Annotated in this window: 55 protein-coding genes, 6 tRNA genes and 2 riboswitches (2 of these 63 running past the window's edge); of the genes, 29 read left to right on the top strand and 32 right to left on the bottom strand. The window is 46.5% G+C overall.

The window, feature by feature from the left end; genetic code table 11:
• Positions 1–57 carry the final stretch of a DNA helicase Rep gene (rep, locus tag ABTQ23_RS01355; RefSeq protein ID WP_408613819.1) on the top strand. The gene continues 1,959 nt to the left of window position 1, outside the view, so only the last 57 of its 2,016 coding nucleotides appear in the window; its start codon lies off the left edge, out of view; its stop codon occupies positions 55–57.
• A 44-nt stretch (positions 58–101) separates the two neighbouring features.
• Positions 102–164, top strand: a riboswitch (Fluoride riboswitch).
• Between the two features lie 67 nt (positions 165–231).
• Complete coding sequence (gene crcB, locus ABTQ23_RS01350) at positions 232–615, top strand: fluoride efflux transporter CrcB (protein WP_408613818.1); 384 nt, start codon at positions 232–234, stop codon at positions 613–615.
• A 204-nt stretch (positions 616–819) separates the two neighbouring features.
• Here the strand turns inward: crcB and cysQ are convergent, their stop codons facing one another.
• The 14 genes from cysQ to gspC all read right to left on the bottom strand — a co-directional run bounded on the left by cysQ (position 820) and on the right by gspC (position 13,560).
• On the bottom strand, positions 820–1,677 hold the full coding sequence (gene cysQ / locus ABTQ23_RS01345) for a 3'(2'),5'-bisphosphate nucleotidase CysQ (RefSeq protein ID WP_408613817.1): 858 nt from the start codon (positions 1,675–1,677) through the stop codon (positions 820–822).
• Positions 1,678–1,874: 197 nt separating this feature from the next.
• A complete protein-coding gene (nudE, locus tag ABTQ23_RS01340) occupies positions 1,875–2,429 on the bottom strand; it encodes an ADP compounds hydrolase NudE (RefSeq protein ID WP_408613816.1) in 555 nt (184 codons plus the stop codon).
• Positions 2,430–2,511: 82 nt separating this feature from the next.
• Positions 2,512–3,261, bottom strand: coding sequence for a type II secretion system protein N (locus ABTQ23_RS01335; protein ID WP_408613815.1), 750 nt, complete (start codon positions 3,259–3,261; stop codon positions 2,512–2,514).
• Entirely contained in the window at positions 3,258–3,722 is a 465-nt protein-coding gene (locus tag ABTQ23_RS01330; protein ID WP_408613814.1) for a type II secretion system protein M, read from the bottom strand. Before ABTQ23_RS01330 ends, ABTQ23_RS01335 begins: the two co-directional genes overlap by 4 nt.
• Positions 3,719–4,906, bottom strand: coding sequence for a type II secretion system protein GspL (gene gspL / locus ABTQ23_RS01325; RefSeq protein ID WP_408613813.1), 1,188 nt, complete (start codon positions 4,904–4,906; stop codon positions 3,719–3,721). The genes ABTQ23_RS01330 and gspL overlap by 4 nt, the downstream gene beginning before the upstream one ends.
• Positions 4,903–5,868, bottom strand: coding sequence for a type II secretion system minor pseudopilin GspK (gspK, locus tag ABTQ23_RS01320; RefSeq protein WP_408613812.1), 966 nt, complete (start codon positions 5,866–5,868; stop codon positions 4,903–4,905). The genes gspL and gspK overlap by 4 nt, the downstream gene beginning before the upstream one ends.
• On the bottom strand, positions 5,861–6,502 hold the full coding sequence (gene gspJ, locus ABTQ23_RS01315; RefSeq protein ID WP_408613811.1) for a type II secretion system minor pseudopilin GspJ: 642 nt from the start codon (positions 6,500–6,502) through the stop codon (positions 5,861–5,863). The genes gspK and gspJ overlap by 8 nt, the downstream gene beginning before the upstream one ends.
• Entirely contained in the window at positions 6,502–6,870 is a 369-nt protein-coding gene (gene gspI / locus ABTQ23_RS01310; RefSeq protein WP_408614046.1) for a type II secretion system minor pseudopilin GspI, read from the bottom strand. Before gspI ends, gspJ begins: the two co-directional genes overlap by 1 nt.
• Positions 6,870–7,439, bottom strand: a complete 570-nt coding sequence (gene gspH / locus ABTQ23_RS01305; protein ID WP_408613810.1) for a type II secretion system minor pseudopilin GspH — start codon at positions 7,437–7,439, stop codon at positions 6,870–6,872. The genes gspI and gspH overlap by 1 nt, the downstream gene beginning before the upstream one ends.
• A complete protein-coding gene (gspG, locus tag ABTQ23_RS01300; RefSeq protein WP_408614045.1) occupies positions 7,439–7,876 on the bottom strand; it encodes a type II secretion system major pseudopilin GspG in 438 nt (145 codons plus the stop codon). The genes gspH and gspG overlap by 1 nt, the downstream gene beginning before the upstream one ends.
• 19 nt (positions 7,877–7,895) lie before the next feature.
• Positions 7,896–9,113, bottom strand: coding sequence for a type II secretion system inner membrane protein GspF (gene gspF / locus ABTQ23_RS01295; RefSeq protein WP_408613809.1), 1,218 nt, complete (start codon positions 9,111–9,113; stop codon positions 7,896–7,898).
• A complete protein-coding gene (gene gspE / locus ABTQ23_RS01290; protein ID WP_408613808.1) occupies positions 9,113–10,615 on the bottom strand; it encodes a type II secretion system ATPase GspE in 1,503 nt (500 codons plus the stop codon). Before gspE ends, gspF begins: the two co-directional genes overlap by 1 nt.
• The gene (gene gspD / locus ABTQ23_RS01285; RefSeq protein WP_408613807.1) at positions 10,608–12,677 is read right to left on the bottom strand and encodes a type II secretion system secretin GspD; all 2,070 of its coding nucleotides are present in this window, start codon (positions 12,675–12,677) and stop codon (positions 10,608–10,610) included. Before gspD ends, gspE begins: the two co-directional genes overlap by 8 nt.
• Before the next feature lie 25 nt (positions 12,678–12,702).
• Complete coding sequence (gene gspC, locus ABTQ23_RS01280; protein WP_408613806.1) at positions 12,703–13,560, bottom strand: type II secretion system protein GspC; 858 nt, start codon at positions 13,558–13,560, stop codon at positions 12,703–12,705.
• A 323-nt stretch (positions 13,561–13,883) separates the two neighbouring features.
• On the opposite strand from gspC, the gene hslR reads away from it, so the two are divergent.
• The 3 genes from hslR to pckA all read left to right on the top strand — a co-directional run bounded on the left by hslR (position 13,884) and on the right by pckA (position 16,964).
• Complete coding sequence (gene hslR, locus ABTQ23_RS01275) at positions 13,884–14,279, top strand: ribosome-associated heat shock protein Hsp15 (protein ID WP_408613805.1); 396 nt, start codon at positions 13,884–13,886, stop codon at positions 14,277–14,279.
• Between the two features lie 3 nt (positions 14,280–14,282).
• On the top strand, positions 14,283–15,167 hold the full coding sequence (hslO, locus tag ABTQ23_RS01270; RefSeq protein ID WP_408613804.1) for an Hsp33 family molecular chaperone HslO: 885 nt from the start codon (positions 14,283–14,285) through the stop codon (positions 15,165–15,167).
• 177 nt (positions 15,168–15,344) lie between these two features.
• Positions 15,345–16,964, top strand: a complete 1,620-nt coding sequence (gene pckA / locus ABTQ23_RS01265; protein ID WP_408613803.1) for a phosphoenolpyruvate carboxykinase (ATP) — start codon at positions 15,345–15,347, stop codon at positions 16,962–16,964.
• Between the two features lie 54 nt (positions 16,965–17,018).
• Here pckA and ABTQ23_RS01260 read toward each other — a convergent pair whose 3' ends face one another.
• On the bottom strand, positions 17,019–18,476 hold the full coding sequence (locus ABTQ23_RS01260) for an alanine/glycine:cation symporter family protein (protein ID WP_408613802.1): 1,458 nt from the start codon (positions 18,474–18,476) through the stop codon (positions 17,019–17,021).
• Positions 18,477–18,989: 513 nt separating this feature from the next.
• Between ABTQ23_RS01260 and pyrB the strand changes: the two genes are divergently transcribed.
• Positions 18,990–19,919: an aspartate carbamoyltransferase gene (gene pyrB, locus ABTQ23_RS01255; protein ID WP_408613801.1), complete on the top strand. Its 930-nt coding sequence runs from the start codon at positions 18,990–18,992 to the stop codon at positions 19,917–19,919.
• Between the two features lie 2 nt (positions 19,920–19,921).
• Complete coding sequence (gene pyrI / locus ABTQ23_RS01250) at positions 19,922–20,389, top strand: aspartate carbamoyltransferase regulatory subunit (RefSeq protein WP_408613800.1); 468 nt, start codon at positions 19,922–19,924, stop codon at positions 20,387–20,389.
• On the opposite strand, the gene ABTQ23_RS01245 is transcribed toward pyrI, so the two are convergent.
• On the bottom strand, positions 20,386–21,291 hold the full coding sequence (locus ABTQ23_RS01245) for an exo-alpha-sialidase (RefSeq protein WP_408613799.1): 906 nt from the start codon (positions 21,289–21,291) through the stop codon (positions 20,386–20,388). The genes pyrI and ABTQ23_RS01245 overlap by 4 nt on opposite strands.
• Positions 21,292–21,305: 14 nt before the next feature.
• Complete coding sequence (gene cra, locus ABTQ23_RS01240; protein WP_408613798.1) at positions 21,306–22,295, bottom strand: catabolite repressor/activator; 990 nt, start codon at positions 22,293–22,295, stop codon at positions 21,306–21,308.
• A gap of 251 nt (positions 22,296–22,546) precedes the next feature.
• Here cra and fruB point away from each other — a divergent pair, with 251 nt between their 5' ends.
• The 7 genes from fruB (at position 22,547) to ABTQ23_RS01205 (ending at position 28,324) form a co-directional block, all read left to right on the top strand.
• Entirely contained in the window at positions 22,547–23,701 is a 1,155-nt protein-coding gene (gene fruB, locus ABTQ23_RS01235; protein ID WP_408613797.1) for a fused PTS fructose transporter subunit IIA/HPr protein, read from the top strand.
• Positions 23,698–24,636 carry a 1-phosphofructokinase gene (pfkB, locus tag ABTQ23_RS01230; protein ID WP_408613796.1) on the top strand — a complete coding sequence of 313 codons (939 nt, stop codon included), beginning with the start codon at positions 23,698–23,700 and terminating at the stop codon, positions 24,634–24,636. Before fruB ends, pfkB begins: the two co-directional genes overlap by 4 nt.
• Before the next feature lie 11 nt (positions 24,637–24,647).
• Positions 24,648–26,423: a PTS fructose-like transporter subunit IIB gene (locus tag ABTQ23_RS01225; protein WP_408613795.1), complete on the top strand. Its 1,776-nt coding sequence runs from the start codon at positions 24,648–24,650 to the stop codon at positions 26,421–26,423.
• Positions 26,424–26,540: 117 nt separating this feature from the next.
• Complete coding sequence (locus tag ABTQ23_RS01220; RefSeq protein WP_408613794.1) at positions 26,541–27,059, top strand: heme NO-binding domain-containing protein; 519 nt, start codon at positions 26,541–26,543, stop codon at positions 27,057–27,059.
• A 108-nt stretch (positions 27,060–27,167) separates the two neighbouring features.
• Positions 27,168–27,620, top strand: coding sequence for a MarR family winged helix-turn-helix transcriptional regulator (locus ABTQ23_RS01215; protein ID WP_408613793.1), 453 nt, complete (start codon positions 27,168–27,170; stop codon positions 27,618–27,620).
• A 41-nt stretch (positions 27,621–27,661) separates the two neighbouring features.
• Positions 27,662–28,087 (top strand): organic hydroperoxide resistance protein, encoded by a 426-nt coding sequence (locus tag ABTQ23_RS01210; protein ID WP_408613792.1) that lies wholly within the window; start codon positions 27,662–27,664, stop codon positions 28,085–28,087.
• A gap of 78 nt (positions 28,088–28,165) precedes the next feature.
• Positions 28,166–28,324 carry a hypothetical protein gene (locus tag ABTQ23_RS01205; protein WP_408613791.1) on the top strand — a complete coding sequence of 53 codons (159 nt, stop codon included), beginning with the start codon at positions 28,166–28,168 and terminating at the stop codon, positions 28,322–28,324.
• 210 nt (positions 28,325–28,534) lie between these two features.
• Here ABTQ23_RS01205 and ABTQ23_RS01200 read toward each other — a convergent pair.
• The 9 genes from ABTQ23_RS01200 to ABTQ23_RS01160 all read right to left on the bottom strand — a co-directional run bounded on the left by ABTQ23_RS01200 (position 28,535) and on the right by ABTQ23_RS01160 (position 32,700).
• Positions 28,535–28,611: transfer RNA gene (locus ABTQ23_RS01200), tRNA-Pro, on the bottom strand.
• Positions 28,612–28,645: 34 nt separating this feature from the next.
• A tRNA-Leu gene (locus ABTQ23_RS01195) sits at positions 28,646–28,732 on the bottom strand.
• Between the two features lie 56 nt (positions 28,733–28,788).
• A tRNA-Pro gene (locus ABTQ23_RS01190) sits at positions 28,789–28,865 on the bottom strand.
• 48 nt (positions 28,866–28,913) lie between these two features.
• A tRNA-Leu gene (locus ABTQ23_RS01185) sits at positions 28,914–29,000 on the bottom strand.
• Positions 29,001–29,002: 2 nt separating this feature from the next.
• A tRNA-His gene (locus tag ABTQ23_RS01180) sits at positions 29,003–29,078 on the bottom strand.
• A gap of 41 nt (positions 29,079–29,119) precedes the next feature.
• A tRNA-Arg gene (locus ABTQ23_RS01175) sits at positions 29,120–29,196 on the bottom strand.
• Positions 29,197–29,340: 144 nt separating this feature from the next.
• Entirely contained in the window at positions 29,341–30,303 is a 963-nt protein-coding gene (locus ABTQ23_RS01170) for an aldo/keto reductase (RefSeq protein ID WP_408613790.1), read from the bottom strand.
• 131 nt (positions 30,304–30,434) lie between these two features.
• A complete protein-coding gene (locus tag ABTQ23_RS01165; protein WP_408613789.1) occupies positions 30,435–31,313 on the bottom strand; it encodes a DMT family transporter in 879 nt (292 codons plus the stop codon).
• Positions 31,314–31,419: 106 nt separating this feature from the next.
• A complete protein-coding gene (locus tag ABTQ23_RS01160) occupies positions 31,420–32,700 on the bottom strand; it encodes an NAD(P)/FAD-dependent oxidoreductase (protein ID WP_408613788.1) in 1,281 nt (426 codons plus the stop codon).
• 207 nt (positions 32,701–32,907) lie between these two features.
• Between ABTQ23_RS01160 and ABTQ23_RS01155 the strand changes: the two genes are divergently transcribed.
• The 5 genes from ABTQ23_RS01155 (at position 32,908) to ABTQ23_RS01135 (ending at position 38,511) form a co-directional block, all read left to right on the top strand.
• Positions 32,908–34,239 (top strand): glutamine synthetase family protein, encoded by a 1,332-nt coding sequence (locus ABTQ23_RS01155; protein ID WP_408613787.1) that lies wholly within the window; start codon positions 32,908–32,910, stop codon positions 34,237–34,239.
• A gap of 214 nt (positions 34,240–34,453) precedes the next feature.
• A complete protein-coding gene (locus tag ABTQ23_RS01150) occupies positions 34,454–35,563 on the top strand; it encodes a polyamine ABC transporter substrate-binding protein (RefSeq protein WP_408613786.1) in 1,110 nt (369 codons plus the stop codon).
• A gap of 49 nt (positions 35,564–35,612) precedes the next feature.
• Positions 35,613–36,731, top strand: coding sequence for a polyamine ABC transporter ATP-binding protein (potA, locus tag ABTQ23_RS01145; RefSeq protein WP_408613785.1), 1,119 nt, complete (start codon positions 35,613–35,615; stop codon positions 36,729–36,731).
• The gene (gene potH, locus ABTQ23_RS01140; RefSeq protein WP_408613784.1) at positions 36,728–37,627 is read left to right on the top strand and encodes a putrescine ABC transporter permease PotH; all 900 of its coding nucleotides are present in this window, start codon (positions 36,728–36,730) and stop codon (positions 37,625–37,627) included. The genes potA and potH overlap by 4 nt, the downstream gene beginning before the upstream one ends.
• Positions 37,627–38,511 (top strand): ABC transporter permease subunit, encoded by an 885-nt coding sequence (locus ABTQ23_RS01135; RefSeq protein ID WP_408613783.1) that lies wholly within the window; start codon positions 37,627–37,629, stop codon positions 38,509–38,511. Before potH ends, ABTQ23_RS01135 begins: the two co-directional genes overlap by 1 nt.
• A gap of 35 nt (positions 38,512–38,546) precedes the next feature.
• On the opposite strand, the gene ABTQ23_RS01130 is transcribed toward ABTQ23_RS01135, so the two are convergent.
• Positions 38,547–39,485, bottom strand: a complete 939-nt coding sequence (locus ABTQ23_RS01130) for a DMT family transporter (RefSeq protein ID WP_408613782.1) — start codon at positions 39,483–39,485, stop codon at positions 38,547–38,549.
• Between the two features lie 99 nt (positions 39,486–39,584).
• A riboswitch (FMN riboswitch) is annotated at positions 39,585–39,739 on the bottom strand.
• 161 nt (positions 39,740–39,900) lie between these two features.
• Between ABTQ23_RS01130 and ABTQ23_RS01125 the strand changes: the two genes are divergently transcribed.
• Positions 39,901–42,282 carry a phosphatase PAP2 family protein gene (locus ABTQ23_RS01125; protein ID WP_408613781.1) on the top strand — a complete coding sequence of 794 codons (2,382 nt, stop codon included), beginning with the start codon at positions 39,901–39,903 and terminating at the stop codon, positions 42,280–42,282.
• A gap of 143 nt (positions 42,283–42,425) precedes the next feature.
• Here the strand turns inward: ABTQ23_RS01125 and ABTQ23_RS01120 are convergent, their stop codons facing one another.
• Positions 42,426–44,042 carry a methyl-accepting chemotaxis protein gene (locus ABTQ23_RS01120; RefSeq protein ID WP_408613780.1) on the bottom strand — a complete coding sequence of 539 codons (1,617 nt, stop codon included), beginning with the start codon at positions 44,040–44,042 and terminating at the stop codon, positions 42,426–42,428.
• Positions 44,043–44,751: 709 nt separating this feature from the next.
• Between ABTQ23_RS01120 and speE the strand changes: the two genes are divergently transcribed.
• The 9 genes from speE to ABTQ23_RS01075 all read left to right on the top strand — a co-directional run bounded on the left by speE (position 44,752) and on the right by ABTQ23_RS01075 (position 55,575).
• Positions 44,752–45,606, top strand: coding sequence for a polyamine aminopropyltransferase (speE, locus tag ABTQ23_RS01115; RefSeq protein WP_408613779.1), 855 nt, complete (start codon positions 44,752–44,754; stop codon positions 45,604–45,606).
• Positions 45,607–45,632: 26 nt separating this feature from the next.
• A complete protein-coding gene (gene speA / locus ABTQ23_RS01110; RefSeq protein WP_408613778.1) occupies positions 45,633–47,552 on the top strand; it encodes a biosynthetic arginine decarboxylase in 1,920 nt (639 codons plus the stop codon).
• An 11-nt stretch (positions 47,553–47,563) separates the two neighbouring features.
• Complete coding sequence (locus tag ABTQ23_RS01105; RefSeq protein ID WP_408613777.1) at positions 47,564–48,496, top strand: adenosylmethionine decarboxylase; 933 nt, start codon at positions 47,564–47,566, stop codon at positions 48,494–48,496.
• Positions 48,497–48,527: 31 nt separating this feature from the next.
• A complete protein-coding gene (gene speB / locus ABTQ23_RS01100) occupies positions 48,528–49,454 on the top strand; it encodes an agmatinase (RefSeq protein ID WP_408613776.1) in 927 nt (308 codons plus the stop codon).
• A gap of 168 nt (positions 49,455–49,622) precedes the next feature.
• Positions 49,623–49,799, top strand: coding sequence for a hypothetical protein (locus ABTQ23_RS01095; protein WP_408613775.1), 177 nt, complete (start codon positions 49,623–49,625; stop codon positions 49,797–49,799).
• Positions 49,800–49,899: 100 nt separating this feature from the next.
• Positions 49,900–50,370, top strand: a complete 471-nt coding sequence (locus tag ABTQ23_RS01090; RefSeq protein WP_408613774.1) for a hypothetical protein — start codon at positions 49,900–49,902, stop codon at positions 50,368–50,370.
• A 140-nt stretch (positions 50,371–50,510) separates the two neighbouring features.
• Positions 50,511–51,950: an aldehyde dehydrogenase family protein gene (locus ABTQ23_RS01085; protein WP_408613773.1), complete on the top strand. Its 1,440-nt coding sequence runs from the start codon at positions 50,511–50,513 to the stop codon at positions 51,948–51,950.
• A gap of 29 nt (positions 51,951–51,979) precedes the next feature.
• Positions 51,980–52,705, top strand: coding sequence for a glutamine amidotransferase-related protein (locus ABTQ23_RS01080; protein WP_408613772.1), 726 nt, complete (start codon positions 51,980–51,982; stop codon positions 52,703–52,705).
• Between the two features lie 56 nt (positions 52,706–52,761).
• Entirely contained in the window at positions 52,762–55,575 is a 2,814-nt protein-coding gene (locus ABTQ23_RS01075) for a hybrid sensor histidine kinase/response regulator (RefSeq protein WP_408613771.1), read from the top strand.
• A 75-nt stretch (positions 55,576–55,650) separates the two neighbouring features.
• On the opposite strand, the gene ABTQ23_RS01070 is transcribed toward ABTQ23_RS01075, so the two are convergent.
• From ABTQ23_RS01070 to ABTQ23_RS01055, 4 genes are all read right to left on the bottom strand, one after another.
• Positions 55,651–55,908, bottom strand: a complete 258-nt coding sequence (locus tag ABTQ23_RS01070) for a GrxA family glutaredoxin (RefSeq protein WP_408613770.1) — start codon at positions 55,906–55,908, stop codon at positions 55,651–55,653.
• 173 nt (positions 55,909–56,081) lie between these two features.
• Positions 56,082–56,204, bottom strand: a complete 123-nt coding sequence (locus tag ABTQ23_RS01065; RefSeq protein WP_408613769.1) for a hypothetical protein — start codon at positions 56,202–56,204, stop codon at positions 56,082–56,084.
• Positions 56,205–56,503: 299 nt separating this feature from the next.
• Complete coding sequence (locus ABTQ23_RS01060) at positions 56,504–57,130, bottom strand: response regulator transcription factor (RefSeq protein ID WP_408613768.1); 627 nt, start codon at positions 57,128–57,130, stop codon at positions 56,504–56,506.
• A gap of 31 nt (positions 57,131–57,161) precedes the next feature.
• Positions 57,162–57,671, bottom strand: the final stretch of a protein-coding gene (locus ABTQ23_RS01055; RefSeq protein ID WP_408613767.1) for a sensor histidine kinase. The gene runs 924 nt beyond the window's last position; the window shows 510 of its 1,434 coding nt (coding positions 925–1,434); its start codon lies off the right edge, out of view; the stop codon is at positions 57,162–57,164.

Here is a 57,671-nt window from a genome sequence, read left to right as displayed (position 1 = left end):
CAAAAAGGGTTAGCCGGGGTTGCCGCCCTTCGTCAGATGCTGGCCGATAAAAAATAGCTCAGTGCAGCAAAGCTGCGCTTTGAGCTAAAAGTGTGTAAAATCCAAGCTAAGGAGATGGCATTCCTCCTCTAACCGCCCCACCGGCTGATGATGCCTGATAACAACCGGATCGTCTCACGATCTTCATAAATAAATTAACACGCTTGAAATCATTCGAACGAAAGAGGATTTATGTTAGCAACACTGATAGCCGTCTTTATCGGGGGCGGTTGCGGCAGTATGCTGCGCTGGTTTATTAGTTTAAAACTCAACAGTACTGGGGCGACACTTCCACTGGGAACATTAGCGGTCAACATGCTGGGTGCATTTATTATCGCTGTTGGCATGACTATTTTTGCCAAAATGCCAAGTATAGATCCTGCTTGGAAACTGATGATCACAACCGGGTTTTGTGGTGGTTTAACTACATTTTCAACCTTTACAGCTGAAACCCTCACTTTATTCCAGTTAGGTAAATACACCACCGCGATTAGCAACATGGCGCTTAACCTAGCCGGTTCAATGGCAATGGCAGCCATTGCATTTGCGCTGATGTCTTGGATAACAGCAAAGTAATTAAGTTTGCGCCATAAAAAAACGCCGCGTTCAACTGAACACGGCGTTTAAGCAATTAGTGCTTACAGAGCCAAATCAATACAGGATAGTCAGAAACCAATCTCTACCTGTTATGACAGCCATTCATCATTCGATGTTTGACTGTCCCTATAATACGATAACTTTCTAGCTATTTCCGTGATTTAAACCCAATTTTTTAGTGTATTATTCACCCTGTTGACCATTTCTTGAGCGATCATTGCTTGGCACATGAGCAATCACCTGCTCCCAAGGCAAATCATTATCGCCGATGCCAATAAAATCAGGATTAATCAGGCTTTCGCGGCGATTAAAACTCATCGGTTGTAAATTTAGATCGAGCAATGTCCCGCCTGCTTCACGCAAAATCACCAGCGGCGCCCCAACATCCCATTCGCCTGTTGGACCAAGCCGAATATAGCAATCAGCCGCTCCTTCAGCGACCAGACAACTTTTTAAGCTAGCACTGCCTAACGGCAACAACTCATATTTAAAATCATCACTGAGCACTTTTTTCAGTTTATTGGTATTTTGCACACGGCTAACCGCGACACGAATCGTCTCTGGCGGAAACTGATAATGGCGACAATGAATACTTTGCGGCCCTTGGCTACCTTGAATTTTATAAGCCCCAGAGCCTTTAATGGCGTAATAGCAGGTATCGCTCACTGGTGCATAAACCAACCCGAGAATCGGTTCGCCTTCGCAAATCAAGGCGATCATCGTGGTGAAATCACCAGTCTGGGAGACGAACTCCTGGGTGCCATCCATCGGATCAACTAACCAGTAGTAATTCCACTGGCTGCGCTCAGCAAGTGCAATATTTGCATGCTCTTCGGAAAGCACAGGCCAATCCGGGGTTAACTTACGAAACTCTTCGCACAAAATATTATGAGCGGCAAAATCAGCACTCGTGACCGGAGTATGATCGGATTTATGCTCCGTTTTATAATGGCCGTTTTGATACAGTTTTAGAATCTCATCTCCCGCTTGGCGGGCGATCCGCTCAACTGCAGGGAGCAAATCAATTAATGGTTGTGGCATGTCTGACCCCCTTTTCGCAAATAAAACCAGCTCTGGTAAGGTACTCGATTTCAGAATTAGCACGGTGGCTTAGCAAGCTGTTGCTCAATGGAAATTGCCGAGCGGTGCGGTTGCTATGAGCAGATCAACTGATTTATTTACAGTTTGAAAGTTATTCTATAATAATCGCTAAAACGAAAATTAGCTAATTAGCGAAATTACCTACGATTTTTCTGCCACCATTGGTTAAACAAATAAAGCGCAGCAATGGTTCGGGCTTCGCTAAATTCTTCACGCTCAAGCAGTGACATACACTCATCGACAGGCACGGTTTCAATCGCCAGAGGCTCAGGTTCATCACCTAATAAACGCGATGGATACAGCTCATCTGCGACAAAAATTTGCATTGCTCCACCAAAATAACTCGGGGCAACGGTAACTTCTTTAAGCATATGCCAATTTTGTGCAGCAAAGCCCACTTCTTCTTGTAATTCACGATTAGCAGCCTGCTGAGGTTCTTCACCCGGGTCTATCGCGCCTTTGGGAAAACTAAGCTCATAGCGCTCAGTTGCAGCGGCATACTCTTTAATAAGCAATAGCTGATTATCTGCGTTGACCGGGACAATCATTACTGCCCCTCGCTGGCCACCGACTAATCTCTCATAGACTCTTCGCTCGCCATTACTAAACTCCAGATGCAGAGATTCGACCTGAAAAAAATGGCTTTGAGCGGCGATATGTTGCTCAAGAATTTTCGGTTTCTTCTTTGGCATTATTTCTCTCTTATAGCTCTGTCACGCCAGCTAGCCTTGATGCTACCTTAGCTTTTTGGGCAACATCATCATGTATGGCCGCTTAGAAAACGCCTTGGTTCTTAAATGAATAAAATCCATCAGCCGATGGCGCGCCAAGTGGCTCTAGCAATGCTCGAAGGCGCTTAGGAAAATGTGCGCTTGGCCGCGCCTTTAAATCAACTTGCCATCTTAAATCGCTAAGCTGAGCACTACCTTGCAATACTAACATCTGGCCCTGATGATTGACTTTAGCAACATATTGTCCCCTCGAGCAACTGATCTGTACAGAGACAGGAGACAAACTCAACTTGCCAAACAGCGTGCTCAACTGAGGTTTTTGCCAATTAACTTGCCCACTGGCGCTTTGGCAGCGATGGTTTGAGAGCGCTAATTTATTAAGCTTTACTTGAAAAGTGCCCTGCGTTTGAAAAGGCAGTGAGACAGCGCGATTTAGCGCTTGAGCGGAAAAGCTTAGGTGTAAATTTTCAACGCCTTTGCTCAGAGGTGACTGAAAAACATTAAAGGTTCCAGAGAGTGGACCATCAAGCGTTATCTGCTCTTTGATGGTCAAACCCAAGAGTGACCACGGCTTTAGTTGCCAACGTAATCGCCCAAGCGATTGGCCATGCCAAACGAGATGCGTGACCTGCCCTTGATAAAGCGAGCCTTGCACGCCCACCAGCTCAAGGCCGGGTAAATTAAGCTTTCGCGCAATCACAGCTCCGGGCATATTTAAAAATAGTGCCGCAGCATAAACAAACAGCGCCACCACTATCACTAACCACAGAGACTTCTTTTTTACGATGTTCAACGCTGTTTAAACCGCAGCTGTGAAACATTGACTTGCCCTTCACCGCTTGCTTGTAAATTAAGGGCAACGACCTGATAACCATATTCACCGTGCATCCGATTAATATATTCAAGCAGCGTATTAAACGCCAGTGGTGCAAGATTTAATGCATACTCATCAGAGCTTTGTTGCAATCGAGTAATCGAGATATTTAGCGCTTTAGCAAGCTGATTAGCTGCCTGTGAAAATGGCACATTTTTCATCTGTGGACGGTGTGCATCTGGATTTTTTAGTGCATCGCGATGGCTCAACACCCAATTTAGGGTTTGCTGCTCTTGGGCCAATTGCGCTTGCGAGCGCTGCAGAGCATTTTGATAACTCACCCAACCAAATTGATACAATAAAATTAACACTACCATTACGCCGCCCACGCAAACCATGACTCGTTCTCGGCTTTGCAGGTTATACCACCATTGCTTCATGAGTGTTCCTTAATGGTTAGTGTTCCAACAACCCGATTATCTTTGCGTGACAGTGCGCCAGTTTGAATATCAAATGATTGAGCTGCTTTGCGAAAAGCCTCAAACGTTGCAAAGTCCGGCGCACTAACCTGCAACACCAACTTGCTCGAGCTTTGCTCATAACTTAGGTTTTGATATTGCACCGCTGGGAATTTCTTAAATATTGGCGTTAATGAGCGAAGCATCTGCAGCAAACTACCGCGAGTTTGCTCATTAGCCTCGGCTCCGAGCTGGTAAAATGCTCGGCGCACCAAATACGGATCGTTAGGGACTTGTTGATGAAACGTTTGCTCATAGAGCTTAGCTAACTGCTGACGCGTCTGAATAAGCTGGTGATGGACTTGCCAATATTGAGATAAATAGTTTGCCGCGCTCACCACAAGCAAAAATATCGCAGCCGCAATCAGATAACGCGCCTGTTTAAAATGGCCACGCTGGCGAACTCGATAATCCCCTTGTAAAAGGTTAATCGAACAACCTTTAAGTTGCTCAGCCAAAAGCGCCAAAGGCAACTCGACATCAAGCTCTTCGATGGCGCGCCCTCCCACCTGTGCACTTTTAACATCGCCTAAAATGCGACATTGGTGCTCACTATCAAACAGCTCTAAACCATCGCTCAGCCAGCTTTCATCAAGCCAGCCACCGCCCATTTGGCCTTTTTTAAGCAGATAGCCATTGCGATAATGTAACAGCACCAACTGCTCAGGTTGTGGTGTCGGTAACAACAGAAAATCAGGGATCCATTGCTCTGTTGCGATCCCCGCATCATTTAACCAGCGCTGCCAACGCTGCATTAAAGCTTTATCCACCACGGCTGCAGTTAACACCGAGTCGCTGTAATCGACGCTGCAGATATGCAACGATTCAGGATCAGCGGCCAATTGCTCTTCGAGCAAAAAGCCCAAACTATTTTGCACCTTACGATATTGCGCCCGATTCAGGTTAAGCTGCTGAAGCGAAATTTCATTGCCCGGAAGTAACACCGCGACCTGACGCGTTTGTGCCAGAGGTTGCAACTGCGCAAGTTCAGCAACATTTTTGAGCTCGCCACTGGCAACCACCTGGTGCTCATCGTCCGAATAGCATAACCAGTCTATCGGCTGATTTTCATCGCTTCCTAGATGAATGAGTAATCTCTCTCTCAATGCCAATCTCCTAACATCCGGCGCCTCACTTTAAATTTATCACTTCCCTGACGCTCAATGAACGAATACAACACCCTTTGCGTGCCATCATCAGAGCGGGCCTGCATTTTGGCAACAAAGTAGTAACTTGTCACGGCTAGCACGCTGTGCACACCGTTAATAATTTTAACCTTCGCCAATTCGGGAAAGGTAAAGATCTGATCCACGGTCTGAAACCCACTTTGGGGCCGGCGCGCAATCACTTTTAATGCTTTATCTTTGGTTAAATACCCATAAAAGAGCATCTCTAATAGCGGCGCTTGAGCACTTTCTAAAGTATTGATATCAATACGTAAACGCTGCGTTGGCAACGCACACAAAAGCGGACTGATACGTTGATAAATTTGCTCATCCACACCGCGCACTTCTCGCCACTGCGACACATCCACCAGCATCGTATTGGCGGTTTTATAGCCGTCATCTTGATAAACGTCATCTTCGCCACCACCCGCTAACGCACTAGAATCGCTGTCAATCCAATCGCGGGTTGCAGCAGCTATCATCTTCGCTTTTTGCGCAGGGACTTTTTCCACCATCAACAAGCGGTAAAACAATGTTTGCACCATGGACTGATTCGATGAATCATCCGGTTGGCCCAGTGCATTTAAATTAAAACAGCGCGATGCATCCGCTATCTGGCCACTAATAGAGCCGCCATCAATCGGTAGCGTGACCTTTTGCGCCCATTTTTGATTAAGGCTCAATCGAGTCGAGTCTTGCATCGAATAGCGCAGCGCACTTAAAGCCAACTGTTCGGCACTTAATAAACGCTGCCAGTTATCCGACTGCACTTTAACATCGCTGATGCGTGCAATATCCATGCGTCCAGTCAGTGCCATTTTGCTCGCCAGCACCACCATAATGGTGATAATCAATAGCACAATCAGCAATGCAACGCCCCGTTGTTGGTGGTGTTTAATCATTGAGATCTTCCTGTGCTCGCTGCACCAACTGCTCTTTTTGTGGTCCCGGCGAGAGCAAAAACACCCGCCGCAACCAACCTAATGAGGGCAATTGAAACTCAACTTCAATGGCCATCGGTAGCTGATCATTACGATGCCAACTGGTCTGCCAGCCACTGTCTTTTAAATAAAAACGAAAACTTAAATGTTCGACATGTGCCAGCAACTTCTGGCGAATCGGTTTTTGTTTCGCACCAGGGTTTAAATGCCGATAAAACTGACGAATCAGATGACCATCGTCATCAACCAGATACCCAACGCGCAAGACCTCTGAGCGCTGCTCTTTGGCATCAATATTACGCCAACCAATACGCGCCAATGACACGCCGCCTTGTTCACTGCCAAGCCAATGCGCGCCACCAGCAACGCCTTTGCCACTAACGCCACGTAATTGGGTAAAAACGGCTTGGCGAAAATCAGCCCCCATCAGCGCAAAAGTACGCTCAAGCGCGGCCATCTGCTGGCTATGCTCAGAGCTTAGTGACGAAGTAAGCGACAAGCCACGTAACATCTGATAACCACCGAGGCTGAGCATGGCAAAAACGGCCAACGCCACCAGCATCTCTAACAGGGTGAACCCCACTTGCCGGCGCATCAGTTACTGCCCCCAGTTAATGCGCTCGCGACATAAGAGGTCCGCGTCAGCACCGGATCGCCACTGGGTTTTAGGCGAATTTGCACCTGATAGGGCAACAACCAGCGATTAGCTTGGCCGACTACCACTTGCCAGTACCAAACCTGCCCGGCCATTTTTACCTGGCCTTGACTAGCCTGCGGGGTAGTTTGACTTAAACGCAGCTGAGCAAGCTTATTATCAGCCACCCAGTTAGCCACCATATTGACCTGCAGATGATCTAAATTACGCATCCGGTCATTCCCTGCTCGAAGCAAGGCAATCCCAGCGATGGCTAACACGGCCAACGCGACAATCACCTCCAGCAGCGTAAATCCGCGAGCCCTCATCACGAGCCTTTACCAATAACCAGCGCAGAATCATCCCCTGCTAAATCCGGTTTAAGCTGCCAACTGCTATGTAAATGGCTGACGCTCAGCGAAAAATCAGGCCAAACACCATCGCCGGTAAAAATCAGCGCAAAATGAGGTTCAAGCGCTTGAGATTTTTTCTCACCCTCTTTTAGAGAAAACGAATCATGCCAAGTATCCGCTTGGCTCTTGGACTGTTTCTTGTTATTGCTGTCGGTTAAATCCACTGCTTTATTATCGATATTTAGCTGATAATTTAATGGTGTTTTTAATGGTTTAAAGCGCCCCGCAAGCAGCGACCAATCCCCTGATTTTTGATACAGGTAAAACTGATACGAATGCGGCGTTAACTTTACGCCAATTGGGCGCTGGTCGAGCACCGCTTTATCGCGAGCATATTCAAGCTGCGCTCGTATCAGCGTCACCTGTTTTTTAAGTTCACTTGCAGATGGACCTTCGCCCATCGATAACACGACCACGGCCGATCCTAAACCGATCAGCATAATAACGAGCAACATTTCCAGCAGGGAAAAGCCGTGTGAGCGCATTACTTAATGTTCCAGTTACCGATATCGTCTTTGGTATCGCTCTGTCCATCCGGGCCATCAGAGAACACATCAATATCGCCATGTTCACCAGGTGAGCGCAATTGATACGGGTTGCCCCATGGGTCATCCGGTAATCGGCGAATATAACCGCCATGGCGATAACTGCGCGGAATCGGATCGCTCTGCGGTTTTTGCACCAACGCTTTTAAACCCTGTTCGGTGGTTGGGTACACTCCGTTATCTAACTTATACATCTGCAGTGCATTTTCTAGCGCCACCACATCGGCCAACGCTTTTTTCTGATCTGCCTTCTCTTTGTTGCCCATCAGATTAGGCACGACCAACGTCGCCATCAGGGCGATGATCACCATCACAACCATCACTTCGAGCAAAGTAAACCCGCGAGCGTGACGCCGTTTGGGATGTGGCTGAACCATCATTCTCTCCTGGATATGATTAACCGACCATATTATTCAGCGCCAAAATAGGCTGAATAATGGCCATTACGATAAATAACACGATTGCCGCCATGGTAATAATGAGCACAGGCTCAAAAATCGTTAATGCAATCGATACCCGATAACTAAATTCACGGTCTTGAAAATCAGCCGCGCGCAGCAGCATCTGTTCCAGCTCACCGGTTTGTTCACCGCTTGCTATCATCTGAAGCAACATCGGTGAAAAAAGTTGTGTTTGGCTTAACGTATCCAAAAGTGGATTACCATTGCGCACTGATTCACTGGCTGCTGCGAGTTTTTCTCTGGCATACAGATTCGATAACACCTGCGAGGCAATTTGCATCGCTTCAACCAGCGGCACTGCGCTGGCCGTTAAAATACTTAGCGTTCGGGCAAAGCGCGCGGTTTGCTGCTCTAGAGCGACTTTGCCAAGCACCGGTAAATTCAGACTGTATTGATGAAAGCGCTTTTTTATCTCAGGTTTTCTTAAAGCGACTTTGACGCCGATAACCGCCGCCACAATAACCAGTGCAAGCCACCACCAGTTTTGCTCAAGAGCATGGCTTAAACCGATTAAAACACGCGTTGAAAATGGCAACTGCTGGCCCATATAAACAAACTGCGCGACGATTTTAGGCACGACAGCGGTGAGCAAAATTAAAATAACGCAGATGGAGACAACGACCAAAATAGCGGGATAGATCAGTGCTTGTAGCGTTTTCATGCGAATTTGCTGGCGCTGCTCGATATAATCAGCCAAGCGATTCAACACCAGATCGAGGTGGCCGGTGCGCTCTCCGGCAGCGACCATCGCTCGATAAAGATCATCAAAAATACGCGGAAATCCAGCCATCGCTTCGCTAAGAGAAAACCCTTGAGCGACCTGACTGCGCAGTTCAAAAATCAGCGCTTTAATCTGATTTTTATTACTTTGACGGGCCACTGCCCGCAACGATTCTTCAACTGGCAAGGACGCGGCAATTAAGGTTGCCAGCTGGCGGGTTAACAGCGCCAAGTCCGAATATTTAATTTTGCGAACTTTGCGCCGCACCGCCGACACATCACTGGGAGTGGGACCAGACGTTGCCTCTATCGCTAACGGCGTTAACCCTTGCGAGCGCAGTTGCTGGCGAACCAAACGAGCCGAATCACCATCAATGACGCCTTTTTTTGTGCGCCCTTTTTCATCCAGAGCTTGATACTGATAAGCAGCCATCAATGCTCCTCAAAAGTCACACGTAACACTTCGGCAATACTGGTTTGCCCAGATAAAACTTTGCTCGCACCATCAGCCAAAATACCTTGCGCATGTTTACGCGCTTCTTCAAGCATCTGCTGTTCACTCGCGCCTTCGTGGATCATCGCCCGCAATTTATCATTGGTAACAATCAGCTCATAAATCCCGGTTCGGCCGCGATACCCGGTTTGGTTGCAGTGCGCGCACCCAACCGGTTCATACACTTCGTGATGGTGATATTTATCCACATCTAAATCTAACAATCGGCACTCTTTTTTAGAGAGTTTATGGGCTTTACGACAGTGTGGGCAGAGCACCCGCACCAAACGCTGCGCCAATACGCCAAGCAGTGATGAGGATAATAAAAATGGCTCAATGCCCATATCCCGCAGCCGCGTTACTGCGCCAATTGCGGTGTTGGTATGCAGCGTTGATAACACTAAGTGGCCGGTTAAACTGGCCTGAATAGCAATTTCCGCGGTTTCTAAATCACGAATTTCCCCAATCATCACCACATCAGGGTCTTGGCGCAAAATAGCTCTAAGTCCACGGGCAAAGGTCATATCAACTTTGCCGTTGACCTGTGTCTGGCCAACCCCTTCAATGTTGTATTCAATCGGGTCTTCAACGGTAAGAATATTGCGCTCGGGGCTGTTAATGACATTGATGCCAGCATACAAAGTGGTGCTTTTACCTGAGCCAGTTGGCCCTGTCACCAGCAAAATACCGTGCGGTTTGCCAAGCAATTCGCTAAGTTTATCGTGCTGTTTATCGCTCATCCCAAGATTGGCCAAGCTCATGCCAGAGCTTTGTTTATCGAGCAGACGCAAGACCACTCGCTCACCAAAGCTAGAAGGCATGGTTGAAACCCGCAAATCGACCGCTCGCCCCCCAATACGCAAGGATATGCGACCATCTTGCGGGAGGCGTTTTTCAGCAATATCGAGTTTTGCCATTACTTTTACACGAGCAATGAGCAAAGCTGCTAACTGGCGTTTAGGGCGAATAATTTCGCGCAACACACCATCAATACGAAAACGAATCGACAGTGTCTTTTCAAACGTTTCGATATGAATATCACTGGCCTGCTCTTTGATTGCTTCTGAGAGCATAGCGTTCATCAAGCGAATAATCGGCGCATCATCATCAGACTCAAGCAGGTCTTCATCATCAGCAAACTCACCGGCGAGGGTATAAAAGTCCATCTCGCTGCCCAGATTTTCCATCAGCTCACGAGCCTGCGATGAATCGCGCTGATAATAATCGCTAAGCAATTTCTCAAACTGCTCAGCGCTTACTCTCTCAATCGCAAAAGCTCTGTTGGCAATACGCCGCACCTCTAATACAACTGGGGCAGCAAGCTCGCCAGCGCAGTAGAGAACGTTTGCCGATGAATCAAGCAACACCTGATTTTTCTTAGCAAAACCATACGGCAAACGCACAGATTCAAGCTCAGGCGATAAAGACAGCGAATCACTCATTGGTCAATCCTTGCGCCATTGAATCGCTATTCGAGCTGGATGTTTTTTTCATCTTATTCATATATTTTTGAACAGATTGAGGCAGTTGCTCATTGGTACCAAAGGTCGGTAAAACAGGCTGCTTATTATCCGGCAGCAACATAATACCTTGATCTTTACGATACAATTCCAATGCCCGAATCGCAGTATATTTGCGCGCACTTAAAGCACCAGCAGTCTGAGAGTCTCGCACGATGGTCGGTTTAATAAAGATCATCAAATTACGTTTGACCTGCTCGCTCGATTTAGAACGAAATAACGCTCCCAGATATGGAATGTCGCCCAAAAGCGGCACTTTGCTCACGCTTTGTTCCACTTCATTATCAATCAAACCACTTAACACCAAGGTTTGATTGTTATCCACCAGCACGCTGGTATTGAGCTCGCGTTTGGAAAAAGTAACATCCACCGAGGTCTGGCCATTCACTTTGGAAACTTCCTGCTTAATTTTAAGCTGGACGGCATTACCATCGTTGATTTGTGGGGTCACCGTTAACTTAATGCCCACCTCTTTGCGCTCAACGGTGGTAAATGGGTTGCTGTTATCAGAACCCGTTGTCGAACCGGTTTTAATTGGCACCTCTTCACCAACCAAAAACGAAGCTTGCTGGTTATCAAGGGTGGTAATTGATGGCGTTGCCAACACATTGGTTTTCGAATCCGTTTTAGAAGCCTGAATCAGTGCGCCCCAACCGCCTTTATAAAAGCCAACAATCGCGCCTTGCACACCAGATAAAGCCGAAGCTAAATCACTCACATCCCCAGAGGATGATGTTGAAGTGGTGGTGCCATCTGAATCATAGGTAGTTGATGTCGTGCTGCGGGCATTGAAAATCCCTTCAGCAATGGAGCTTACCGGCACGCTGGAGCCATTACTAAATTGCGTACCACCACCGGGGGTCACCCACTGAACGCCTAAGTTAGCACCCGAGGTGTCGGCGACTTCGACAATCATCGCTTCAACATGCACCTGCGCCCGGCGAATATCCAGCTGATTAATCACTTTACTGAGCGAGCGCATCGTCTGCGGTTTGGCAGTTATCACCAATGAATTGGTGTCATCAAACGCTTCGATAGAGAAATTGCGCTCACTGGAGCTGCTAGTGCTGGCGGTTTTCTCACCTTTTGCTTTCGCCTGCTGCTTGCCAATTGTTTGGCTTACGCCTTGGAGCACTTTGACCAGATCTTTGGCATGGGCATATTTAAGATAAAAGACGCGGGTATTGCCGTATGACTGCAGCTCGCTATCGAGCTGATTAATCAGATGCGCAATGCGAGCGCGCGCTTTTGGATTACCAGAAATTAATACACTGTTGGTGCGCTCATCGGCCACAACTGATGGCACCAGTGAACGTGGTTGATCGCGGGTATCGGTTTTGCTTAGCACTGAGTCAACAACCCGCACAATTTCACTGGCGGCGGCATATTTTAAACGCACAACATCCACATGCTGATCATCGGCCTGATCGACCTGATGAATAATATCCACCATTCGATTAACCACCGCGGCGCGGCCCGTAATCATCATCACATTCGAGGGTGCATAATGAATAACATTGCTACTGCCACTGGCATCGCTTAGCTGGCGAAGGATAGGAGTAAGCTCTTTAACCGAGACATTACTCACCGGTACAATGCGTGTAACCATCTCATCGCCCTGACCTGGATGTTTGGCAGAAGCTAGCGGAATCGCTGAAGCTTTTGCCGTTTGCGCAGGGACAACTTTCACCACACCATCAGGCATATTGACCGTTGCTAAGCCGTAGACTTCCAACACATTTAAGAAAAACTGGTAATACTGTTTTTCGTTAAGCATGTTGTAACTGCGCACATTCACTTGGCCATGAATAGACGGGTCAACAATGATCGTTTTATGAAGATTTCGTCCCACCGTGTTAATGAATTCGGTGATATCAGTTTGTTTAAAATTGGCGGAGTAATCGGCGGCCATCACCGGAATCGACACCAAAAGCCAAACACCCATTAACAGAGCCTGACAAAGTGCCTTCGTTCCCTTTTTCATCTAAAACTGAATCTCCTGCATCTATTTAGGTGGGAAAATGAATCGTAATTGTTCTGCGCATTCCGTGGCGAATCACGACCACTTGGCATTGTGTTGCGCTATCTATCTGGCGCAACATTTTAATCACCCCACGGGTGTCGTTTAAAGCCTGCCCATTCATTGATACCGCCAAATCGCCAGGTTCAAACCCTAAGCGGGTAAACAATTTTGGATCAGGACCCGGGCTTAACTCATAACCCAGTAATTTTTGCCCTTGATAGGTCGGTTTAATACTGAGATAGCGGTTGAGCTTAGCCGGATCGTGCAAAATTTCTGGCAATGATGGAATCGGCGCGGCGGCTTTTTTCACAGGCAAAGCTTTTTTGGGTTGTGCCATAGCGACCGGCGCTTGCTCGCGCTCATCGCTCTGCGGCAAATAAAGCTGCTCATCCTGACCGCTTCGCGTAATCACAACGTGATTTGGATACACCTGTTTGAGCTTGGCCTGCGTGCCTTCAATGGTCTCACCTTGGCCGTAAACTCGCTGCTGACCTGACTGAGCAATCACCGCCAAAGCCCGAGTTGGGTCATCACTATAAAGCACACCCGCTAACGTGATGGGCAATTGCGTTTTCGGCAGTGCCGAAGGGCCATCAACCGTTGGCGCTTTACCAAACAAGTTAAGTGCCAAAAGCTCGTTAAATGGCACTGAAGCAGTGGTTTGATTGCTTACAGCGCTGCTCAGTGAAAGTGACGATGAACCACTTTGTGGCCACAATTTCCAACTTAGCAACGCCAGTTGATAACAACCTAAGATGATCAAACAGCAACTGAATACGGCGAAAATTTTCGCACGCACTTGCTCCTTGCTAAACCACAATGCTATTTGATTAAACTGATTCATCTTCTTAATACTTTTGTCTCGTGCAAGCTATGACTGCCTTAAAGCGCTTAAGTTCAGCGAAACTTACACTCAGAAATGTAAATTAATTACGCAGATACTCTTATTATGCGCAGGGTGCCCAATGTTGAATGTTCCGTCAAGACTTATCTGGGCAATCATTCTGCTTAAACTTAGGCCTCGTTAATTGTTTTATTATTATGCAGCAAACAGCCAATTGATTTAATAGCTAAATGCGTTAAACGTGGCCGAGAGTCTCTTAAATCGTTCTGCGAGAGCGCTCACAAACCTGTTATAATAGCGATTTTAACAATGCGAGTTTATCTATGGCACAATCAAATAAAATTCGCTTAGACAAATGGCTCTGGGCGGCTCGGTTTTATAGAACCCGTTCACTGGCAACGGAAGTCATTCAAGGTGGGAAAGTGCACTATAATGGCCAACGCTGCAAACCTAGTCGCGTTGTTGAAATAGGCGCAACGATTAGCCTGTGGCAATCGAATGAGCAGCGAGAAGTCATTGTCAAAGAGCTCAGTGAAAAACGGGCTAACGCAACCGTTGCTCAAACACTCTATGAAGAGACTGAGCAAAGCATTGCTAAACGGCAAATACATCAAGAGCAGCGAAAATTGGCTCCCAAACCATTAGCTCCAGAGCGGCGACCGGATAAAAAACAACGCCGCCAGATTATTCAGTTCAAACACCAACACACAGGTGAGTAAATCATGGCTCAAAGCGATACCTTATACCGCTATATTTTTGAAGATTACCAGGTCCGTGCTGAGCTGGTACAACTAGATGAAACACTGCAGACGATTTTATCTCAGCGAGATTATCCGCCAGCCATTCGCAAAATTCTGGCGCAATTGTTGGCATCAACAAGCTTGTTGACTGCAACGCTTAAGTTTGAAGGGGATATCACCGTTCAGCTGCAAGGCACTGGTGCTCTGCACTATGTGGCTATCAACGGCAACAACCAGCAGAAAATGCGCGGAGTTGCGCGCTGGGATGAACAACGTTATCAAGACAGTGACTCACTGGAAACGCTCGTTGGGGACAATGCGCGATTAGTGATAACCATTGCCCCCGCCAATGGAGAGCGTTATCAAGGCATTGTGGCACTCGCGCCAGAAGGGGTTGCCGCCTCTATTGAGAACTACTTTGCGCAATCTGAGCAGCTTCCCACTAATTTATGGCTGTTCTTCCAAGATGACGAACAAACGCCTTGCTGCGCCGGAATGCTGATTCAGCAATTGCCTGTCAATGGCGGTGGATTATCCAACGATTATCAGCATATTTATGAGCTCACGCGCACCGCCACTGCACAGGAAATCTTTACCTTGCCAGCTGAGCAAATGCTCTATCGGCTCTATCATCAAGAAAAAGTGCGATTATTTGACCCGCAGCCGGTTGAATTTGCCTGCACCTGCTCAAAAGAGCGTTGTCAGGCAGCGCTGTTTTCAATGCACGAAGATGAACTTTTAGATATCTGTGAAGAACAAGGTGGCATTGCTATGCACTGTGAATTTTGTGGCAGTGAATATCGCTTTGATAGAAACGATATTACCGAGCTTTTTCACGGCTCGCTCAATAAACCGCAAACTCACTAGTTTAAAACTCTAAAGGCAGCACTCGCTGCCTTTTTTATTGTATAAAACTTAACCGTTTCTTTGATACATTTCGCAATAATCCTCATTACTGCTTACCCCCGCCAATAAGCATGTTGCTTTCAACTATAACTATATAAGAAAGATCAATAGAACCTCCCCCTACAAGGAGTTTTACATATGAACGAGCACATAAATCGCCTTAAAAGCGATCTGCAGCACTATGGGATCAAAAACACCACCGAAATTGTCTATAACCCAAGTTACGAGCAGTTGTTCATTGAAGAAACCAAGTCGGATCTAGTTGGCTATGAACGTGGTAAAGAAACAAAGATGGGGGCTATAGCCGTTGACACCGGGGTATTTACCGGGCGCTCACCAAAAGACAAATACATTGTCCAAGATGAGGTCACCGAAGATACCCTGTGGTGGAATAATCCACACTCTAAAAACGATAATAAACCCATTAGTCCACAAGTTTGGGACGAGCTAAAAGAACTCACGGTCAAAGAGCTGAGCGCTAAACGACTTTTTGTAGTTGATACCTATTGCGGAGCAAACGAAGATTCACGCCTGTGCGTGCGTTTTGTGACCGAAGTGGCCTGGCAGGCACATTTTGTCAAAAACATGTTCATCCGCCCGGATGAATCAGAGCTGGCCAATTATAAACCTGATTTTGTAGTGCTCAATGCCTCAAAAACAACCAACCCTAACTGGCAACGGCAAAATTTGCATTCAGAAAACTATACCGTGTTTAACCTCACCGAACGGATGCAACTCATCGGTGGTACTTGGTATGGCGGCGAGATGAAAAAAGGGATTTTTTCAATGATGAACTACTATCTCCCGCAACGTGGAATTGCTGCGATGCATTGCAGCGCCAACCGAGGTCAAGCTGGGGATGTTGCTATCTTTTTCGGCCTATCAGGCACGGGAAAAACCACCTTATCAACCGATCCTAAACGAGCATTGATTGGTGATGATGAACACGGCTGGGACGATGATGGCGTGTTTAACTTTGAAGGCGGATGCTATGCCAAAACCATTCATCTAAGCGAGCAAGCAGAGCCTGATATTTACCATGCGATTCATCGCGATGCACTGTTGGAAAATGTGGTAGTTGATGATGCTGGAAATATTGATTTTGATGATGGCTCAAAAACAGAGAATACCCGCGTTTCTTACCCTATCTATCATATTGAAAATATTGTTAAAACGGTTTCAAAAGCAGGCCATGCGCAAAAAGTTATTTTTCTAACAGCTGATGCTTTCGGGGTGCTGCCACCGGTTGCCAAACTAACGGCCGATCAAACCCAATATCACTTTTTATCTGGGTTCACGGCAAAACTGGCGGGCACTGAATGTGGGATTGATGAACCAACTCCAACCTTTTCAGCCTGTTTTGGTGCTGCATTTTTAACATTGCATCCAACACAATATGCCGATGTATTGGTCAAACGGATGAAAGCCAGCGGTGCCAGTGCTTATCTGGTTAATACGGGATGGAATGGCTCGGGCAAACGAATTTCGATTGCAGACACCCGAGCGATTATCGATGCCATTTTAGCCGGCGAGCTCGATGATGCTGAAACGCAAACCTTACCAATTTTTGATCTTGCGGTTCCAACTCACCTAAATGGGGTCGACTCAACCATTCTCGACCCACGTAATACCTATAAAGACCCCGCCAAATGGCAGGAAAAAGCCAACCAACTGGCTAAACTGTTCATTGATAATTTCCATCAGTACACCGATGAACAAGCAGGTAAAGCGCTAGTAAAAGCCGGACCAAAACTTTAACAAAGGGCAAACCAACCGGGAGTAGTCCCGGTTGGTTCTGTTTCAAAGCATCACTTACCAGATATCTTTTTTGTAATGACCTGCCACACTTTCGAGCATTTTTGGGTCAAACTCAGGGCGTTTCACGCCAGCTTTTCGCTGTCGCTCATAATCTTTAAGCACATAAAACGCGATCGGAGCTAAGAAAATAATCGCTATTAAGTTAGTGGTTGCCATCAACCCCATCGCAAAATCGGCGAGATCCCAGACAAATTTAAGATCAGCAACCGAGCCAATATAAACCATCGCAATCACTGCAATTCGCAACGTCCAAATGGCAACTTTAGGATGACCTTTAAACAGATAACCGATATTAATTTCACCATAAGCGTAGTTGCCAATAATCGAGGTGAAGGCAAACAAGAAAATCGCAATCGCCACAAAATAGGTACCAAATGCCCCGAGGTGTTCGGTCATCGCCTGCTGAGTGAGTTGAATACCTTCGACTTTCTGACCTAACCCACCACTTAACAGTTTGTCATAAACGCCTGAGAGTAAAATCACCACCGCGGTACAACTACAAATCACCAACGTATCGATAAACACCCCAAACGCTTGAACCAGACCTTGTGATGCTGGGTGACTCACTGTTGCAGTGGCTGCCATATTCGGAGCCGAGCCCATCCCCGCTTCGTTAGAGAACAGACCGCGTCGAATCCCATTTTCCATCGCGATTTTAACCGAATAGCCAACTGCACCACCGACCATTGGGCCGTAGCCAAATGCGCTTTTGAAGATAAGCTCCAACATCGCAGGCACATGGCTGATATTCACCAGCAGAATATATACCGCGACCAACAAATACAGCGAGGCCATCACCGGTACGATTTTTTCAGCGGTAATCGCCACTGAGCGCACACCACCGATAATAATCAGCGCGGTTAGCGCCGCTAATACAATCCCCGTCACATAATTTGGAATTGCAAATGCGCCAGTCATGCCTTGGGCGATGGTATTGGCTTGTGCTCCATTAAAGGCAATACCATAAGCAATCAGCAAGAAGATAGCGAACACAATACTCATCCAGCGATGACCTAATCCCCGTTCGATATAGTAAGCAGGGCCACCACGGAACGAACCATCACTGTGAGGCTCTTTATAAACCTGCGCCAAAGTTGACTCGATAAAGGCGGTAGCAAGTCCAACTAAAGCGGTCATCCACATCCAAAAAATAGCGCCTGGACCACCAGCCCAAAGCGCAATCGCAACGCCAGCTAAGTTGCCGGTACCAACTCTAGAAGCCAGTGATGTCGCAAACGCCTGAAATGCGCTGATACCTTTTTCCCCAGCGGCTCGGCGCTGAAAGGTAATTTTCATCATATGGCCAAGCAGACGGAACTGCATAAAGCGGGTAAATAAAGTAAATAAGATCCCCGCCCCTAACAACAGGTACACCAGAATATAGCTCCAGATAAAGTGACTTATCGGATCCATAAACCAGTGAATGGCGCTCTCGATCTGGTTTAAATCCATAGTTTTGCTCTCCAAAAAAATGACCTGCTTATGACTCCAAAGAATCATCAGGCTTTTATGATATTTTTTATATGGCGCAAGCTGACCTTATCACCCCAAAAACGGGGTAAAATCGGCTTCGATAGAGCCCCAAAAAAGGCTCTAAAAAATCAGCTCACGTTGAGGTTTTATATGATTTTTGCCTAACTTAGGCGGGGCAGTTTACACGATATACGCAAAAATCGTAGGCTTTTTGCGTATTACAGCCATTTGACATAATAAACAATGACGTCAAATCACTGCTGATTCATTGCTTTACGCGACATTTCGAGGCTAATTAAAACTTTTGAGCATTTCAGCGTTTTTTACAGACAAAAGCGCCATTTTCACATTTGTAAGACTTCTCTTACAAATCACTCATTCGCTAAATTTTAAGCCATAAGATTGCATAACTGCGAACATGAATACTATTTATTACCCCTCAGCGCTGCTATAATACGCTTCCGATTCCCCATCGGACCTTAGGATCACACCATGACCAACCCGCTTTTTCATCGGCACATTATTTCAATTACCGATTTAAGCCGCGCTGAGCTGGAATTGATCATCGACACCGCGAGTCGACTCAAATCCTCTCCCCAACCTGAATTGTTAAAAGATAAAGTTGTAGCAAGCTGCTTTTTTGAAGCATCAACCCGAACCCGTTTATCATTTGAGACCGCAGTACATCGTTTAGGAGGAAGTGTGATTGGCTTCCCTGATGGTGGCAATACCTCAATGGATAAAAAAGGTGAAACACTGGCAGATTCAGTGAGAATCATCTCATCATATAGCGATGCATTTTTTATGCGCCATCCTCGCGAAGGCGCAGCAAGGCTCGCCAGTGAATTTTCCAGTGTACCGGTTATCAATGGCGGTGATGGCTCGAACCAACACCCAACGCAAACCCTTTTAGATTTGTTCACCATTTATGAAACGCAAGGCACATTAGAAGGGCTGAAAGTGGCGTTTGTCGGTGATTTGAAATATGGCCGAACCGTTCACTCACTGGCGCAAGCACTATCATTGTTTGGCTGCGAGCTACATTTTATCGCACCACCTGCGCTTGCCATGCCTGATTATCTGATTGATGAACTGACCGACAAAGGCATCGATTGTCGCTTCCATCAGAGCATTGAAGAGGTCATTGATGATTTAGATATTCTGTATATGACCCGCGTGCAAAAAGAGCGTTTTGATGAAACTGAATATCAGTACATCCGCTCTGCATTCGTGCTCGAAGCCAGCATGCTCAAAGGCGCAAAAGAAAATCTAAAAATCTTACACCCGCTGCCACGAGTTGATGAAATTAACGTCAATGTCGATCAAAGCCCGCATGCCTACTATTTTGAACAGGCCCGCAATGGGGTATTTGCCCGTCAGGCATTATTAGCCTTGGTTCTGACTAACCACTTTGGAGCATAACAATGGAAAAAAAATTACAAGTCGAAGCCATTGAGCAAGGGACGGTGATTGACCATATTCCAGCAGGTCAGGGGATCAAAATCTTACGTTTTTTGCAACTGGCCGATGCGAATCGCCGACTGACCATTGGCCTAAATTTACCAACCCATAATGATCAAGCCAAAGATCTGATTAAAGTGGCCGACACCATTTTAACCGAAGAACAGGCTAATCAGCTGGCCTTATTTGCGCCAACAGCCACCGTTAATGTTATTGAAAACTATACGGTTGTTCGTAAATTTCAGGTCACTCAGCCACAAGCGGTGCAAGGTGTTTTTAAATGTCCGAACAGTAACTGCATAACCCACACGGAAAAGGTTCCTAGCAATTTCCATGTGCAAACCAGCAAAACTGGGCAGATTAAGCTGAAATGCCATTACTGTGAAAAAAGCTTTGCCACAAGCCTATTTGATGAACTCAAAGACGCTTAACTAAGCTTTAACTGGGCCAGGTAAATGGCACTTGGCCCTTCATGAGACGAATAGTAACTAACTTGCAGTTGGCTCTCACTCATCCATGCCATTCCCGCATAACTGGTATCACCGGATGAAGGCAGCGCCAAAAGCTCGATAATCTCGCCGTTATTAATGTCAATCTGACAAACACTGGTTCGAAACGGCGCAAATAATCGCACGACAGCTAACAATTGCTGGCTCTTTGTCAAAGTGAGCACCGGCCCACCAATGCGAATATTCAAAGTTTGCCACTGCCAGCTCTGATATGGCGGTTCACTTTGCCCAAGCAGAGCTCGCGGGTCCTTCCCATCGCGGCGCAACAAGCAAAACATCTTCCCTCTAGAATCTAGGCACAAACCCGTTTCGTTAGGGTAACCATCCAAAATTCTGTGCTCATTTAACGGATTATCGAGCATTAATTGCGAGCTGAAATCTTGATTAATCTGATAAAATTTAAACGTATTCGGATGCTGATAAGCAAAGCCAAAAGCGTGCTCTTTACGCCATTGCATCCGCCACAACCACTGGTTTGGGGCGGCGAGCTGCGCTTTTTGTTGCCAGTTGTCTTGTTCAAGTTGATAAACAATACTGCGCAGCTGTTTATTATCAACCAGGGCGCAATTAAGCAATAAATTGCCATCGGGCGAGATAGAAAATTTCGGGTCTCTTAAATCGCCAGATACGCGAATCACACTCTGCTCAGTCCAGCCACATTGTGTTTGTTTTTTCACCACAATCACACCATCTTGGCGGTGATGGCTGGAAGCTTGTCGATAAGCGAGCCAAAGCGTATCAGAAAAGCAGATCAAGTCTGTAAAAGCCAGATGCAATTTTTCACTTTTAGCGACACATTCAAGCTGTTTGAGAGCAATATTCATACTTTTAGATACTTTTAGCTGTGCTTATTGCGAATAATTAAGCGCCTTGGAACGACTTCTAACCCACTTTGATAATCACCCTCGAGTGCCTTTAAAACAATATTAATCGCTTTTTCAGCAATGATCGGCATCTGCTGCGCTAAGCTATTGACCGGGTGAGTTAGCAAGTCCAATAGCCGATTATCACCAAATGTGGCCAGAGTGACTTTTTTCAGCCATTCGGGGCGGCGAACCAATTGTGATAGCCCACCATCGAGCAACACATAAGCCGTAGTTAGAATCAAATCAGGCTTAAACTCCAGCGCTTTATTCATCATCACCGCGCCTTGTTCTTGGCTGTAATGATGCCCGTAGAAAAACTCATAATCGGCATGCGGAAGATTTTCCTTAAGCGCCTGACAAGCACCCGCTTCACGCTCACTGGAAACCTGTAATTGGGGCAGCGCGCCAATAATGGCCACCCGCTGCATTGACTCTCTAAGACTTGATTTCATCAGTGCCGCCGCGCCTTTGCGGTTTTCACTGGTGATGTTGGCAAACAGTTGCGGATCGAGCCAACGGTCCAAAGCCACAATCGGTTTACCAGAGCGCAATAGTTTCGGATAGAAATCATTATCTGGCGGCAAACTGCTAGCCACTAACAGTGCATCAACGCCTCGAGCAATCAGACTTTGTGTCAGCTGAATTTCAATCTCGGGTAAATCATCACTGCAGCAGATAATCAGTTGATAGCCTCGCTCTCGGGCACTTTGCTCAAGATGTTTGGCTAATTTGGCATAACTGGGGTTTTCCAGATCGGGAACAATACATCCGAAAGAACGACTATTACCAGAGCGCAGCTGAGCCGCACTTTGGTTGGGTTGATACTTATACTGCTCAACCACCGCCATCACCCGAGCAACGGTCTTATCACTAATACGATATTGTGACGCTTTGCCATTGATCACCGCGCTAGCAGTGGTTCGCGAGACTCCGGCTAACTGGGCAATTTGTGCAAGTTTCATGGAAATACCTCAATTTGATCCGGCTCACAACTAGAAAAAAAAACAAAAATTGCTATTGCATCATTTGCTGACACGATTCAGCATACCCCATAACCAATTGGCCCAATATAGCATCGGGTCAAAAAGGCTTTTTAGAGTGTGGTTTTTTTAAAAATATAGAGTTAAGTCACATTTTCTCTTTTTTTACCTCAATGCTGAATCGTTTTAGCTAAGCTAAAGTCATACAGCGACAACGAGCAAAGGAATCGAGTATGCTGAAAATTCATACTGACAATATCACACTAGGTGCTAGCGCAGCCGACAAGACAGCTGCGATTACCCTAGTTGCAAGCAAATTGACCAAAGCAGGTTTTGTCAAAAGCGGTTATGTCGATGGCATGTTGGCTCGAGAACAACAATCGAGCACCTATCTGGGTAATGCTATCGCGATTCCTCATGGCACAACCGATACCCGCGACCAAGTTGAACAAACGGGCCTGCAGCTAGTGCAGTTTCCACAAGGCGTCGACTGGGGCGAAGGCAACATCGTTTATTTAGCAATTGGGATTGCCGCACAATCTGATGAACATCTGACGATTCTACGCCAATTAACCCATGTTCTCGACCAAGATAACTTAGATGAGAAACTCAAAAATGTGACTGATCCACAAGCGATTGTGGAACTTCTCAGCGCCAATGCGCCGCTCAAATTTGATAGTGACAGCATTGTGCTTGATTTTCCTGTCTCCAACTTAACGCAGTTACAAGCAGTAGGTGCGGGCCAACTTAAACAAACTGGCGTCATTGGCGATCAAGGTATTGGCGCGTTAATGAGTACGCCGCCAACACCATTGGGCAATGGCGTATGGTTAAGCTCATCGAATCAGGATGTACAAACCAGTGGAGTTAGTATTATCCGGGCACGCCAGCCATTTGATAATAACGGCCAGTCAGTACAGACGCTGATTAGCATTGCAACCAAAGATGACAAAGCAAAACCGGTATTAGAAAAATTGGTTGCACTGATGGATAGCGATCAGTTGGCAACACTGGCAACGGCCCCTGATAGTGATGCGATACTCGCGCTATTAAGCGATAAAGCTGCATCAGGTGAGGCCCAAGCGCAAAACCAAGAGCTTGGCGATGGGGTCCTTCAAGAAGTGGTTAAACTTAAAAATCCACATGGCTTGCACGCCCGCCCTGGCGCGGTTCTGGTCAAAGCGATTAAAGAATATGACGTCAAAATCACCGTTGAGAACCTCACCGAAGGCACCGGCCCGGTTAATGGCCGCAGTCTAATGAAAGTCATCGGCCTGGGAGCTCAATACAACCATGAACTGCGCTTTAGTGCAGAAGGGGAAAATGCTCGTCTGGCTCTGGATCATATCAAAGATGCGATCAACTCGGGTTTGGGAGAAAAACTATGAAGGTCGCAACTATTACCCTAAACCCAGCGTTGGACCTAACCGGTCAGCTCAATACGCTGGTAGTAGATAACGTCAACCTCGTTGATCAAGCCAGCCTCACGCCAGGTGGTAAAGGGATTAATGTCGCCCGAGTGCTGCATGATTTAGGAACCAAAGCGAGTGTCAGTGGTTGGCTTGGCGATGAAAACCAAGACCCATTTGTTCATCTTTTTCAACAAATTGATGCCAAAGATGAATTTTTACGGCAGAGCGGAACAACACGAACTAATGTAAAACTAGCCGAAACCAATGGCCGGGTAACTGATATTAACTTTCCAGGCATGGCTATTGACCATCAGGCTGTCCAGCAGATGGAGAAAAAGCTCATCGAATTAGCCGCTACCCATCAGTGGTTTGTACTGGCCGGAAGCTTACCGCGTGGCGTCAGCCCAACGCTCTATCAACGCTGGATTGAATTATTAAATAAACACGGAGCTCGAGTCATCTTTGATAGCAGCGCAGATGCTCTGAGCTATGGATTGGAAGCTGCACCTTATTTGGTTAAGCCAAATGAGCACGAACTGGCTCAATGGATTGGCCATGAACTTAACGATGAGACCGCAATAATTAAAGCGGCTCGCCAACTAATCAACAAGGGAATTACCCATGTGTTGGTCTCGCGCGGCAGTGATGGCGTCATCTGGGTGACGGATAAGCAGGTAGTTAAAGCCAAACCGCCCAAAATGAATGTTGTCAGTACCGTTGGCGCAGGCGACTCCATGGTTGCAGCTATGACCCATGCCTTAATACAAGGTTGGGATGTAACCAAGAGCGTCACTTATGCCACCGCCGTTTCAGCATTGGCAGTGACACAGGTTAGCGTCGGCATCGGCGATCAAAGCAAACTCGAGTCGTTAATTGAGCAAATACAAGTTAGTGAATTGCCTAATACGTGAGGAGCCAAAGGATGAAAATAGCCATTATTACAGCCTGCCCAGCGGGCGTCGCTACCAGCTTTATGGCAGCCAGACGCTTAGAAGAAAAGGCGAAAAAACAAGGTATTGAAGCATTAGTTGAGTGTCACTCTAATGTTGAACCAGTCCAGTTATTAACAACCGAACAGCTAGCTTCATGCGATAAAGTGATTGTCGCTGTTCCACAAAATCACAATGTGGATTTATCCCGCTTAAATGGACTTAATGTCGCTCAAAGCAGTGTTGATGCGATTTTAGCTGACCCTCAAGCCGTGCTTGAAGCACCAGCAAGCTTATTTGAAGCGCCGCAACATGCCGTTCATGCACAAAGCCCAGATCATCTCAATGTGGTTGCAGTCACCGCCTGCCCTACTGGTGTTGCCCACACGTTTATGGCCGCTGAAGCACTTGAGCAAGCGGCGCAGCGTCGTGGCTGGACTATCAAAGTAGAAACTCGCGGCAGTGTTGGCGCGAAAAATCAGCTCAGCGAAGATGAAATTGCCAAAGCAGATCTTGTGATTCTGGCGACCGATATTGAAGTCGACAGATCACCATTTGCTGGGAAAAAAGTCTATCACTGCTCAACAGGCGCAGCCCTTAAGAAAACTCAGCAAGTGTTAGATGATGCGCCGCAAGAAGCAACGTTACAGGCTAAATCATCGGATGGCAGCGAAGCTCAAGCCAAAGGCAAAGAGCGCACCGGTGTCTACAAACATCTGTTGACCGGCGTTTCGTTCATGCTCCCAATGGTTGTCGCTGGCGGGCTCTTAATTGCATTGTCGTTCCTATTCGGCGGCATTCATGCAGGAGATAAAGAGAATGCCGGCACTATCGCATGGGCACTGGCACAGATTGGCGGCGGAACTGCTTTCAAACTGATGATCCCGTTACTGGCAGGTTATATCGCCTACTCAATCGCTGACCGTCCAGGGTTAACACCGGGGATGATTGGCGGGATGTTAGCAGCCTCATCGATATTAAACGCAGGGTTTATTGGCGGTATTATTGCAGGCTTCTTAGCTGGTTATCTAACCTTATACCTGAACAAATGGATTAAATTGCCAGAGAGTATCAATGCCCTCAAACCCATTCTAATTCTGCCACTGTTAACTAGTACCATCACCGGTTTGGCACTCATTTATGTGATTGGTGGCCCAACCGCTTATATCATGGAAAGCTTAACAAACTTCCTCAAACACATGGGTTCAGACTCAGCGTTGTTGATGGGCTTGTTGCTTGGTCTGATGATGTGCTTTGACTTGGGTGGCCCGATTAACAAAGCAGCCTACCTGTTCGGGGTTGGCCTGTTAGAAAAACAAACCGGGTTAGATGCCTCGGCAACGATGCCAATGGCCGCCATTATGGCCGCCGGGATGGTTCCACCATTAGGTATGGGGCTGGCAACATTTATCGCTCGGCGCAAATTCAGTAAACCTGAGCTAGAAAGTGGTAAAGTTGCCTGCGTTTTAGGAGCTTGCTTTATCTCTGAAGGTGCGATTCCATTTGCGGCTCGCGACCCGATGCGCGTCATTCCAGCCAATATGATTGGTGGGGCGATTACTGGTGCATTATCGATGTATTTCCATTGCGAACTGCGTGCGCCACATGGCGGGATCTTCGTCTTATTAATTCCAAAAGCTGTCAATAACGTACTGCCATATTTAGCTGCAATCGTAATTGGAGCCGTGGTTACCGGTGTTATTTACGCCTTTATCCGCAAGCCTGATACGGCAACAGTTGCAAAACCTGCGGGCGAATCGATTATTTAATCTCACTTTGATAGCCTGAGCACAAGCTCAGGCTATTGTTCTGTTGCAAATCTGTACAAAGCTCTGCGATTAATTCATTATTAAAGTTAAGGTTTTTACCTTAATGGAGTTTTGCTCATGGTGATGATGGATCCGCTTGAACAGATGCTAAACATTGATTTGCGCCAATATCATGGTCAATCAGAATTACTGGACTATGACAGTGACCAGTTAGCCAGCCACTATCAGCACCCAGTGCAGGTTCTTGATGAAATAGCCCACCAACTTAAGCTCGATAGCAATGCACTGCAGCGCCAGTTTGGCCGGGTGTTATTTCAATATCTACTCGAGAAGCATCCTGATTTACTCGATAACGCAAAAGATAGCTTTGAGCTATTCTGCCACCCAGATACACCGTTGCAGCTCGAAATCAGCCATATTTATGCCGACCGAGAGCCTCCTCGCTTTACTGTCATTCAATGGCAGCCTCCTGAGTTATTAGTCTTTGATTATCAATCTTCACTGCCTTTTGCCCATGTCTGCCATGGCTTTCTTAAAGCCTGTAGTAACTATTTTGCTGAACCTGTCATCATCCACCAACAGTTGATAGATGGGGCACTAAACCATGCGCGCTTTACGATGAGCCATCCTGATTAATAAATTAGGAAACAGATAATTTGATCTTTTTTAAATAAATACATTGCACACAATTAAATTGCGCGCTATATTTATTTCCAACGAGACATCAGAGGCACGAAGAATCCGATGAAACAACATTATCCACAACTTGAACTAGACCAGCAGCTTTGCTTTGCGTTGCATTCAACCATGCTTTCGCTTAACAAAGTGTACCGCAAAGTCCTCAAGCCACTGGATCTGACGTATTCGCAGTATTTAGTCATGTTGGTTTTGTGGGAACAGGATAACGTCACCGTTTCAGCATTGGGTGAACGGTTATTTTTAGATTCAGCGACTCTGACACCGTTACTTAAACGTCTGCAAGCAAAAGGTTTAATAAACCGCCAACGTGGACATGCAGATGAGCGAGAAGTGTTTATCACTCTGAGCAATAGCGCTGATGCGCTGCGCCATCAGGCGCAAGATATTCCAACACAGATAGCCTGTGCTAGTCAGTGTGCTTTGCCAGAGCTTGATGAGCTTCGCCAAAAGCTCATCAGTTTACGCAACAATTTGCGCATTTCAGAACCGACACTTTGAACCAACATTTAAAATCGCAAGCAAAATTAGGAGAGTCAATCATGGCTATTGAAAAAGTACTTTATCAAACTCAAGCAACTTCAACTGGCGGCCGCGAAGGTCATTCTGTATCAGAAGACGGCGTATTAGACGTCACTCTGTCCTCACCAAAAGAGCTCGGCGGTAAAGGCGGTAACGGTACTAACCCTGAACAGCTGTTCGCTGCTGGCTATTCAGCGTGTTTTTTAAGTGCGATGCAATTGATTGCTTTTCGTGAAAAAGTTGCGCTATCAACCAATACCAAAGTGACCGGTAAAGTCGGCATCGGCCCACTGGGTGATGGTTTTGGTATCCAGGTTGAACTGGTTATTGATATTCCAGGTGCCGATAGCAGCGTTGCTCAAAGCATCGTCGAAAAAGCGCATCAGGTTTGCCCTTACTCAAACGCAACTCGCGGTAACGTTGATGTCACGCTGACCATTGCCTAAGCGGGCTATATCTCAAGCCACCAATTTAAGCAAATGGCGGTGGCTTTAACCCAAACTTTAAAATCTAACAGGATAATTATGATGAAAAGCAACAAACTAATCACCTCTGTTATGGCTTCTGTAATCGTTCTATTTAGCGCAGGCGCTATGGCAAGCCAATTTCACCCAAACCAACATCAGGTGCCCGTTAGTCAAGCTGACCAGTACAGCATCCAGAATACCGCTGGCGGACGTTAATCACGACGATTTTATGTATACAAGGCGGTTACGGATGACCATGACAAACTATCTTTGTCTATAAAGTCAGGCATTTAATCAATATCTGACTTTTTTATATCACCAACAATCGATATAAAAATGGGGCAAACATAATAAACAAAATAATGAGAAACAGATGATTAGGATAATAAAAGCAAGAGAAAATACAGAACAGAAGAAAATTTGAAGTGGTCGGTGAAGAGGGATTCGAACCCCCGACCCTCTGGTCCCAAACCAGATGCGCTACCAAACTGCGCTATTCACCGACATATAGAGTTTCTGCTCACCATGATTTAATCATGGTGCGAGAGGGGGGACTTGAACCCCCACAGCCGTGAGGCCACTAGCACCTGAAGCTAGCGTGTCTACCAATTTCACCACCCTCGCGGCAGAACTTAAATATAAAATTTAAGCTTGAAAATTCTTATATAAAACAGAAGAAGTGGTCGGTGAAGAGGGATTCGAACCCCCGACCCTCTGGTCCCAAACCAGATGCGCTACCAAACTGCGCTATTCACCGACATATAGACTTCTTAAACTCATTTTATGACTAGAGACAATCATAAAATGGTGCGAAGGGGGGGACTTGAACCCCCACAGCCGTAAGGCCACTAGCACCTGAAGCTAGCGTGTCTACCAATTTCACCACCTTCGCAATGGGGTGAGTGATGGGGTTCGAACCCACGACAACCGGAATCACAATCCGGGACTCTACCAACTGAGCTACACCCACCATTGTCTTTTTTTGCTACCCCGAAGTAGCTTAGCGTTGCCTGGCGCACCCGAGAGGATTCGAACCTCTGACCTTTGGCTCCGGAGGCCAACGCTCTATCCAGCTGAGCTACGGGTGCTCAACGCTGGCGGAGGCGTATATTATGCACTTGAAGGGTCTATGTCTAGACCTTTTTCAAAAAAATTTATCAATTGTGCGTTTTTTACACCATTGACTCACTTTTTATTCTCAAATGCCTCCACCAGAATTTTATTTTACCGTTTTACGGTATTGGCCGACCCCGAACATCGGTGAGTAATAGATACCACTGTAGCCGAGTTAATTCAATATCTGCAGCTTTAGCACAGGCCCGAATTCGTTGCGCATTGGTGGTTCCTATTACAGGTTGAATCGTGCCAGGATGGCGCATCAACCAAGCTAATAAAATACTCTCACGCGTCCCATTATATTCTCTGGCATATTCATCCAGACGCTCTTGAGCGGCGGCAATTGCCGCATCTTGTGGTTCTTTGGCAAAAAGCCCTTTTGCCAGTGGACTCCACGCTTGCACCTGAATGCCATTGAGCTGGCAATATTCAAGCAATCCTTCATTAAAGTTGTGATTCAAACCTTGATCGTCATTGACGGTCACAGCCGTTTCAATGAAGTCTCGATGAGCTAGGTTAAGCTCAACCTGATTAACGACCAACGGTTCATCAATAAAGTTTTGTAATAATTTAATCTGTCCGGCATGCATATTTGACACGCCGAAATGGTGAACTTTGCCCTGTTCTTTTAATAAAGTGAAGGCACGGGCGATTTCTTCAGGTTCCATCAACGGATCAGGCCGATGTAGCAGCAGAATATCTAAGTAATCACACTGCAAACGCGCAAGAGATCCTTCAACACTTTGGATAATATGCTCATAGCTCAAGTCATAACGCTGCGGGCCAATCTCATCATGCAGATAAATGCCACATTTTGACTGAATATAGATTTGCTCACGCAAAGACGGTTTATCTTTTAAGACTTGGCCAAAAATTTGTTCGGCTCGTCCATTGCAATAAATATCGGCATGATCGAAAAAGTTAATCCCCTCCTCTAGAGCAATCTCAATGCATTGCTGGGCAAGAGAACGATCGCTTGCTGTGAAGGTGGTTGCATTTTTATCGCCACCTAACCCCATACAGCCAAAAGCAATAGGACTCACATCAGCAAGCGTCGTTGATAGTGCTAAGTCGCGCATCGATATCTCCTTACTGTTGTAGATTTTCTCTTCCAGCTTAACGAGATAGCTGCAAATGATCACTCATTGCGACTAATATTTACACGAATTTATACACCTAGCTCACGTTCTGCGTTTTAGCCACATCGAACTCACATCGACACCGAGCGCTTCACTTTGCGTCCCCACTGATTCAGCGCAATCGCCAGCAAAATCAACAATAATGCCCAAGCTGTCGTATGCGGTGGACGCTCATTAAGCAACCACCCACCCAGCAGAAAACCAATCACAGGAACCAGATAATTACTCATCGACGCAAACGTTGGCCCACTTCGCGCAATCAATGCCATAAAGACAAAATAACCAAGCCCCGTTGATAAAATCCCTAACATTAATAACGGCACTAATGCATCCATCGATGGCATCGTTAATGCCGGCGCTTTAATCAGAGCCACAATCGTAAGTTCAACAGCAGCGCAAGTTAAAATATTGCGGGCAATCAACAGGGGAGATTCACGTGCAAATCGTTTCACCAAAAGCATGCCTAAGGCATAACAGCCAGCGCTGATTAAGGTGACGAAAAGTGGCCAAAACCGCGCCTCAGAGTGAGTACTGCCCATAAACTGCGGGGCAAATAGCACCCAAATTCCGCCAAAGCCTACTAAAACACTCACCAGCGCAATGGGACGAAGCCGCTCCCCAATCACCATCGGAGCAAATAACAAGGTTAGAAGCGGAATCATGCCCATAATCACGGCAGAGATAGAGCTATCTACCTGCTTTTGTGCCCATGCCAACATTAAAAAAGGCAATGTGGCATCAACCAGCGCGATCAGCGCATAAATAGGCCAAAACCGAGCTTTGCTTTGAAGGCGAAATAACGCACATAACAGCCACAGTGTCAGTGCCCCAGTTATTGCTCGGCCCGCAGCAACCCATACATCACTTATATGAGCGACGGCCTGACGCATAAAGACAAATTGAGCGCCCCACAAAAGACCAATGAGGGTCAAATACAGATATTTCTTCATTGCTTCTCCTTTGCGCTGAAGTCTATCTTTATTGGCCCTAGCAACCAACCTGATTAGAGAAATAAAACAATGCCAAGCTTAACCATTAAAAGCAGCTCTGTACGGTTTAAAGCGCATCTCGAATGCGATAGTAAGCCATTGCTAACACTAATGCAGGGGTGCGAAACATGCGTCCGCCCGGAAATGGCCGATGATGAATTTTGCTAAACACATCAAATCGCTCTGCGCTTGTAGCAACCGCCTCGGCCATCAGTTCTCCAGCCATTGCTCCAACCACAATGCCATGGCCGCTGAATCCTTGCGCAAAATAGACCGATGGGTAGAGCCGGCCAAAATGTGGCGCGCGGTTCATCGTAATCCCCAACCAGCCACCCCAAGCATATTCCATCACCACATCACGAAGCTGCGGAAATACTTTAAGCATTTTAAGACGCATTGACTCTTTAAGGTCACCCGGTACCCGTCGGCTATAACTCACTCGCCCGCCGAACAACAAACGGTGATCACGGCTAAAGCGGTAGTAATCAAGCGCCAGATTAATATCACAAGCGGCAATTTGCTGTTTGATTAATGATTCACTGCGCTCTTTGGTTAATGGCTCTGTTGCCCCAATAAAGGTTCCAACGGGCATGATGTACTTATTCAGCTGCTCTGAAACGCCATGCAGATAGCCATTACCCGCGATAATGACATGCGCTGCATCGATTTCACCTTGCAGAGTTTTGACTCGATTAACCGGGCCCGATCTTAGCTGAATCACCGGTGAGTGAGTATAAATAGTCGCCCCTGCGTTGATGGCTGCCGCTGCAAGCCCCAAGGTATAATTTAGCGGATGTAAGTGACCACTATTGCTATCATAAAGGCCACAAGTATAGCGAGTACTCGCGATTTGTTCTCGAACCTGGTCGATGTCCCAAAATTCCAAGCTCGTGTAACCGTAACGGTCAACCAGTTGATGATATTCATGTTGCAACACTCGGTCCTGAGCGCTTTTAGTGGCTAAATGCACCATGCCATCTTGCCAATCACAATCAATGCCATAATCAGCGATACGTTGTTTGGTTTTGCTAAGTCCTTCTGCGGCGATTTGCCAAAACAGATGAGCATCTTCACTGCCGACCATTTTTTCTAACTTGTTTTGCTCAACTGCCCAGCCAAAAATAGCTTGGCCACCGCTTCGACCTGAAGCGCCATGGCCAATCTCGTAGGCTTCAACCACCGCCACGCGATAGCCTTTTTCACAGAGCGTTAAAGCACTAACAAGCCCAGTGATCCCGGCCCCTATCACGCACACATCGACACTAATTGAAGTTTTAAGGGTCTGGCACTCAGGAGCGTTATGAGCGCTGGCCTGATAATACGACGGCAAATCATGAAGCGATTGCATAAGCTCTCCTTGAGCGTTGAAACGCTTTTTTTAAAAAGCCTTAAGAATATTCACCAGCTAACGGCAGCTTATCTAAACTGATGGTAGGCAAAAGATTGTGAAAATTTCTTTAGCTCACCGACAGTTTGTAATCAGAAGTGTAGATATATAGAACAAATTTGGCAGATAGATTGGATCATTCGTCAACGTTCACATGCTCGAGGCACTATGGATCACATTAGAAAGTGGATCACTGACCACAAAATTACTGAAGTGGAATGTCTCATTCCGGATATGACCGGGAATGCTCGCGGCAAAATCATTCCCGCCCGTAAATATTTACACGAACAGGGCTTGCGTCTGCCCGAATCAATATTCTTTCAAACCGTCACCGGTGAGTGGCCCGATGATGACAGCATGGTCGACCCAACTGAGCAGGATATGCAGTTAGAACCCGATCCTGCGACCATCCGCTTAGTTCCTTGGACCAAAGAACCGACCGCGCAAGTCATTCACGACTGCTACAACCACCATAATCAGCTGGTCGATATTGCACCTCGTTCAGTGCTCAAAAACGTGCTTAAACTCTATGCTGAAAAAGGCTGGTTTGCGCAAGTCGCGCCAGAGGTCGAGTTCTTTTTAGTCAAACGCAACCTTGACTGGGATTATCCACTCGAACCGCCGATTGGCCGCAATGGCCGCCCAGAGACGGCTCGCCAGTCATTTAGTATCGATGCCGTCAACGAGTTCGACCCGATATTTGAAGATATGTATGACTATTGCGATGCCCAGCAGTTGGATGTCGATACATTAATCCATGAGTCAGGGGCGGCGCAGATGGAGATTAATTTTCTCCACGGCGAGCCACTCTCAAGAGCCGATCAGGTCTTTTTATTTAAACGAACCATGCGCGAAACGGCCCATCGCCACGATGTTTATGCCACCTTTATGGCCAAGCCGATGGAACAAGAGCCAGGCAGTGCGATGCATATCCATCAAAGTCTCACCGATGAGCATGGGCGTAACCTATTTAGCCTTGATGATGGCTCCAATAGCCCACTGTTTTTGAACTACATCGCAGGCATGCAAAAATACACGCCCGCGGGGCTCGCGTTTTTTGCGCCCAACGTGAACTCCTATCGCCGACTGATGCTCGGTGATGCTGCCCCCACCAACGTCGAATGGGGCTTAGACAATCGCACTGTGGGTCTTCGAGTCCCTTATTCAGAACCTGCGGCGCGGCGCGTTGAAAACCGCTATGCAGGCTCTGATGCCAATCCCTATCTGGCGATGGCGGTATCTTTAGCATGTGGTTATTTGGGTATGACCCAACAGCTCACGCCCACTGCGATGTACGTCGGCGATGCCACGCAAGCGCCCTATTCTTTGCCGCGCACCGTTGAAGATTCTCTGCAACTGCTTGAACAAAGCGATGACCTGCGCGCCATATTAGGCGATCGATTTGTCAGCGCTTATGTCGCGCTAAAGCGCAAAGAGTATCAGACGTTCTTTCAGGTCATCAGCTCTTGGGAAAGGGAGTTTTTACTGCTCAACGTATAGAGAAACCAACTTGTGCGGCGGCATTTCTAGCGAACAACTTAGTGAATAAAAACTCAATTGAGTTAGGATTTATTAGATAGACTAGGATTGCTTACTAAAACAGCAAAAAAGTTGGCAACAACGATTGAATTAGCGCATCTTTGACTGTATAAAGCACTCGCCCATTGAGCGGTTGAAAAAATCGGTTTTGCGCTCAACTGTACGGAGACTCTTTATGAAACGTTCTGCTTTTATCTGGTCGCTATCGATTGCGATGCTGACATCACTGACAACTTTAGCTGTGCAAGCTAAAGACGAGCCAGTTGTGCATATTTATAACTGGTCTGATTACATCGCCAAAGATACCTTGCCTAACTTTCAAAAGGCCACAGGCATTAAACCGGTTTATGATGTTTTTGACTCCAATGAAGTGTTAGAAGCCAAAATTTTATCCGGTCACAGTGGCTATGATGTCGTTGTCCCAAGTAATGAGTTTTTGGCCCAGCAAGCCAAAGCTGGCGCATTTTTAAAATTAGATAAAAGCAAACTGAGCAATTATAAAAATCTGGATCCTAAATTGATGAAATTGCTCTCAGAAGCCTCAGATCCAGGCAACCAATATGCTATTCCGTACATGTGGGGAACCACCGGTATTGGTTATAACGTCAAAAAAATCAAAGAGATTTTAGGCTCAGATGCACCGGTGAATAGCTGGGATCTGGTGTTTAAACCTAAATATATGAAAAAACTTCAAAAATGCGGCGTTTCATTTTTGAACTCTCCGAACGAGATTATGTCGGCGGCGCTTAATTATCTGGGCAAAAACCCAAGTTCAACCAACCCTGATGATTACACCAAAGTCGCACTGCCAATGCTTAAAAAAGTCCGTCCGTATATTAGTGATATTAATTCATCACAATATATTAATGACTTAGCTAATGGTGATATCTGTGTGGCCGTCGGTTGGTCGGGCGATATTTTGATGGCAGCAGATAGAGCTGAGCAGGCAAAAAACGGCGTGCAGATCAAATACTCGATCCCCAAAGAAGGTGCTATGATCTGGTTTGATTTGATGGCCATTCCTAAAGATGCAAGTAACCCAGATAATGCGCTTAAATTTATCAACTATATCTTGCAACCTAAAGTTGAAGCTGCCAACAGTAACTTTGTCTGGTATGCCAACCCGGTTCCAGCATCAGAAAAATATATCGATCCGGAAATAGCCAACGATAAAGGCATTTATCCAAGTGCTAGTGTTCGCGAAAAATTGTTCGTCGCTAAAATGATCCCTCTGCGGGTCGCCCGCGTTCGAACTCGCGCTTGGACTGACTTTTTACAAAACTAATGAATACGTTAAGGCCAGCTTAACTGCTGGCCTCATCTGGAGTGTGCCGATGGTTTCTGCTGCAACAACCAATCCCTCAACAAACACTCCCCTTCTAGAAATTCGTGGATTAAGCAAATTATTCGATGGCCAGCCAGCTGTCGATGATGTCGATCTAACGATTGAACGGGGAGAATTATTTGCCCTGCTCGGTGCATCCGGCTGTGGGAAATCAACCTTGCTAAGAATGCTGGCTGGTTTTGAACGCCCCAGTAAAGGACAGATTATTCTCGATGGTGAGGATTTAGCGGATGTGCCGCCGCACCGTCGTCCAGTCAACATGATGTTTCAGTCATACGCACTGTTCCCACATCTTAGCGTGGCTGGCAATATCGCTTTTGGTTTAAAGCAGGATGGTTTAAGTCGCAGCGAAATCGAAGCATCAGTAAATAAAATGCTCAAGCTGGTGCGCATGGAAGATTATGCCAACCGCAAACCCCATCAGCTCTCGGGTGGCCAGCGCCAGCGCGTCGCGTTAGCTCGATCATTGGCAAAAAAACCCAAGTTATTGTTACTTGATGAGCCGATGGGTGCGCTGGATAAAAAACTACGTGAGCAGATGCAGTTGGAAGTCGTCGATATCTTAGAAAGCGTGGGGGCAACTTGCGTCATGGTCACCCACGACCAAGAAGAAGCGATGACTATGGCGACTCGGCTCGCCGTGATGGACCGCGGGCAGTTTATTCAAATTGGCACCCCAGAAGAGGTCTACGAATACCCGAACTCGCGCTACAGCGCGGAATTTATCGGAACCGTTAATATTTTTGACGGCGAACTGCATGAAGGTCTGCCCGATCAGGCAACCATTGTTTGTCATGATCTTGAGCATCCAATCATCCTCAATCATGGTTTATCTGACGCGCCCGGTTTACCGCTGATGATTGCGATTCGCCCAGAAAAAATTGAGCTCTCAAGAACCTGCGAACAAACCGATAACGTCTGTCATGGTGTGGTTGAAGATATCGCCTACATGGGCGACATCTCTATCTACCACGTGCGCTTGCCAAGTAACTTGCTAGTTCGCGCGACAATCCCTAATACTTCGCGCCATCGTGAAAATCTGCCAACGTGGGAAGAAGAAGTTTATCTGAGCTGGGATCCACAAAGCTGCGTGGTACTGAAGATATGAGGTTGGCTCGGTTTATCAAACGTCATGGTCAATATGCGCTGATACTGCCGCCTTATATCTGGCTGTTGTTGTTTTTCCTATTGCCATTGGCGATTGTTTTAAAAATTAGCTTTTCACAGGCGCAGCTCGCGATTCCGCCCTATACCGAGCTGATGCATTATGCACAGCAGCAACTGCAGATCATGCTCAACTTTGGCAATTACCTGTTCATGGTCAGCGACAGCTTGTATATCGATTCATACTTGCGCTCGCTCGAAGTTGCCGCGATCGCAACATTTCTGTGCCTGATGATTGGCTATCCGGTTGCCTGGGCGATTGTGCATTCAAAACCAGCTACGCGCAATATCCTGCTGATGCTGATTGTTCTGCCATCTTGGACCAGCTTTTTAATCCGAGTGTATGCCTGGATCGGCATTTTAAAAAATAATGGATTATTAAATAACGCGCTGATGATGGCCGGGGTGATTGACCATCCGCTGCACATTATGCACACCAACTTGGCGGTCTATATCGGTATTGTTTACACCTATCTACCTTTTATGGTGCTACCGCTTTATACCGCTTTGATGCGGGTTGATTATTCGTTACTAGAAGCGGCCAGCGATCTAGGCGCAAAACCGGCTACCATTGTCTGGCGTATTTTACTGCCACTGACGCGCGGCGGCATGATAGCAGGCTCCATGTTGGTCTTTATTCCAGCAGTGGGTGAGTTTGTGATTCCGACCTTATTGGGCGGGCCAAATTCAATTTTAATTGGCAAAGTACTCTGGCAGGAATTTTTCAATAATCGTGATTGGCCTGTTGCCTCCGCGGTTGCGATTGTCATGTTACTAATTTTGATGATCCCAATTTTAATCTTCCAGCACTTTCAAAAACGCGAATTGGAGACCCAGTAATGAGCAACATTCCCGTCTCTAAAAGCAAATGGAAATGGCTCATCCTCTCGCTGACCATGGCATTTTTGTATCTACCGATCCTGATTTTGATCATCTACTCGTTTAACGCCAGCCGTCTGGTGACCGTTTGGGCAGGGTTTTCAACCAAATGGTATGGCGCACTATTTCACGATGCGATGCTGATGCATGCGGTGCAACTGAGCCTAACCATCGGCGTATTATCAGCAAGTGCTGCTGTCGTCTTGGGGACGATTTCAGCCTTTGTACTAGGGCGTTTAAATCGCTTTCCAGGCGAGCGCGCATTTAGCTTTATGATTAGCGCTCCATTGGTAATGCCCGATGTGATTATGGGGTTGTCGATGCTGCTGATGTTTATCGCTCTGGGTCAGGTGTTTGATCTGTTCTCTGAGCGCGGCATGCTGACTATCTGGATTGCACACGTCACCTTTTGTACTTCTTATGTGTATGTGGTGGTTAGCTCGCGGCTTAAAGAGGTGGATCGCTCCATTGAAGAAGCCGCGATGGATTTAGGCGCACCGCCTTGGAAAGTCTTTGTGCTCATCACATTGCCCAGTATCTTTCCAGCGATTGTGGCAGGCTGGCTACTTGCGTTTACCCTCTCGCTTGATGACTTGGTCATTGCAAGCTTTGTTTCAGGGCCATCGGCAACGACGCTGCCAATTGCAGTATTTTCGAGTGTACGCATGGGGATCAGTCCGAAAATTAACGCACTTGCCACAATCATTGTTGCAGTGGTTTCAGTTGCCACACTGATTGCTTGGTGGCTGATGTCACGAGCTGAAAAACGCCACCAGCAAGCTGTACGAGCGGCGAAACGAGATGAGCAACTGATGGCGCCAGAACACCACCCAGACGTGCTTTAGAGTATAAGCCAAGAGTAACTCTTGGCTTTTTTAATTTAAGCCCTTTTAAGATGAGATGAGCTTTGCTCGGCTAAATGCAGCTCTTTAAAGCGCAATCCGACATTTCCGACAATTAGTAATACTGCCCCTAAAAGCTGATACATCGACAAACTCATCGATAAAAATAGCCAGTTAATTAGCGCTGCAAAAATTGGAAAGGTTTGCTCAGCAAGGGTGGTGACCTGCGCTGGGATCCGATTAAGCCCCTGGTAGTAAAACCACATTCCTGCCAGACCGCTTAACAGCGCCATCACAATTAACATCAAAAGTGGCTGAGCTGACATCGCATGGATTTGCGGCGTATGTAATAAAGCCAGCGGCACTAACACCACCAGCCCCATTAAAAAGCGTCCAGACATAATGGCATTGGCATTCATCTTCTGCTCAGAAAGATACTTCCCACAGACCGTCGCTGCGCCCCACGCGATCACCGCCAATAGCGTTAAACCGTAACCATACCAAGACGCCATAGATGCGTGGCTTATCACGACCGATTGCGAGAACATGGCATGAATATCGGGCCAGATCATCACCACTGAACCGAGCAAAATCAGCCCTGCCCAGCGAATAAAATAACCTCGAATACGCTCATTTAAAAACCAGCTAGCCAAAACAATCGCCACCACTGGCTGCAGTTTTTGCAATAAGATCACAACGGTCGGATTGAGATAGGCAAAGGCCTGCGTATAAGCCAACGAGCCAACCGCCGAGCCAATCCCGCCGATGAAGAACAAAGCCCCAAACGAGCGCACGTTAAGATTAAAAAATTGCTGGCGATAGCGCCATAACAGCGGCAACGTCACGATGACTAAGGTCAAGTGCTCCATGAGCACAATTTGCAAAGTGCTAAACCCAAGGCCAAGTAACGGATAACGAATTAACGTGTCTAACGCCCAGGTCAAGCACGCTATCATAATAAAGAATATTCCTGTCATCTTAATTGTAAGTCCATACAAAGTGTTAGATGTACAGGGTCGATGATTGAATAGCCAAGCCACACCATAAAGGTGTGCGAATGGACAACTGCCAGCTTGGTCGATCTTCTTTCATCCGGACTTTAACCGTCGGCTCTGGAATCACACCAGATCTGCTGGACCCTTAAAGACTGTGCTTTAAGGCGCTCGCGGGCTGTCTGTTCGGTAACAGAATCACCGCCGGTGGGGAATTTCGCCCCGCCCCGAAGTTCGATATTTACCTGTTAAATACATTTATTATTTAATCACGAAATAAAATAAAAGCAACGATCACACCATCCATCCTTTGCTGAAAATTTTGCGTCATCAGAGCATCACAGAACAGTCATCTTGGTGCGATAGATTAGTTGTTATTTTAATCAAAGGATGGAAGCTCATGAATTGGAAGCAAAATAATCACTTGCCCAGCCCTGTTGCACTGGCTGTATTGGCGCTTTTAGCCACCCAACCGTATGTGGCCTCGGCCAAAGAGTCGTTGACACCATTTCAGTTTAAAGTTGCATCAAATCAAACCCTCCCACACCAACAACAGACCAACTATTGGCGTGAACCTTCAATTCCTACTGGGGTAGGTTATGAGCAAACTGTGGATGTGCCAGCTTTGCACGGCGGTGTAAGCGTAGTTGACGGCGATATTCCCAATACCAACAGCAAAAACAATACCGTGGCCTATAACCCCAACATCAACCCAATATTACAAATTTTGGCAGGGTTTGACCGCATCTGGACTGCCGGTAACGCGGTGTGGGCCAGCGATGGCTCTAACAATTTAACAGCTTATGATGGTGATAAAGGCGTTGCCGGCGGCGCGACCCACAGCACATCCGAAGCGATTGTATTTGATTATGCCAACGCGAAGATATTGAACCGTAAAGTCTGGCAGGAAAACTTTGATTATGTGCACTCGCTAAAACGCCCACAGGCCAAGCATGCGGATGTCGTGCGAGCACTTAGAACCTCCCAGATGAACGCCTATTTGGACGATCAGCGTGATAAGGGCTATAGCTTAATCTCTGGTCTTGGCCCACTCGCCCAAGATTATAAAACAGGCACCAATGCCAGCTCAGATTATTCATTAACTGACTCGGGTAACAGTGATTACGCCTTTAGCCAAAGCGATGAAGTGATGGTTGATGGCACCACTGTCGATATTTTTACAAAGCAAAAATTGCTCAATAGCAGTCTGGCCGATTCCGGCAACTATGGAGACACCGATAGTACACTTGCAAGTGTCGTGACCTTGTTAAATACCGTTCGCGATTACGGCGCCTCATCGGAAGCTCCCAAATACCATTTCCAATCGCCTCGCCCATGGCGGCTTAGCGCTCGGACATATCAAGTACCGACATTTGACACCACCAGCGCATCTGCGCTTACCAAACGCACCTGTTATGACCTTGAAGCAAACAGCGTCGTAAAATATTTCGAGCAGCCTCATCACCCGATTGTGACGCCTCTGACAGGGCTACTTTGCGCGGGGAAAAATGTCTATGTGCAAACCGATGATGATAGCTATGCCAATGATGGCTACGACACAACCAACGCTGATTCAGCCTATAGTGGCAGCGGTGATTGGGTTTCGGCTCGCGCCAAAGATGGTGCTTTTCCAAGTGGCCACACCGCCGAAGCTTATGATCGCGGTCTAACTTACGCTTATGCGATTCCAGAGCGATTCGCCGAGATGGTTGCCAGAGCTGGGGATTTAGGCGAAAACCGGATTGTTGCGGGAATGCACTCGCCATTGGATGTAATTGGCGGCCGCATTATGGGGCTGGCGGTAACTGCAGCGATGCTCAATGATCCCGATAATGCCAGCGTTATCTCAACTGCTGTGGATGATGCACATCGTTATTTTTTAACCAAAGCCAAAGCTGCAGGATTTGCCAGCGTCTATGCATTTGCTCACTCTGGCACATTGTTTACCGACCCATATGCAGACCATCAAGCATTTAAAAATCAGTATCGTCACTATATGACCTATGGCTTTTCGCCTTTAAATGAGGCGAAACTTGCGCCGCAAGTTCCTAAAGGTGCCGAAGTATTACTGGCCAGTCGTCAGCCATATCTGTCGGACGCCCAACGCCGAGCGGTACTGGCAACCACGGAAATTGCCTCAAACTATCCAGTCATTGATAGCTCTCGCGGTTGGGGGCGAATGAATCTCGTAGATGCAGCCGATGGTTATGGCGCGTTTAATGGCGATGTAAATGTGAACATGAATGGTGCTGATGGCGGCTTTAGCGCCCTTGATCACTGGCGAAATGATATCTCTGGTGCGGGTCGGCTGGTTAAATCAGGTAGTGGCACGCTTTATTTAGATGGGAATAACAGCTATCAAGGCGGAACTGTTCTGCAAGCAGGCCAACTGGTTGCAACGACACCAACGGCACTTGGCAGCAACACCATTTACCAGCAAGGTGGCGCTCTTAGTATTGCTATTGCAGACAATCTGGCCCATGCAGGCACAACGCTCAGTGTTGCCAACTATGTGATAAAAAGCGGCTCTCTAATCTTAGATCTTCGCTCATCTGGCGCTTTGGATGCTCAGCAAATGGTTTATATCGATGGAGGAGCACTGCAACTGCAGGTTCCGATATTGCACAAAGTCCGCAGTTACCAGATTATTAGCGCCAACCACCTGGAAGGGAAATTTACCAGCGCCACAGCTAGCGATGCCAGTGGCCAATCATACAAAGTTACGCTTCTCTACAGCCAGCAAGGTGTTACCGCCACCGTTGCACCTCGCGCAGCGCTCTAGTAGCCATGAGCAACTGTCGCAGATAGAGTTATTTAGAACGCTGACAATCAATAACCACCAAATCCGATATCGCCCTTGATATCGGATTTTGTATTCAATTCACTTAATGTATTCACGCAGCCATAGGGCGCTTGATAAACCGCTCAGACTTTAAATTGAGATAACATCTGATCGAGCTCATGAGCCTGTGATTTAAGCCCTTCACTGTTGCTGGCAATGTTGCCAAGTTGCTCATCGATAATCTGCAACCGGTGCAATGATGAGTTAACATTTTCACTCATCGATTGGGTCACCGTGCTCTGCTCTGCTGTTGCCGTCGCAATTGAGTTGTTTCTGTCATTTAAATCGCTGATACTTTGTAAAATTGAGCGAAATTGCTCCCCAGCTTGGCTTACCGCATCGTTACATTGTTGGCCAACTTCAATGCCTTTTTGACTGCCATCAACCGCTGTTTGCGCTTGCGACTGCAATTTGTGGATCAGCTGTTCAATATCATCGGTCGCCTGCTGAGTTCGCCCAGCCAAGGCTCTGACTTCATCGGCAACCACCGCAAAACCGCGGCCACTTTCACCTGCTCGAGCCGCTTCAATAGCAGCGTTTAACGCCAGCAAATTGGTTTGTTCAGAAATACCATGAATGGTTGCAACCATCTCCTGAATTGAGCTGACCCCATCGCTAACTGACTGCACTGAATCACTGCCTTGACTGAGTTGTCCCTGCAACTGCGAGATATTTTTCACCCCATCCAGAATCAGTGTCTGGCCCGTTTCGCTATCGCGCCGCGTTTGATCTGATTGCTGAGAGGTTTCTTCTGTAGAAACATGTACCTGCTGCACACTGGCTACCATCTGTTCCATCGCGCTGCCTAATTGTTCGACCTCATTAAGAAGCTGAGTAACACTCTCATTGGTGATATTTAAGCGCTGGTCAATTTGCGCCGCGGCGACACTCACCTGCTCACTCATATGCATCTGAGTTTTAATCGCTTGACCTAGTTTCTGCTGGCAGTTTTGCAGATAAGTTGAAAGCTGTGCGAACTCATCATTACCGTTTAATTGACACGGTTGAGTAAATTGACCATTCGCCAGGTTTTCAATAGAGCCTTGCAGCTGCCCGAGTCGAAATCTGATATGCCGCGAAAGCAGCATAATCACAATAAAGATAAACAGCGCACACAAAATTAACCCAGCGAATGTTTCGATCGACAGTTCATTGGATAACTGGCGTGACAGATCAAGATAAGATCCTCCCACTAACACCGCTTTACCAACGCCAAGAGGATAAAGATACGATGCTTTACGCTCAAGTTTGCTACTTCCTGGGCGCTGATACTCATACTCGACAAACATCGGCTCACCATTCTCACTGGCTTTGCGAGCCGCGTCACTTAGGGTCATCCCGTTAGTATCGAGTAGCTTAACCACACTGATTGGCTGATTTTGCTTACTTGGATCGGCAGGATAGACCAGCAACTTGCGCCCATCCGAGGCAAGCAAAAAGAAATAACCGCTGTTATCTTTGCCCCAACGAGCCGACATCATCATTTTTTCTAACGTTACAGGGTCATCACTAACAGCAGCGAGCATTTTCCCAGCTACCGAGACCTGACGGATCAGATAATCTTTTTCGAAATCATAAGCTCGCTTGCTCAATTGATTGATGGCAAACAGGCCACAGACGATAAGCAGCACCACCAAAATAATATTAAACAGGGCGATCAGTGACGTTAACCGCAAACGATAAAACAAGGCCGAGATCATAAAAAACGACTCCGTGTTGTAAAAAAATCCCTTACCAACCATTAGGTTTACTGAGCAAAGCGCAAATAAGTGCATATTGCCTCAATAAAATTAGTCCACTTTTAGCCAACTTGCCCAAAGATTAAACGCTAATAACTCAATATAAACAGTCCACGACCCAGAGATTTACCAGCCCTTGCACCTCTTACGTAACCGCTAATTACAACTTGATTACATGGATGATTTTTCACTAAGAAAAGCCACTGGCAATCACTAAGATATAGCGACTTCATTTTTTAGATCAAAAAGGAATAGATGGCTGAATAACTGACCAAAATTTAACTAAAAATCACTAAATTATCGGTTGCTCATCATTGGCTTGTAGTGTTTAATCGCAACGCTTAACAAGCATTTTATATGGAATAAATACACAAGGTTTTTATGGTTCTCAAGGCATGAGCCGTGTGTGTCATTACTGGCCACACGGGATAATGAAAGGTTACAAACAGATGATTAATTCAATGGTACAAAAACCACTTCTTCACCCTTTGCCAAATTACTTGGCATGCCTGGATATAACTCCTACCTCTTTTTTTCTTCCTCTATTTGCCTTAAGCGCTCTTAGTGCATTGGCCAGTATTGTATTTAGTTAATTTGCATACTGACTATGCTTAATAAAGTCACTGCCTACCGGCAGAGATGATGTTTATCTAAAAACTAGGAACCTTCTATGACATCTCGTTATTTTGAGACGCTCCATCATGGCTATGGACAATTTTTTGATATTGACGATATTTTGTTTGAGCAAAAAACCGATCAATGGCATTTGATCATTTTCTCAAACCCAACCTTTGGCCGGGTGATGGCGCTTGATGGAATAATCCAGACTACTGAAAAAGATGAGTTTATTTACCATGAAATGCTCACTCACGTTCCTCTGTTTGCCCATTCAAATCCGCGCCGCGTATTAATCATCGGCGGGGGCGATGGCGCCATGCTCAGAGAAGTCGTCAAACATCCTGAAGTTGAAGCCATCACAATGGTTGAAATTGACCAATCAGTAGTTGATATGTGCCGCACTTATCTGCCTCATCACAGCAATGGTGCTTATGACGACCCTCGAGTCAATTTAGTGATTGATGATGGCGCTAAGTTTGTGGGTAATTGCGGCGAAAAATTCGACGTGATTATCTCTGATTGCACCGACCCGGTAGGTCCTGGTGAAGTGTTATTTGCTAGTGAATTTTACAGCAATTGCCAAAGCGCCCTGAATCCCGGTGGGATTTTTGTTGCGCAAAATGGCGTGCCATTTATGCAGCCAAGTGAAGTCATAACCACTGCGAAACGGCTGAATTTAAGCTTTTGTGACAGTACTTTTTATAACGCTGCCATTCCGACCTATGTTGGCGGCATGATGACGTTTGCCTGGGCCAGTGATGACCCACAACTGCGTGAAGTCGACCTTAATACGTTGCGCCAACGATTTAACCAAGCACAACTGACAACACGTTATTACACGCCACAAATCCATCAAGCAAGCTTTGCGCTGCCTCGCTACCTGCTTGATGAACTGGCCACTCAATAGACTCATTTTTAAGAAGGATTAGACCTGTGGTTAAAGACCCTAACTGGAGTGCGCAGCAAAGTCGCCAACTCTACAACACGGCTTATTGGAGCCAAGGGTATTTTGATATCAACGAACAAGGACAGGTTGTTGTTTGCCCGAACCGACATCAGAGTGAGAATAATATCGCCTTGGAAACCCTCGCCGATGAACTCACCCGTCAGGGCGTATCACTGCCAGCTTTAGTACGTTTTCCACAAATTCTCCACGATCGCGTGGATACGCTGTGTCATGCCTTTAATCAGGCTATTGACAACTATCAGTACGATAACAGCTACTTGGCTGTCTATCCGATTAAGGTCAATCAGCAGTGCAGCGTTGTTGAGGAAATTCTGCGCAGTCAGGCGGCTAAGCAGAATCGTCAGTTAGGACTTGAAGCAGGCAGTAAGCCAGAATTAATGGCGGTACTTGCCATGGCGCAACAGGCAAGTTCTGTCATTATTTGTAACGGCTATAAAGACCGCGAATATATTCGCCTGGCTCTGATCGGTGAAAAACTCGGTCACCAAGTGTATATCGTGCTGGAAAAACTCTCTGAGCTGGATATGGTGCTCACCGAAGCTCGCAAGCTCAAAGTAACGCCGCGTTTAGGGCTACGTGCTCGTCTTGCCTCACAAGGTAAAGGTAAATGGCAATCCAGCGGCGGTGATAAATCGAAATTTGGGTTGGCTGCATCACAAGTTTTAGAAGTTATCGACGTGCTCGCTAAGAAAAACATGCTCGAAAGCCTGCAACTTCTGCATTTTCATCTGGGCTCACAGATTGCCAATATTCGCGATGTTCGCCAAGGCGTTAGCGAAGCGGCTCGCTTTTATTGTGAACTGCGCTCATTGGGTGCATCAGTCGATTGCGTGGATGTCGGTGGCGGTCTGGCGGTTGATTATGATGGCTCTCGCTCGCAAACCAGCAGTTCTATGAACTATGGACTGATGGAATACGCCAATAACATTGTGTATTGCGTCGGTGATATTTGCTCACAATACGAACAACCCGTACCGCGCTTGATTTCTGAATCGGGTCGCTCATTAAGCGCCCACCACGCGGTATTGATTACCGAAGTTTTAGGAACAGAGCGTTATCAACCCGCAGAGATTCAATCCCCAGGTGAGGAAGCGCCACAGCTGCTAACCAATATGTGGGAAACCTGGCAAGAGCTGAATCTGCGTAACGATCAAAAGGCGTTGGTTGAGATTTATCACGATACCCAAAACGATCTGCTCGAAGTACACACTCAATTTAATCTTGGACTATTGAGCTTGCGCCAGAGAGCTTGGGGCGAACAGCTTAACTTGCGGATCTGTTATGAGTTGCAAGCGCGCTTAAATGAAAACAACCGTCGTCATCAGGTTATCTTAGATGAGCTGCGTGAGCGCTTGGCGGATAAATATTTCATTAACTTCTCATTGTTCCAGTCAATTCCAGATGCCTGGGGGATTGATCAGGTATTTCCAATCCTGCCACTCTCGCATCTGAACCGCTTAGAACAAAATCGAGCAGTGTTATTAGATATCACCTGTGACAGTGATGGCGCAGTTGAGCAGTATGTCGATGAAATGGGTGTTGAACCAACCATGCCAGTTCCAGCTTGGGACCCTCAGCAACCTTATATGATGGGCTTTTTCTTGGTTGGCGCCTATCAGGAAATTTTGGGCGATTTACATAATCTATTCGGCGACACCGACTCAGCGGTGGTCACTTTATCACCAACTGGTGACATGGTTATCGAACAGATAACTCCCGGAGACACCGTTGAAGATGTCTTAAGTTATGTGAATTTAAGCAGCGATAGTTTTGTTCGCACGTATCGCGAACTGGTTCGCAAACATATTGATAAATCCCAGCAACGCGCCATTTTGGCAGAGCTTGAAGCAGGCGTGCGTGGTTATACCTACTTAGAAGACTTTTAACCGGAGTGGCTATGTTATTTTTTGAAGGATCGGAAAAAAAACTGGAAATTGTCATGCGCCCGAAGAGCGAATCGCTGCGCTCTCTCGGGCAGCAATACTGGCAACAGGTCGTGACCAAAGCTCGAGCAGACATTCTCTGCTCGATGTCCAATGATCAATGCGATGCCTATTTGCTCAGTGAATCCAGTTTGTTTGTCTGGGACAACCGTTTTTTAATGTTAACCTGTGGCACCACCACGCTGGTGGATGCTGCAGCGCATTTTATCCGTGACCGAGGCCAACAGAGCCTGGATTTTGTCAGTTACCAGCGTAAAAACGAATATCTACCGCATCGTCAGCGAACCACGGTTAACGATGATTTAAAGAAATTTCGGACACTCTTAGACATCAAGGCGCACCAGTTGGGTTATCTCGATACCCATCATCACTTTTTGTTCCATTATGCTCACCCGGATTATCGCCCGCCCAGCCACGATATCACCGGTGAACTGTTGATGTATCACATTAGTGAACAAGCGGCTAAAACGTTGCTCAACCCAAGCTCCATTGAATCCATCCGTGAATTTTTAGCACTCGATGAACTGCTTGATGGGTTTATGTTCGATGATTATCTATTTGAACCATTTGGGTATTCCGTTAACCTGATCAAAGACGATCACTACGCAACCATTCATATTACGCCGCAGCAATGTAGCTCTTATGTTAGTTTTGAAACGAGCCTTGATTTAAGTGGTGAGTACCATTTTATTGTCGAACATCTTTTAAATAAACTGCAGCCTCGAGCATGGGATTGCATTGGCTTTAACGCCAAGCCCCATGTTCCAGACAAGAGCGATTACCTGTTGCTGGGCGAATGCCAGTTACCACTTGAATGTGGTTACAAAGTTGATTTTAATTATTTTCTGGATAGTCATCAGACCCCGTTGGCAGTCCGGGAGCTGTAACATAACCGATTGTTGTTCATAAGGATTATTCATGGCAACGCTTGCTAATTTTACCGATTATTCCCTGTATTCAAATGCCTTTGGCTTTATGCGTCGGGAACTTAACTTTAAGCCACAAAAGAGCGATGCCGATGTGGTCATTACCGGCTTGCCTTTTGATTTGGCAACCTCTGGACGCAGTGGATCTCGGCAGGGCCCTAGCGCTATTCGTCAGGCATCGGTACACCTGGCTTGGGAAGAACCTCGTTGGCCTTGGTCATTTTGCCTATTTGACCAGCTCAATGTCGTAGATGCAGGCGATCTGGTGTTTGACACTGGGGATGCCGCACAATTTTGCCAGCGTCTGAGCGATTACAGCTTAGAACTTGCGCAAAACAACAAGTTTCAACTGAGCTTTGGTGGCGATCACTTTGTGACTTTGCCACTGCTTCGAGCTCACGCAGCTCATTACGGCAAAATGGCGCTCATTCACTTTGATGCTCATACTGATACCTATTCACAAGGGAGTCGCTATGACCACGGCACGATGTTTTATCATGCGCCGAATGAAGGGCTGATTGACCCCGCGCACTCAATTCAGATTGGCATTCGCACCGCTTATAACCGAGCCAATCATCCGTTTGCCGTCATTGATGGTGCTCAAGCCAATGAGCTATCAACAAGCGATATAGTTCAGCAAATCGTCAAACGGGTTGGCAATCTTCCAGTCTATCTCAGTTTTGATATCGACTGCTTAGACCCTGCCTTTGCCCCAGGAACCGGGACACCGGTTTGTGGCGGTCTATCCACTCACAAAGTGCTGAGTATTTTACGCCAGCTGGTTGGGATTAACTTGGTCGGAATGGATGTGGTGGAAGTTGCCCCTGCCTATGATACCAGTGAAGTCACCGCTCTGGCAGCCGCAACGATTGGCTGCGAGCTATTGCATGTACTGAGTGCCACTGGCAATAAAGCCTAACTTGTCTGATTTGGGCCAGAGCATTCTCTGGCCTGTTCATTTTTTAGCCAACCTATTGAAACACTTGCCTATAGCGGTTGACATCCCTATCAGTAATCGCGATGATGCCAACCCTATCAATAAACTTAAAAATAAAGATGGTATAAACCCATCCCAAAAGAGAGTCGTATGACGAAAAAGTTTGGTTACTATGCCTTATTGTTGTTGGTCATTCTCATAGTCTGTCAAATCATCAAGTTTGCCTTAACCATCACCTTATTTACCATGGCTGCAGTTTTTATTGTAGCTCTGATGGCTCGCATGCAGTTTAAGCGACTTAAAGCGCGTTTTTCACGGCGCTCATAGCTCTACTCATCGCTAAAAAAGCGCAAAGCGAATATAGATTCACAATCTGGCACTGGACTTGCTCTTAGTCATTTATTATTCATAAATACGATGACTTGTTATGCAGATCCAAGCTTACCAACAACCCCACGTTTTAGCCGACACCAGCGACAAAACTCAAAATAAAGCCGCCCAAACAAGCACCTCTCAAACAAGCGCAACAATCGCGCCGATGGCAGCGCCAAAGCCTGTTAAAGCGCCGCAGCACGGGGCTCAAATGGGTCAGCTACTCGAGCATCTCAAAGGCAATAAGCAAGTTCAGAACTACGTCAAACAGATGATTGCCGCTATCGACAGTGGTAACTTCAATACCCAGAAATTTGCCAGTAAAGCTCCGGCAGAGATGCAACGACTTGCCACCAAATTCGGCATTGATTTGCCGCAGCAACTTAATGTTTTTCATCAACAATTACTCCGAGGTGGACAGCAGCAGGAGCATCTTGCTGGGCATCCGCAACTACGCTTTCTTAAATTTGATGGTGGCAACACAGGAATCATGCATCAGTTGGCAGCCATTAATACCAACGCGTAAGTGACATGCAACCCTGAGTATTTCGCATCTGCCAGATTGTTTCGCCGCTCTGTCCGTGGTAAGAATAAGAGCATTCGATCAATGCATTGATAGCGTGTGATGCCAAGCCATTATGCGCCAGAAACGACTCAGGAATCATCATGACTCAGCAGCTGCATAATTTTGTCAATGGCCAGCACCAACCCAGTAACAGCGGACGATTTGGCACAATTTACAATCCGGCCACCGGTGAACTTTGTGCCGAGGTTGATTTAAGTAGCGCAGCTGAGGCCAATGGGGCGGCAGAGATTAGTGCTCATAGTCAAAAAGCGTGGGCCAAAGTTGCGCTCAAAGAGCGCCTCGCGGTGCTCGAACAGTTTGGCCAATTACTTAAGCAAAACTTAGCACAATGCAGCGAGCTCATCGTCCAAGAACATGGCAAACCTCGCTCTCAGGCAGAGCTAGAACTCACCAAAGCGCTGGAAGTGATAGGCTCATTAAGCGCCTTAATGCAAACTTGCAACTGGTCTGCCCAAGCACAAAACAGCAAACCTTATGCCCAACCATTGGGAGTGTGCGTTGGAATCACAACCAGCCTAATACCCGCATTGTCTGCGCTTTGGCTGTTTCCTATCGCGCTGTGTTGTGGCAACAGTTTTATCTTAAAGCCATCTGAGCGCACCCCATCCATCGCTTTAAAATTTGCCGAACTACTGCAACAAGCCGGTTTACCCGATGGCCTTTTTCAAGTGATTCAGGGCGACAAAGAAGTGGTCGATGCGTTAATTTCGCATCCGCAAGTAATGGCGGTTAGTTTTATTGGCTCGACACACATAGCCAAAACAGTCTATCGCAAAGCCAGCGATGCGGGTAAACGGGTTCAAGCTCTAGGAAGCGCTAAAAATCATCTGCTAGTTGCAGATGATGCCGACTTACAACTGGTCAGTGATGAACTGATGAACGCAGCCTTTAGCATGAGTGGTCAAAATTGCATGGCGGCATCCGTGGTTGTAACGACCAGTGATGCGATTGCCGATGCGTTAATAGAGCGGCTCATACCACGGATTCAGGCGCTTAAAATCGGCCCCGGCAATGCCCAACCAGAGAATGACATGGGCCCATTGATAAGCGAAGCGCAGCTACTAAAAGTGCGTGGCTACATTGAACAAGGCGAGAAAGATGGCGCACAACTGCTGGTGGATGGTCGCGAACTCAACTACGAAACAGGTTATTTTGTCGGTGGCAGCTTGTTTGACCAGGTATCGTCGCAAATGCGCATCTATCGCGAAGAGATCTTAGGGCCTATCATCTTAATCATGCGAGAACACAGCTACGAACAAGCACTATCGGTGATTAATAGCCACCCATTTGCCAATAGCAGTGCTATCTTTACTAACACAGAGCAATTAGCAACAGACTTTTGTCAGCGAGTTGAAACCGGTAACGTCGGGCTCAATGTTGCATTAGCTGAGCCAGCGGCAGATCAAAGTATCAGTGGCTGGAAGCAATCATTATTTGGCCCATTGGGCGTTTGTGGTCCAGATGGACAACGATTTTTCACACGCCAGAAATCAATTACCAAACCATTGGTAAAAAAATAGTGGCGTGCAGTGTGTGAATGGAGTTCAGAATGAAAATTGCGATTTTAAATTGCGACGAAGTCGACAGTGATTTAGTCAAAAAATATGGTGAATATGGCGACATGTTTGTCACCACATTAAGCGCTCGTAAAGAAGGCCTTAAGTTCACCCAGTTTGATGCGCTGCATCGGCAACTGCCTGATGATAAAGAGGACTTTGACGGTTACATTATTACCGGTAGTCGCCATAACAGTTATGATAACGACCCTTGGATTGTCGAGCTGATGCAATGGGTACGAGAAGCGGATAACTTAGAAAAACATGTGGCTGGCATCTGTTTTGGTCATCAATTAATCGCCAGAGCCTTGGGGGCTGAGGTTAAAAAGTCAGAAAAAGGCTGGGGTCTTGGTAGCACCACCGTACAGGTTCAACATCGCCCTGACTGGCTAAACAAAGTACCAGCGCAGCTTAAACTTTGGGTGTCACATCAAGACCAAGTGCAAAATTGTCCGCCGAATTGCCAAGTCATTGCCAGTAGTGATTTCTGCCCGGTATTTATGCTGGCTAAACAATCACATATATTTACCGTTCAAGGCCACCCCGAGTTTGTTGAAAGCTATACTGAGGTATTACTGGAAAAACGTCAGCCATTTTTAACAGCCGCTCAATATAACAAAGCGAAACAAAGTTTGAATACTGAAGTTGACTCATCGGTAGTTCTAGACTGGATCTTGGCGATGTTTGCACAAAGCGCGCCGAATGCTAGACAAAACTGACGCGGACCAGTACTTTAACGGCATCCTCGCCTCTGCGCCGATAAAGGACCTGTGACGTGTGGCAACTAAAAAATTTATCGACACGTAAGTTATTTATACTCTACATCAGCCTAAGCGCCCTGCTTATGGGTGGGGTTGGTGGTGTTGTGATTTATCGCCAGAGCGTCAAAGTCGTCGCCCAGATCCAAAAAGAAACGATTCAGGTCGAACTACAAACTGCAAAAAGTTACCTGCTTCAATATATTAATGACCAAGAAATTGCATATCGGCGGATAACCTCGCTATCGGATGTTATCCGTGCGGTCAGTAGCGACCAAAAAGTAGATACTCAGGCTTTAACCAATCAGCTTGCTCAGGCCCAAATTTTTACGCAAAAAGCCCAATTGGCACTTTTTGATAGCCATAGTCAGGCAATTATTAATCAGCTTGATCTGCCGAAAAGTAAGGTTATGAAAGTTGTTGGGCGAATCCTCACCGGCTCGCCCAGTGATGTTATCTTGCAGCTGGTACAACGCAACCAGCATCAATTTTTTACCCTTTATTTACCGGTCGTTGCCCAGCAACGCATCATGGGGGTGATGGTTGCCAAGCTTGATTTTAATCTAGCCTATTTCTTCTCAACGATTACCTCTAGCCATAATCGTTGGATTGGGTTGAGTCAGCCATCGGCTGGTATCGACCTGTTCCCACGCGATCGCAACCTCTGGCAAGTCTATGAGATCCCACTGGGATACTCAGATCTTATTATGAATTACGCGGTGAGCACTCATGCGCGTATCGCGCAGCGCAATAACCTGCTCTACCGTTTGGGCTCAATGCTAGCTATCAGTGCCGTTTTAGCACTGATATTAATTTATCTACTAGGGCAGCGATTACTGGTTCGACCATTTCAAGAGCTCACTCGCAACCGAGAGCAACTTGCTCAGCACAGCCAATTATTAGTAGAAAGAGAAGCGGAGGCCAAACGCTTAGCGCAGGTTGCCCAACATGCGCACGATGCGATAGTCATCTGCGATAAGCGGGGCCTAGTCACTTGGGTCAACCCAGCATTTACCAACCTGACTGGCTACAACTCTCAAGAGGTATTAGGCAAACATCCAGGAACTCTTTTGCAAGGCCCTGATAGCGATTTTCAAACTCGCCAGCGGATTGGTGAGGCGCTAGCCACACAGCAAAGCATTCGCACCGAAGTACTCAATTATCGAAAAGATGGGCAAAGTTATTGGGTCGATATCGATATCACCCCCGTGCTCAACAGCGAAGGAAAATTAGAAAGCTTTATCGCGGTTCAACGTGATATTACCGAGCAACGCCACTTAGAAGAGTCTCTGCGCCAAGCGCTCAGCCGAGCCAAAGATGCCAACAATGCTAAATTACGATTCCTCGCGCAGATGAGCCATGAGATCCGCACCCCAATGAATGGCGTATTAGGGATAGCTCAATTATTAGAACAAACTGAACTCAACGAGCAACAGCGCCATTATCTTGATGATTTGTATCACTCGGGCCAGCACATGATGGTGCTTCTAAATGATATTCTGGATTTCTCAAAAATCGATGCCCAGCAGTTGCAGCTCGAATCAGCACCATTCTCACTGACTGAAGTCATCGATGGCGTCAGAAGTACTTATGCTGCACTAGCCAAACAACAAGGCATTGAATTTAGACTTAAAACCAAGCTCAAAGAACCTAATATAATTGCTGACCGCTCACGCATTCGCCAAATCATTTTAAATTTGGTGAGCAACTCAATGAAATTTACCCAGCAAGGTTTTGTCGAACTGACCCTTAAGGATCTCTACAGCCACCAGCAGTTATATTTAGTGATCCGCATTAAAGACTCCGGCATTGGTATTGAACCCAAACGCCAGGAACAAATCTTTGAAGCCTTTACCCAAGCAGAATCATCCACCACTCGGCTCTACGGCGGTTCAGGGCTGGGGCTTGCGATTGTTCGCCAGCTCTGTCAGGCGATGGGCGGCGATATTCGCCTGCGTAGTAAACCTGGCCAAGGAGCGATATTTACGGCGATTTTACAGGTCAAACCAACCACTTCATCACTCGAACCACAGAAAATTGCAGCCAGTCAATTTAAAGCCAACCAACTGCCGTTACTCATCGCCGAAGATAACCGAACCAATGGGATGATTATTAAAGCGTTTTTTGCTAAACGTGGATTTCAATGCGCGCTGGTGATGAATGGCGCACAGGCCTTAGAAACGATGCAGACGCGAAGTTATCCGGTGATTTTAATGGATAACCACATGCCCGAGATTGATGGCATTGACGCCACCCGGCAGATTCGCCGCATGAAAGCACCGGAATGTTATGCTTTGATTATTGGCTGCACAGCAGATGCCTATAGCGACACTCGCAGTGAAATGCTCAGTGCCGGGGTCAATGATGTACTGACTAAACCGCTGCAAAATGATGCTATCGACATCTTACTGCATCGCTATGAACAGCACTTTCGCAATTGGCAGATCTGGCGCGAAAACAGCACAGAATTAGGGCTGGCTGATTTAGCTGAAGCCAGCGACTGGCTCAAGCATCGCCCCTACTCATTTCGAAGTGAGGCTATCACTTTTTTAAAACAACACTCATACCTGTGGGATCAACTCAACGCCGCTATTGTTGATGAGAACTGGCCTGCAATTGAGAAGCGTCTAAGTGAACTGCTTGGCAATGGTGAGCAGCTTCAAGCAACACAGCTCATTCAAGCCTGCCACTATTTTAAACAGTGTGTCAGCGTGCAAAAATTACCGGATATGCTCTGGCTGCGACAATTTCAGCATCTCCAACAAAATATTCACCAGCGACTTCATCAGTGGCTTGAGCTAATTGAAAACGAGCTTAACAACCCAAGCTAGCCGTTAAATGACAGCGACAAAAAAGGGCTGATTCTCATCAGCCCCAACAACACAACATATGTAAGCAACGAGCGATTAGAGTTCAAACGTGTCGCGCATCATTGCTTCAAATTCGGTACAACCACCAATCGGTTGTTTGTCGACAAACACCTGAGGAACCGTTTCTACTTCTTTACCGACAGATTTTGACAAGTCAGCTTTAGAGATCCCTTCTTCGTAAATATCAACATAACGATAGTTAAAATCATCTTGGCTGTTTGAGAGTTGCTCAGCAAGTTGTTTTGCTCGAGTACAATAAGGACAGCCAGGACGTCCAAAAATCACAACATGCATAATGAACTCCTTGTAACATTCAAATTAGTATTTCTTTAAATTGGTGTTTACTATAGCGTCTAAGATGAACAGTTGAAAATCGAATTTTTCTTGTACATCCATTGACTCAACCTATAAGTAATATAGGGTCAAAAACACAAATAAAAACCCCCGGACATATACCGGGGGGAAATTCAAGCTTTAGCCTGTTGAGGTTCAGGTTCTTCTGGCTCTTCATGAGGCGCATTCACGGGAATCCGAACAAAAAATCCCAGACCCGTTGCATAGCAACGGTACTGCTGTTTTGCTTGTTCCATAGTCTATTTACCTCCCTTCTAATCGTGAAATCATTGAAAGGGGTTTCATTTCGTCACACAGGAAGAAAAATGGGAAAGATCCCAACGACAGAACAACAAGATAAAATAGACTGTTGCGCTTATTTAATACCACTAGTGATAAACGCTAAATGGAAAACGGCTGATTCATTAGCTAAAAAATAACCAGCCGTTCTGACAGAATCTCCTTAAAGGAGATCTAAATCCATGATTTAGATCATGATATAAAGATTTTTGTCATTAGGACGTAAAGCCGAAAATCTCAACAATAAGATCTAGCGCTAAATACTATTATCCAGCTCGCCTGCGACCATTAGCATCCGCATCAGATGAGCCAGACTACGAGCCTTCATTTTCGACATAATCCGTGAGCGATGAATTTCCACGGTGCCTTGAGCAATATTTAAATCGATCGCGATGACTTTATTCGCTTTGCCTTGAGCAACCAGTTCCATCACCTCTTTTTCTCGCTTGGTCAACGACTCTATGCGCTCGCAAATCTCCTGCTTCATGGTCAAATCCACACGGTTTTGCTCATCCTGTTCAAGCGCTTTTTCAATCTTGCTTAACAGGTCAAACTCCCGAAATGGCTTTTCCATAAAATCAAAAGCGCCACGCTGCATCGCTTCAACCGCCATAGTAATATCACCATGGCCGGTAATAAAGATGATCGGCATAATACAGCGCTGCTCGTTTAGCCGTTCCTGAAGCATCATACCTGACATGCCCGGCATGCGTATATCCAGCAACAAACAGCCATGAACATCCGCATAAGCGTCAAGAAATTCACTGGCATCAGCAAAACTCTGATAATCATAGCCAACGCTATCGACCATCAGTTCAATCATATCGCGAATCGATGGATCATCATCCACAATATAAATCAGTGGTTTTGCTTCTTCATTCATCTTCATCACCTTTATTATGGGTCAATGCCCTTTATTCATGATTTTTTGCCGCAAGAGTGAGCTCAAAACAGGCTCCGCCTTGAGAACTATTATAGGCAGTGAGCTGGCCATGGTGCGCCTCGACAATCGCACGGCTAATCGCCAGCCCAATCCCCATACCGTCATCTTTAGTCGTTACAAATGGCGAGAATAATGTCTCTAGGACCTTCTCATCAATCCCCGGACCATTATCCATAACCTGAATGCAGACTTCATCTGCATCATCGCGCGTTTGCGCTAATATCTTAACGGTTCGCTCGCCGCTCTGCTCTTTGAGCGCATCGATGGCGTTTCGCAATAAATTCAGCAATACCTGCTGAATTTGAATTTTATCCACAAAAACTTCGTCATTGTGAACCGATGAGAGATCTAATTCTATATTGATTGAATACTGTTCAGCGCTATGGCGAATAATCGCAACCGTTTCCTCAAGCAGCGCACTGACGGTAATCAGCTCTTGGGTAGTTTTACGCGAACGCACAAATTCCCGCGTCCGACGGAT

Origin of the sequence: Celerinatantimonas sediminis (assembly GCF_046054195.1) — a bacterium.
In the GTDB taxonomy this organism is placed as follows: Bacteria; Pseudomonadota; Gammaproteobacteria; order Enterobacterales; family Celerinatantimonadaceae; genus Celerinatantimonas.
The sequence above is the reverse complement of the archived record's forward strand: the minus strand, read 5'-3'. Positions and strand labels throughout refer to the sequence as shown.

Bases quoted from the DNA above. Each gene is read 5' to 3' on its own strand.
- gspF (WP_408613809.1), bottom strand. From the start codon at position 9,113: ATGGCTGCTTATCAGTATCAAGCTCTGGATGAAAAAGGGCGCACAAAA.
- ABTQ23_RS01205 (WP_408613791.1), top strand. From the start codon at position 28,166: ATGATGAAAAGCAACAAACTAATCACCTCTGTTATGGCTTCTGTAATC.
- speE (WP_408613779.1), top strand. From the start codon at position 44,752: ATGACATCTCGTTATTTTGAGACGCTCCATCATGGCTATGGACAATTT.
- cra (WP_408613798.1), bottom strand. From the start codon at position 22,295: ATGAAACTTGCACAAATTGCCCAGTTAGCCGGAGTCTCGCGAACCACT.
- hslR (WP_408613805.1), top strand. From the start codon at position 13,884: ATGGCACAATCAAATAAAATTCGCTTAGACAAATGGCTCTGGGCGGCT.
- pyrI (WP_408613800.1), top strand. From the start codon at position 19,922: ATGGAAAAAAAATTACAAGTCGAAGCCATTGAGCAAGGGACGGTGATT.
- pckA (WP_408613803.1), top strand. From the start codon at position 15,345: ATGAACGAGCACATAAATCGCCTTAAAAGCGATCTGCAGCACTATGGG.
- ABTQ23_RS01220 (WP_408613794.1), top strand. From the start codon at position 26,541: ATGGTGATGATGGATCCGCTTGAACAGATGCTAAACATTGATTTGCGC.
- ABTQ23_RS01085 (WP_408613773.1), top strand. From the start codon at position 50,511: ATGACTCAGCAGCTGCATAATTTTGTCAATGGCCAGCACCAACCCAGT.
- speB (WP_408613776.1), top strand. From the start codon at position 48,528: ATGGCAACGCTTGCTAATTTTACCGATTATTCCCTGTATTCAAATGCC.
- ABTQ23_RS01170 (WP_408613790.1), bottom strand. From the start codon at position 30,303: ATGCGCGACTTAGCACTATCAACGACGCTTGCTGATGTGAGTCCTATT.
- ABTQ23_RS01090 (WP_408613774.1), top strand. From the start codon at position 49,900: ATGCAGATCCAAGCTTACCAACAACCCCACGTTTTAGCCGACACCAGC.
- ABTQ23_RS01210 (WP_408613792.1), top strand. From the start codon at position 27,662: ATGGCTATTGAAAAAGTACTTTATCAAACTCAAGCAACTTCAACTGGC.
- gspI (WP_408614046.1), bottom strand. From the start codon at position 6,870: ATGAGGGCTCGCGGATTTACGCTGCTGGAGGTGATTGTCGCGTTGGCC.
- ABTQ23_RS01155 (WP_408613787.1), top strand. From the start codon at position 32,908: ATGGATCACATTAGAAAGTGGATCACTGACCACAAAATTACTGAAGTG.
- ABTQ23_RS01065 (WP_408613769.1), bottom strand. From the start codon at position 56,204: ATGGAACAAGCAAAACAGCAGTACCGTTGCTATGCAACGGGTCTGGGA.
- cysQ (WP_408613817.1), bottom strand. From the start codon at position 1,677: ATGCCACAACCATTAATTGATTTGCTCCCTGCAGTTGAGCGGATCGCC.
- hslO (WP_408613804.1), top strand. From the start codon at position 14,283: ATGGCTCAAAGCGATACCTTATACCGCTATATTTTTGAAGATTACCAG.
- potH (WP_408613784.1), top strand. From the start codon at position 36,728: ATGAGGTTGGCTCGGTTTATCAAACGTCATGGTCAATATGCGCTGATA.
- ABTQ23_RS01330 (WP_408613814.1), bottom strand. From the start codon at position 3,722: ATGAAGCAATGGTGGTATAACCTGCAAAGCCGAGAACGAGTCATGGTT.
- gspC (WP_408613806.1), bottom strand. From the start codon at position 13,560: ATGAATCAGTTTAATCAAATAGCATTGTGGTTTAGCAAGGAGCAAGTG.
- ABTQ23_RS01105 (WP_408613777.1), top strand. From the start codon at position 47,564: ATGTTATTTTTTGAAGGATCGGAAAAAAAACTGGAAATTGTCATGCGC.
- ABTQ23_RS01150 (WP_408613786.1), top strand. From the start codon at position 34,454: ATGAAACGTTCTGCTTTTATCTGGTCGCTATCGATTGCGATGCTGACA.
- gspH (WP_408613810.1), bottom strand. From the start codon at position 7,439: ATGCGCTCACACGGCTTTTCCCTGCTGGAAATGTTGCTCGTTATTATG.
- ABTQ23_RS01060 (WP_408613768.1), bottom strand. From the start codon at position 57,130: ATGAATGAAGAAGCAAAACCACTGATTTATATTGTGGATGATGATCCA.
- ABTQ23_RS01120 (WP_408613780.1), bottom strand. From the start codon at position 44,042: ATGATCTCGGCCTTGTTTTATCGTTTGCGGTTAACGTCACTGATCGCC.
- potA (WP_408613785.1), top strand. From the start codon at position 35,613: ATGGTTTCTGCTGCAACAACCAATCCCTCAACAAACACTCCCCTTCTA.
- gspE (WP_408613808.1), bottom strand. From the start codon at position 10,615: ATGAGTGATTCGCTGTCTTTATCGCCTGAGCTTGAATCTGTGCGTTTG.
- fruB (WP_408613797.1), top strand. From the start codon at position 22,547: ATGCTGAAAATTCATACTGACAATATCACACTAGGTGCTAGCGCAGCC.
- nudE (WP_408613816.1), bottom strand. From the start codon at position 2,429: ATGCCAAAGAAGAAACCGAAAATTCTTGAGCAACATATCGCCGCTCAA.
- ABTQ23_RS01160 (WP_408613788.1), bottom strand. From the start codon at position 32,700: ATGCAATCGCTTCATGATTTGCCGTCGTATTATCAGGCCAGCGCTCAT.
- pfkB (WP_408613796.1), top strand. From the start codon at position 23,698: ATGAAGGTCGCAACTATTACCCTAAACCCAGCGTTGGACCTAACCGGT.
- ABTQ23_RS01225 (WP_408613795.1), top strand. From the start codon at position 24,648: ATGAAAATAGCCATTATTACAGCCTGCCCAGCGGGCGTCGCTACCAGC.
- ABTQ23_RS01080 (WP_408613772.1), top strand. From the start codon at position 51,980: ATGAAAATTGCGATTTTAAATTGCGACGAAGTCGACAGTGATTTAGTC.
- ABTQ23_RS01130 (WP_408613782.1), bottom strand. From the start codon at position 39,485: ATGACAGGAATATTCTTTATTATGATAGCGTGCTTGACCTGGGCGTTA.
- ABTQ23_RS01260 (WP_408613802.1), bottom strand. From the start codon at position 18,476: ATGGATTTAAACCAGATCGAGAGCGCCATTCACTGGTTTATGGATCCG.
- ABTQ23_RS01215 (WP_408613793.1), top strand. From the start codon at position 27,168: ATGAAACAACATTATCCACAACTTGAACTAGACCAGCAGCTTTGCTTT.
- pyrB (WP_408613801.1), top strand. From the start codon at position 18,990: ATGACCAACCCGCTTTTTCATCGGCACATTATTTCAATTACCGATTTA.
- gspK (WP_408613812.1), bottom strand. From the start codon at position 5,868: ATGATTAAACACCACCAACAACGGGGCGTTGCATTGCTGATTGTGCTA.
- ABTQ23_RS01125 (WP_408613781.1), top strand. From the start codon at position 39,901: ATGAATTGGAAGCAAAATAATCACTTGCCCAGCCCTGTTGCACTGGCT.
- gspG (WP_408614045.1), bottom strand. From the start codon at position 7,876: ATGGTTCAGCCACATCCCAAACGGCGTCACGCTCGCGGGTTTACTTTG.
- gspJ (WP_408613811.1), bottom strand. From the start codon at position 6,502: ATGCGCCGGCAAGTGGGGTTCACCCTGTTAGAGATGCTGGTGGCGTTG.
- ABTQ23_RS01135 (WP_408613783.1), top strand. From the start codon at position 37,627: ATGAGCAACATTCCCGTCTCTAAAAGCAAATGGAAATGGCTCATCCTC.
- ABTQ23_RS01245 (WP_408613799.1), bottom strand. From the start codon at position 21,291: ATGAATATTGCTCTCAAACAGCTTGAATGTGTCGCTAAAAGTGAAAAA.
- ABTQ23_RS01165 (WP_408613789.1), bottom strand. From the start codon at position 31,313: ATGAAGAAATATCTGTATTTGACCCTCATTGGTCTTTTGTGGGGCGCT.
- ABTQ23_RS01070 (WP_408613770.1), bottom strand. From the start codon at position 55,908: ATGCATGTTGTGATTTTTGGACGTCCTGGCTGTCCTTATTGTACTCGA.
- crcB (WP_408613818.1), top strand. From the start codon at position 232: ATGTTAGCAACACTGATAGCCGTCTTTATCGGGGGCGGTTGCGGCAGT.
- gspD (WP_408613807.1), bottom strand. From the start codon at position 12,677: ATGAAAAAGGGAACGAAGGCACTTTGTCAGGCTCTGTTAATGGGTGTT.
- ABTQ23_RS01095 (WP_408613775.1), top strand. From the start codon at position 49,623: ATGACGAAAAAGTTTGGTTACTATGCCTTATTGTTGTTGGTCATTCTC.